This is a genomic window from Lysobacter korlensis (assembly GCF_042434515.1).
The window spans coordinates 509,594-566,798 of record NZ_JBHLTG010000004.1; the positions used below are offsets into that span (position 1 = coordinate 509,594).

Below are 57,205 nucleotides of genomic sequence, written 5' to 3' on the forward strand. Positions count from 1 at the left end.
GGCTGCTCAACGTGACCGACAAGCTTGCGCAGCAGCGCGGTGATGCGTTCATCGCATCCGAGCTGTTTGTGCTGGCGGCGCTCGACGACGAGGGCGATGCGGGCCGTGCGCTGAAGGCCGCAGTCGCCACGAAACCGAAGATCGAAGCCGCGATCGACAAGGTGCGCGGCGGCGAGAAGGTGCAGGACGAGAACGCGGAAGACCAGCGCCAGGCGCTGGAGAAGTTCACGATCGATCTCACCGCGCGCGCCGAGAGCGGCAAGCTCGATCCGGTGATCGGTCGCGACGAGGAAATTCGCCGCACGATCCAGGTGCTGCAGCGCCGCACGAAGAACAATCCGGTGCTCATCGGCGAGCCCGGCGTGGGCAAGACCGCGATTGCCGAAGGCCTCGCGCAGCGCATCGTCAACGGCGAGGTGCCTGAAGGCATCCGCGGCAAGCGCGTGCTTTCGCTGGACATGGGCGCGTTGATCGCCGGTGCGAAGTTCCGCGGTGAATTCGAAGAGCGCCTCAAGGGCGTGCTCAACGATCTGGCGAAGAACGAAGGGCAGGTGATCCTGTTCATCGACGAGCTGCACACGATGGTCGGTGCCGGCAAGGCGGAAGGCGCGATGGATGCGGGCAACATGCTCAAGCCCGCGCTCGCGCGCGGCGAGCTGCACTGCATCGGCGCGACCACGCTCGACGAGTACCGCAAGTACGTCGAGAAGGACGCCGCGCTCGAGCGCCGGTTCCAGAAGGTGTTCGTTGGAGAGCCGAGCGTGGAAGACACGATCGCGATCCTGCGTGGCCTCAAGGAACGCTACGCGGTGCACCACGGCGTCGAGATCACCGATCCGGCAATCGTCGCCGCGGCCACGCTCAGCAACCGCTACATCGCCGACCGCCAGCTGCCCGACAAGGCGATCGACCTGATGGATGAAGCGGCCAGCCGCATCCGTATGGAGATCGACTCGAAACCGGAGGAACTCGACCGCAAGGAGCGCCGGCTGATCCAGCTCAAAATCCAGCGCGAGGCGCTGAAAAAGGAGAAGGACGCGGAGTCCAAGCAGCGCCTTGCGGACCTGCAGAGCGAGATCGACACGCTCGAGCGCGAGTTCAACGATCTCGAGGAAGTGTGGAAGGCCGAGAAGGCGAGCGTGCAGGGCACAACGAAGATCAAGGAGCAGATCGAGGCCGCACGCATCGAGCTGGAGGCTGCGCAGCGCCACCAGGACTACGCGAAGATGAGCGAGATCCAGTACGGGCGCATCCCCGAACTGGAAAAGCAGCTTGCCGCGGCGCAGGAGGCGGAAACAAAGGGCTTCACGCTGCTGCAGGATAAGGTCACCGCCGAGGAGATCGCCGAGGTCGTCTCGCGCTGGACCGGCATTCCGGTCAGCAAGATGCTCGAGGGCGAGCGCGAGAAGCTGCTGAACATGGAGGCGGCGCTGCATTCGCGCGTGGTCGGTCAGGACGAGGCGATCAAGGTCGTGTCCGATGCGGTGCGTCGCTCGCGCGCGGGTCTGTCCGATCCCGACCGGCCGTCGGGTTCATTCCTGTTCCTCGGCCCGACCGGCGTCGGCAAGACCGAGCTGTGCAAGGCACTCGCCGAGTTCCTGTTCGACTCGCAGGACGCGATGATCCGCATCGACATGAGCGAGTTCATGGAAAAGCACGCGGTGAGCCGCCTCGTCGGCGCGCCTCCGGGTTATGTCGGCTACGAGGAGGGCGGTTATCTCACCGAAGCCGTTCGGCGGCGGCCGTACAGCGTGATCCTGCTCGACGAGGTCGAGAAAGCGCACCCGGACGTGTTCAACATCCTGCTGCAGGTGCTCGATGACGGGCGCCTCACCGATGGGCAGGGCCGCACGGTCGATTTCCGCAATACGGTCATCGTGATGACGAGCAACCTCGGCAGCCAGATGATCCAGGAGATGGGCGGCGAAGACTCACCGGAGGCCTACATGCAGATGAAGGCGGCGGTGATGGGCGTGGTGCAGGCGCACTTCCGGCCGGAGTTCATCAACCGGCTCGACGACATCGTCGTGTTCCATCCGCTGGACAAGTCGCAGATCCGTGAGATCGCGAAGATTCAGCTGCGCGGGCTCGACAAGCGCCTGGCCGAGCGCGGTCTGAAGCTGGAGCTGTCGGACCAGGCGCTGGCGTTGATCGGCAACGTCGGCTTCGACCCGGTCTACGGTGCGCGGCCGCTCAAGCGGGCGATCCAGCAGCAGCTCGAAAACCCGCTCGCGCAGCGCATCCTGTCGGGTGAGTTCGCCAGTGGCGAGACCGTCCGCGTGGAGGCCGAGGGCGGTCACCTGGTGTTTACGAAGGGCTGACCGAAGCTGATTCTGCTGGTGTGCACGGGCGCGGCGATTACGCGCCCGTGTTGTTTTGGGCGATGGCCGGCGTTGTTTACCTAGCGGGTAGGCTGAGTGTCGAGCGCGCGATGGGACGCTGGCCGCTACGTCTGCAGCGCCCCGACGTTGCTGCTCCGACGCAGCGCCGAAAGCGCGGAATCAGGCGTTGTCGAGTTCGTCGAGCAGACGCGTCAGCCCCGTGCTTGCCGGCAACGCCCAGAACGCGTCCACCTCCGGCGTGATTGCGCTCGGTTGCGGGTTGATCTCAAGCACTGGTTTGCCGAGTGCGCGCGCGAGTGACGGCAGCGATGCGGCCGGCTGCACGAGCCCGGACGTGCCCACGACGATGACCCGATCGCAGCGCGCGAGCGCGTCCTGCGCGTACTCCCATTCGGCCTGCGGCAGCGCTTCGCCGAACCAGACCACGTCCGGTCGGAACTGCCCGCCGCAGACCTCGCACCGGGGCGGCGCCTCGCGCTCGCCTTCGCGGCTGCTGGGCGGGTCGAGTGTGATCGGGTCGGGATCGCGCCGGGCGCCGCAGTCGATGCACCTTGAGCGCAGCAGCTTGCCGTGCAGATGCACGACGTTCCGGTTACCCGCGCGTTCGTGCAGGTCGTCGACGTTCTGGGTGATCACGTCGACCTTGAAACCGCGGCGCTCGATCGTGGCGATCGCATCGTGGCCGGCATGCGGCTGCACGTCGAGCAGCTGCGCGGCGCGCCAGCGGTACCAGCCCCAGACCAGCTCGGGATCGCGACGGAATGCGGCAGGCGTTGCGAGCGCCTCGGCATCGAAGCGCGACCACAGGCCCGTCAGCGCGTCACGGAACGTCGGCACGCCGCTTTCGGCGGACATGCCGGCGCCGGTCAAAAACACGAGATGCGGTTTGTCCATGTGGCCAGTGAAGCAGGCCGGCCGCGGCGGTGACGCGAAAGCGAGCGTGCGCGCGGGGCGCCGGTTGACCTTGCGGAGAGCCGGCCGTGGCCGCCACAGCATGAGCGCGCGATCCCCGGCCACGCATGGGCTCGATCGGCACCTCGGGACGGCCCGCCACTACAATCAGCGCGGCCGGAGCGACATTCCAATCGCGCGCGACCGGCACGCGAATTGATCCGCCCGCGAGGTCCGAGTGAGCCAACCGCTGCCGAATGAACCCTGTCGCTCGCCGGGCGCCAGGATCGACATGCCCGCGCCAGCGTCGCCGCGGTTCCGGTCGGGCTCGGCCGGACAGGCGCTCTACCGGACTAGCTGCGAGGCGGGTCGGTGGGGCGCGGGTGTCGCGGGCCTGTGCTTCCGATCCAGCCCGGACGCCAGCTTCGTGTCGCGTCGGCCGTGACGACCGCTCTCGTGGCCCTCGTGGCCGTTCTGCTGGATGCATGGCTCGGCGAGCCGCGTCGCGCGCATCCACTGGTCGCGTTCGGACGCGCCGTGCGCGCGCTCGAAGCGCGCCTGCATGGCGATCGCCGCATCAGTGGCGTGATCGCGTGGTCGCTGGCGGTGCTGCCGCTGACACTGCTCACTGCGCTGGTGATGAACGCCGCACATGATCGTTCGCCGAGCTTCGCAGCGGCGCTGTCGGCGGCTGTGCTGTATCTCGCGATCGGCCACCGCAGCCTGCACGACCATGCGCGTCCGGTCGCCGATGCGCTTGCCGCAGGCCGGCTCGACGACGCGCGTGCTGCGGTCGGGCGCATGGTCAGCCGTGATACCGGCGCGCTCGACGCGTCGCAGGTCGCGGCCGCGGCGACCGAATCCGTGCTCGAGAACGGCAACGATGCGGTATTCGCAGCGCTGTTCTGGTTCGCGTTGCTGGGTGCGCCGGGCGCGGTGCTGTACCGGCTTGCGAACACGCTCGACGCGATGTGGGGCTATCGCACGCCGCGCTACGAGCGCTTCGGCTGGGCCGCGGCGCGCCTCGACGACGTACTCAACTGGGTGCCGGCTCGATTGACTGCGATGACTTACGCGCTGCTCGGGCAGACCGCGCGTGCGCTGCGTTGCTGGCGCCTGCAGGCACCGCTGTGGGACAGCCCGAACGCGGGACCGGTGATGGCCGCCGGGGCCGGCGCGATCGGTACCCGGCTCGGCGGCGCGGCGCCGTATCACGGCGTCTGGGAAGAGCGGCCCACGCTCGGCGAAGGGGCGCCTGCGGATGAGGACAGCGTGCGACGCGCACTGGCGCTGGTGCGCGGCGGCGTCACGCTGTGGGTGGTGCTCGGCCTGCTGGTGGCCGGCGCGAGGGCGGTCGCATGATGCTCGAGCACGGCGGACGCCTGCTGCGCGCGGCGCGGCGCTACGGCATTCCCGCGCAGCACTGGTTGGATCTCTCCACCGGCGTAAGCCCGTTTCCATGGCCGGTGCCGCCGGTGCCGGCGAGCGCCTGGCACCGCCTGCCCGAAGACGATGACGGCCTGGTCGAAGCCGCGCAGGCGTACTACGGCGCACCACACCTGCTGCCGGTCGCCGGATCGCAGGCCGCAATCCAGGCACTGCCAGAACTCCGTGGCCGCTGCCGCGCAGGCGTGCTGTCGCCGGGGTATGCCGAGCACGCGCACGCTTGGCGCCGCGCCGGACACGAGGTCACGCTTGCGAGCGCGGCGGAACTGCTCACCGATCACGCGCGCTTCGATGTCATCGCGCTGATCCATCCGAACAACCCGGCCGGCGACACATTCGAGCCCGCACAGCTTCTGCAGCTCGCCGACGCGCTTGCAAAGCGCGGGGGCTGGCTTATCGTCGACGAGGCGTTCATTGACGCGACGCCGGAACGCAGCCTCGCGCATGTCAGCGACCGTGGCGGGTTGGTGGTGCTGCGGTCGGTCGGCAAGTTCTTCGGCATGGCCGGCGCACGCGCGGGCTTTGTCTGTGCATCGCCCGGCGTGCTGGAGCCGCTGCGCCAGCGACTGGGGCCTTGGACGTTGCCAGGCCCGACGCGCCATGCGCTACGCCAGGCGTTCGCCGACCGTGCATGGCAGGAAGAGGCGCGCGTTCGATTGCACGAATCGAGCGCGCGGCTGGCAGCGGTGCTCACGCGCCATGGGCTGGCACCGAGTGCAGGCTCGGCGTTCTTCCAGTGGCGGCTCGAGCCGCGCGCGCAGGTCGTGCATGAAGCGCTCGCGCAGCGCGGCATCCTGACGCGGCTGTTCGAACAACCGGCCAGCCTGCGCTTCGGCCTGCCGGCGAACGAGGCCGAGCTTGCGCGGCTGGATGCGGCGTTGGCGGAATTGGACGCCGAGGGCGTTCTTGCCATGACGCGGAGCGCATCGCCGGTTGCCGACAGTGCCGGTCCTATCGCGACTTCCGCAACAGAAGGTGCGGACGAGAGCCTGCCTGCATCACTGCGACGCGACGCAGTCGGTGATTCTTCGACAGCAGCACAAGCGCGGGTCCACGAGGACGCCAGCCGTGATCGCTCGCGCGCGGATGAACGCCCGGGCGAAACGGCCAACCCATCGCCGACCGCCTGCGATGTAGCGAAAACCACCGCTGCAGTGCTCATGGTCCAGGGCTGCACCTCCGATGCCGGCAAAAGCACGCTCGTCGCCGGGCTGTGCCGCTGGGCGCGCAGGCGCGGCATCAGCGTCGCGCCGTTCAAGCCGCAGAACATGGCATTGAACTCGGCCGTGACCGTCGACGGCGGCGAGATCGGCCGCGCGCAGGCCGTGCAGGCGCAGGCCGCCGGATTGCCGCCGCATACCGATTTCAACCCGGTGCTGCTCAAGCCGAACACCGACACCGGCGCGCAGGTGATCATCCACGGCCGCGCGATTGGCAACATGGATGCGCGCCGTTACCACGAGTACAAACGCATCGCGTTCGACGCGGTGCTCGCCTCGCATGCACGGCTCGTTGCGCGGCATGACGCGGTTATCGTCGAAGGCGCAGGCAGCCCGGCCGAGATCAACCTGCGTGACCGCGACATCGCGAACATGGGCTATGCCGAAGCGGTGGACTGCCCGGTCATCCTGGTGGCCGATATCGATCGCGGCGGCGTGTTCGCGCACCTCGTCGGCACGCTCGCGGTGTTGTCGACGAGCGAGCGCGCGCGCATCGCCGGCTTTGTCATCAACCGCTTCCGTGGCGATATCGCGCTGCTGCAGCCGGGTCTGGACTGGCTCCAGCGCGAGACCGGCAAGCCGGTGCTCGGCGTGCTGCCCTACCTGCACGGCCTGCACCTGGAAGCCGAGGACGCGCTGCCGCGCGAGTCCGCCGCGAAAGCCGGGCAGCGCCTGCGCATTACCGTGCCGGTGCTGCCGCGCATCAGCAACCACACCGACTTCGACGCATTGCGCGCGCATCCGCAGGTGGAGCTGATCTTCGTGCCGCGCGGCGAAACTCCGCCGCCGTGCGAGCTCATCATCCTGCCGGGCTCGAAATCCACGCGCGGAGATCTGGCTGCGCTTCGCGAGCACGGCTGGGACGATGCGATCGCCCGGCATCTGCGCTATGGCGGACGCGTGCTCGGCATCTGCGGTGGGCTGCAGATGCTGGGGCAGGCGGTGCACGATCCGCTTGGCATCGAAGGCGCGCCGGGTTCGAGTGACGGACTGGGCCTGCTGGAGCTGCACACAACGCTCGAGCCGCTGAAGCAGCTGCGCGATGTCGACGGGCGACTGTCATTCGAAGGCGTCGAGGCGCCGGTGCGCGGCTACGAGATCCACTGCGGCGTCAGCGAAGGGCCCGCACTTGCGCGTCCGTTCGCATATCTGGCCCATGGCCGCGCTGATGGCGCGTGCTCGGCCGACGGGCGCGTGCTCGGCACGTACCTGCATGGCCTGTTCGATGACGCAGATGCGCTCGATGCGCTGCTGCGCTGGGCCGGGCTGCGTGACGCGCAGCGCCTGGACATGCGCGCACTGCGCGAGGCCAGTCTCGAGCGGCTTGCCGACATCGTCGATGCCCATCTCGACACCGACGCATTGCTGCGCCTGCTCGCACGGACGCCCGCATGCGCAGCCTGATTCTCGGAGGCGCACGCTCGGGCAAGAGCGCGCTGGCCGAACGCTGGGCCGACGCGAGCGGTCTCGACGTCGTGTACATCGCCACCGCCGAACGCCGCGATGCGGAAATGGATGCGCGGGTCGATCTGCATCGCGCACGAAGGCCTGCGCACTGGGGCTGCGTCGAAGAACCGCTCGCGCTCGCCGATGCGCTACGCCGGCTTGCCTCGCCGCAGCGCTGCGTACTGGTCGATTGCCTCACGCTGTGGCTGTCGAATCTGTTGTGTCTGGACGACGCCGCGCGCTACGCGCATGAGCGCGAAGCCCTGCTCGATGCGGTCGCGAACGCGGCCGGCCAGGTGCTGCTGGTCAGCAACGAAGTCGGGCTCGGCGTGGTGCCGATGGGGGAGTTGAGCCGACGCTTCGTCGACGAGGCCGGGCGATTGCACCAGGACCTGGCCCACCACTGTGAGCGCGTGGTGTTCACCGCGGCCGGCCTCCCATTGTTCTTGAAGGGATCTGCATGAATCACGTTGTTGCCGAATCGATCCACTGCGACGCGGCTCAGGCCGGGTGGTGGGCTGCTGCATGTCCGTCGCCGGACCCGGCCTTCGCCTGCGCTGCGCGCGAACACCAGGGCCAGCTGACCAAACCGCCGGGTTCGCTGGGCGAGCTCGAGAACGTCGCGGTGCAACTCGCCGCGATGCAGGCAAGCGCGACGCCCGCCGCCGATCGCGTGTGGATCAGCGTGTTCGCCGCCGACCACGGAGTTGCAGCCGAAGGCGTCAGCGCATTTCCACAGGCGGTCACCGGCGAGATGGTGCGCAACTTCGCCACCGGCGGGGCGGCGATCAGCGTGCTCGCGCGCGCACTCGGCGCAACGCTGGAGGTGGTCAACCTCGGCACGGTCAACGATCCGGGCGAGGTCGCCGGCGTGCGCCGCGCGGTCATCGCGCCGTCGACCGCGAACTTCTGCGTGCAGCCCGCAATGAATGACGTGCAGCTGCATGCCGCGCTCGAGGCCGGTGCGCACAGCGTACGCATGGCCGTCGAGGCCGGCGCGCAGGTGTTCGTCGGCGGAGAGATGGGCATCGGCAACACCACGGCGGCCGCGGCGCTGGCCTGTGCACTGCTCGGTCTGCCGGCCGCGGCGCTGGCCGGTGCCGGCACCGGGTTGGACAACGCCGGCATCTCGCGCAAGGCCGAGGTGATCGATCGCGCACTCGCGCGGCATGCGCACGAGACTTCGCCGCTGCGCATGCTGGCGTGTCTGGGCGGCTTCGAGATCGCTGCGCTCGCCGGGGCGTTCATCGCCGCGGCCCAGGCGCGGCTGCCGGTGCTCGTCGATGGCTTCATCGCCACGGCTGCGGCGCTAGCCGCGACGCGCCTCAATCCCGGTTGCCGTGAGTGGATGCTGTTCGCGCATCGCTCGCACGAACAGGGCCACGCGGCGCTGCTCGAAGCGCTGTCAGCCACGCCGCTGCTGGACCTCGGGCTGCGTCTCGGCGAAGGCAGCGGCGCTGCGCTCGCAATTTCGCTGCTGCGCAACGCATGCGCACTGCACAACGGCATGGCGACGTTCGCGCAGGCCGGCGTTTCGAACGCATGAGCGCGGCGATTGGTTCGACCGTGACGATCGATCTGCTGCGCCATGGTGATACCGGCCAGCGCAGCTACCGCGGTCAGCTCGACGATGCGCTCAGCGACTTGGGCTGGACGCAGCTGCGTGAAGCGGTCGCGGGCCGGCGCTGGGACGTGATCGTCGCTTCGTCGATGCAGCGCTGCGCGGCGTTCTCACGCGAATTGGCGCAGGCGCAGGGCGTGCCGCTGACGCTCGATGCGCGTCTGATGGAGTACCACTTTGGCGACTGGCAGGGCGTGCTGATCGAGGACCTCGCCGAGCAGCAGGGCGATGCGCTTGCCCGGTTCTGGGCCGACCCCGTCGCGAATCCGCCGCCGGGCGCGGAAACCTTCGCGGCGTTCGCCTCGCGGCTCAGCGCGGCACTGGACGACATTGCGCGCACGCACGGCGCGCAGCGCGTGCTCGTGGTGACGCATGGCGGCGTGATCCGGTTGCTGCGCTGTATTGCCGAAGCGCGTGACTTCGGCAACATGGCCGGCATCGACGTACCGCACGCATCGATTCATCCGCTGCGGTGGCCGGCGGAAGCGGCATCAACGCATGGCGCGAGGACCGACGCCGTCTTTGGTTGATTCGCGGGCGCCCGTCTGCGGCCGCGTGGTGCCGCGCTGGAGATTGGGCGGGCGCCGCGAGTCATGCGGCACCGCGGGCACTCAGCGCCGCTGAAAGCTGGTTGCAGGTGACGTCCGCCTACGTTGAAGCGCGGCCTTCGTGACGCTCGCGAACACGTGCGCCATCGAGATCGCGCGGCACGTGCCCTTCGTGCGCCGGGCCGGTCGCCACACCGCGACCGGCCCCACCACCACGACCGTTACTTCGCAGCGCCCCAGACCTGCTCCAGGCGCTGATCACGGCCGCAGTTCCAGCGGTAGAACTTGTAGCGCTTCGGATTTTTCACGTAGTAATCCTGGTGATAGTCCTCGGCCGGATAGAACGCCGTCGCGGCGATGATCTCAGTGGCGACGGGTTGGTCGAACCGCTTCGATGACTCGAGCTTGCGCTTGCTCGCCTCGGCCAGCTGCTTCTCTTCGGCATTGCCGTAGAAGATCGCGCTGCGGTACTGCGGGCCGGCATCGCAGAACTGCCGGTTGACCGCGACCGGGTCGATGTTGCGCCAGAAGACGTTGAGCAGGGTCTGGTAATCGACCTTGCGCGGGTCGTAACGGATCTGCACCGCTTCGATGTGGCCGCTGGTGCCGGACGAGACCTGTTCGTAGGTTGGGTTGGGCCTCTTGCCGCCGATGTAGCCCGACGTGGTCGAAAGGACGCCGGGCAACTTGTCGTACGGCGGCTCCATGCACCAGAAGCAGCCGCCCGCAAACACCGCGACAGCGGAGGCCGGCTTAGCGGATTTTTCGCTCGCGTTCGCAGCGCCACGGTCGGCCTGGGCACATGCGCCGAGTGCGGTCAGCATCAGCACCGCGCCGGCCAACGCCGAAATCCGCGGCGTCGCACGCGAGCGGCGGGCGGGGTTCGGGTGGTCGGTATTTCGCATCTCAGTAGTCATCATCAACCTCGCAGTGCCGGAAGCGACTGGCCCTTCGGGACGAACCGAAGCGCCAGACCGTTATTGCACCAGCGCTCGCCGCGCGGCGCCGGACCGTCATCGAACACGTGGCCCTGGTGGCCGCCGCAGCGCGCGCAGTGGTACTCGGTACGCGGCAGGACGATCTTGTAGTCGGTCTTGGTCGCCATATGGCCCTTGATCGGCTGCGTGAAGCTCGGCCAGCCCGTGCCGCTTTCGAACTTGTTCCGACTGCTGAAGAGCGGCAAGTGGCACGCCGCGCAGACATACGTGCCGTCGCGCTTTTCAGCGTTCAGCGGGCTGCTGCCGGCGCGCTCGGTGTCTTCTTCGAACAGCACCGCATACGCCGCCGGGCTGACCTTGTCGCGCCAGTAGGCTTCGGGCCGTTTCAGCGGCACCACGGCCGTGCCAGCCGCTGCGGCGGTCGCGGTCGCGGCGGCGGGGGCGGCGCGAGAGCAGCCACTGAACAGGGACAGGGCGGCCACCGAGGCCAGGCCCTGCAGAACGTTGCGGCGGTTCATTCGCGAGCTCTCCGGAAGATTCATGGATCTGACCCAGATACGCGGGTAATCGTTCCATCGGATGCACCAATTCGCCCTCAAAGGGGCGATTCGACATGCGACTGTTCACTTTCGATCACCGCTGAGCCGCGCGGCCGTACGGCGCAGGCTCAGCCGTTGGACGGGTCATTGCCTTCGAGCCGCGCCAGACGCGCCTCGAGTTCGGCAATGCGCTCCTCAAGCGCCGCAATGCGATCGCGGGAGGCGGGCGCCGATTCAACGCCCGGCCCGTCGGCCATTGCCGCCACATCCGGCTCGCCGCCGAGCAGGTGCACGTAGCGCGCCTCGCGCTGCCCGCTCTGGCGCGGCAGCAGCCGGACCAGCGCCGGCTCGCGCCGCGCAAGCCGGTCGAGCGCGTGCTGCACGTCCTCGGCCGAAGCAAACTCCGCCAGCCGCTCGCTGCGCCCCAGCAGCTCATGCAGCGTCTGCGGCCCGCGCAGCATCAGCAGCGCGAGCAACGCCGCCTGCGCACGCGTCAGCCCGAGGATCTTTTCGACCCGGTGCCCGTACCGCTCGGCGCGGCCGCTGTGCTGCGACCTGACCCAGCCACGCACCTCGAGCTGGCGCAGCGCGTGCGCCACTTCGTCCGCTTCGAGTTGCATCACCGGCTCGCGCGCGGTCTTCTGGTTGCACGCCAGCACGACCGCATTGACGGTGAGCGGATAGGCATCCGGCGTGGTGGCTTCCTTCTCGATCAGGCTGCCGAGGATGCGCATCTCGACGCGACCGAGTATCGGCGCCTCGGGTGCGCGCTCCGCGCTCGTTGCGGCTGCGCCGTCATTGGTGTCTTCGCTGCTCACGCACTGTCTCCATCATCGAACCGCACGGCCGGCACGGCCGCGCATCCCGTCGACCCTGCCACAGGCGCGGCGCACGCGTCGACGACGCCGCAAACGCTGCGCCTCAGAACACCGCCGATGTCGGCGGCAGCTTGCGCGCGCCGCGGTAGACCGGCATCGCCATCACCATCTCGGCCAGGCTGTGCGCAAGCTCGCGCTCGGCCATCACCGCGGCGTCGGCGCCATGCTCGAGTAGATGGCGGACCTCGGCATCCGAATGCCCCCGCGCCACGATGCTGAGCCCGGCGTTGAGCCCGCGCAGCGTCGCGATGATCTCACCGGCCTCAAGGGCATTCGGGATCGCGAGCATCACCGTAGTCGCACGCCCCGGCAGCGCTTCTTCGAGCACGCGCGGGTTGACCGCGTTGCCGCGGATCGCCGGAAAACCCGCGGCGCGCGCGCGTTCGACCAGATGGGCTTCGCTGTCGATCACGACCACCGGCACGCTGCGCGTGGATAGCAGGCGCGCGAGTTCGCTGCCGACCCGGCCGTAGCCGATCATGATCGCGTGGTTCTCGATGTCGGCCGGGATCGGCGGGGCAACCTGTTCGGTCGGCGCCGGTGCCTGCGCGAGCTCCTGAGCGCGGCGGCGGTCGATCCAGGCAAACAGGAACGGATTGACCGTGATCGACAGCAACGCCCCGGCCAGGATCAGGTTCTGGCCCTCCGGCGGCAGGATGCGCAGCTGCAGGCCGAGGCCGGCGAGGATGAACGAGAACTCGCCGATCTGCGCCAGGCTCGCGCCGATCGTCAGCGCGGTCGAGGTTGGCCGGCCGAACATGCGCGTGATCGCGAACGCCGCGGTCGACTTCGCCAGCAGGATGACCGCGAACGTCGCCAGCACCTGCAGCGGCCGCTCGATCAGGATCATCGGGTCGAACAGCATGCCGACCGAGACGAAGAACAGCACCGCGAATGCATCGCGCAGCGGCAGCGTTTCGTTCGCGGCCTGATGGCTGAACTCCGACTCGTTGAGGATCATGCCGGCGAAGAACGCGCCGAGCGCGAACGACACCCCGAACAGCGTCGCCGAACCGAACGCGACGCCGAGCGCGATCGCGAGCACGCACAGCGTGAACAGCTCGCGCGAGCCGGTGCCGGCCACGCGCTCGAGCACCCACGGGATCACGCGGCGGCCGATCAGCAGCATGAACGCGACGAAGCCGCCGACCTTCAGCAACGTCATGAACAGCACCGGCCAGACCGGCGCATCGCCGGCATCGTTGCCGCGCAGGGCCCCGGCCAGCGCCGGCAACAGCACGAGCGCGAGCACCATCGCGAGGTCCTCGACGATCAGCCAGCCGATTGCGATGTGGCCGGTCGGTGACTCGAGCATGCGGCGCTCCTCCAGCGCGCGCATCAGCACCACCGTGCTCGCGACCGACAGCGACAGGCCGAACACGAAGCTGCCGCCGTCGGAAAAGCCCAGCAGGTATTTCGCGAGCAGCCAGCCGATCGTGGTCGTGGTGGTCATCTCGATCAGCGCGCCGGGCACCGCGATGCCTTTCACCGACAGCAGGTCGCGGATCGAGAAGTGCAGGCCGACCCCGAACATCAGCAGGATCACGCCGATCTCGGCCAGCTGTGGCGCAAGCGTCTGGTCGCCGACGAAGCCGGGCGTGAAGGGGCCGGCGATCACGCCCGCCAGCAGGTAGCCGACCAGCGGCGACAGCCGCAGCCGGTGCGCGAGCGCCCCGAAAATGAACGCAAGCACGAAGCCTGCGACGAGGATGGCGATCAGCGAAGTGTGGTGCATCGGCCCTGCGGGAATGGTGGAAAGGCGGGTCGGCCGCGTCGGAAAAACGGCTGCCGGCCACGAGCCTAACGTGACCGGCCTCTACGTGTAGCCGCGACGCCGCCACAAATCGCGCCCGATCGCGGGCGCAGTGCCGGAGTGCGCCGGCCGCGGCCTTACAATGCCGCCATGATTGCCTTCCGTGATTTCGCCCTGCGTCGTGGCGAGCGCCTCCTTTTGTCCAAAGTCGACCTGACGCTGCAGGCCGGCTGGCGCGTCGGCGTCATCGGCCGCAACGGCACCGGCAAGTCCTCGCTGTTCGCGGCGATCCAGGGCGAGCTCGAGTCCGACCTCGGCAACCTCGACATCCCCAATCGCGTGCGCATGGCGGCCGTCGCCCAGGAAACCCCGGCGCTGGACGATCCGGCACTGGACTTCGTGCTGTCCGGCGACGCGCAGGTGTACGCGGCGATCATGGCCGAGCGCGCTGCGGTCGAAGCCGAGGACTGGGAAGCCGTCGCCGAGTGTCACCACCGACTCGAGGAGCTCAACGGTTACGACGCCAGCGCGCGTGCCGGCAAGCTGCTGCACGGGTTGGGCTTCACCGCCGACACGCACGAGCGCGCGGTCAAGGAGTTCTCCGGCGGCTGGCGTGTGCGCCTGAACCTCGCGCGTGCGTTGATGACGCCGTCTGATCTGCTGCTGCTCGACGAGCCGACGAACCATCTCGACCTCGACGCGGTGCTCTGGCTCGAGCAATGGCTGCTCAAGTACCCGGGCACGCTGATGCTGATCTCGCACGACCGCGAGTTCCTCGACGAGGTCACCACGCACACGCTGCACCTGCACGACGGCAAGGCCAAGCTCTACGTCGGCGATTTCACCGCGTTCGAGCGCCAGCGCGCCGAGCACCTGCGCCTGCAGCAGATCACGCACGAGAAGGCGCAGGCCGAGCGCGCCCACCTGCAGAGCTTCATCGACCGCTTCAGCGCGAGCGCGGCGAAGGCGAAGCAGGCGCAGTCGCGCGTCAAGCGGCTTGCAAAGATGCAGGGCACCGAAGCGGTGCGCGCCGAGCGCGCGCTGCGCGTCGAATTCCCGGCCTCGGCGAAGATCCCGAACGCGCTGCTGCGGCTGATACACGCCGACCTCGGCTACGGTGACCACACCGTGCTCAACCAGGTCAGCTTCATCCTGGAGGCGGGAGACCGGGTCGCGCTGCTCGGGCCGAACGGCGCCGGCAAGTCGACGCTCGTCAAATCGCTGGTCGGCGAACTCGACCTGCTGACCGGCGAGCGCGGCGGCCACCCGGACCTGCGCATCGGCTACTTCGCGCAGCACACGGTTGAATCCTTACGCAAGGGCGCGACGCCGATCGATCACCTGATGGAAATCGCCCCGGGCGTGGCAACGCAGCAGCTGCGCGATTTCCTCGGCAAGTGGAATTTCCCCGGCGACCGCGCGTTCGAGTCGGTCGACAGCTTCTCCGGCGGCGAACGCGCGCGGCTGGCGCTGGCGATGATCGCCTGGCGCCGGCCGAACGTGCTGCTGCTCGACGAGCCGACGAACCATCTCGACCTCGACATGCGCGAGGCGCTGGCCGAAGCGCTGGGCGGCTTCGACGGCGCGATCGTGCTCGTCTCGCACGATCGCCACCTCATCGGCCTCGTCTGCGACACCTTCTGGCGCGTCGCCGACGGCGTGGCGCAGCCGTTCGACGGCGACCTCGACGCGTACGCGGTCTGGTTGCGCACGCGCGACAGCAGCAACGACGGCAAGGCGGGCAAGGCCGCGGCGGCGAAAGCGGTCGCGGCTGCGGCCGCCGCACCGGCGCCTGCACCTGCGCCGCCGGCCGCAAAAGGCCCGAAGACGAACCCGCACAAGCTTGCCAAGGCCGAGGCGCGCGTCGCCGAACTCGAATCGAAGCTGCATACGCTGGACATGGATCTGGCCGACCCGACGCGCTATGCGGGCGGCGGTACCAACGCCGCCGAACTTGCGCGCCAGCGTGAAGCGGTCGCGGTGCAACTCGCGGTCGCCGAGGCCGAGTTGCTGGCGCTCTACGAAGCGGCGTAAACGCGCCGGAATCAGCAGCTTTGGTCGGTATCGACGCCAGTCGGGACCCCGCCCGAAAGCCACATTCGGCGCGCGCTCCGCGCCGGCGTGCAATGCCCGCCATCACACGATGTAGCGTTCGGGCCGGGTACAGCCCACAGGTTTGCACGGCTCCGGCCGTGCGCCCCTATGGAGTGCCATGAACCGCGACCTGATCTATCTCGTGCTGATCTTCTGCCTGCTCGTCGTGCCGCGAGCGCTTCAGCGCTTCCGCATTCCGGCGCCGGTCACGAGCCTGGTCGCGGGTATCGTCGCGGTGTTCGTGTTCGGCGAAGAGACGCACGATCCGGTGCTGGCGCTGCTGTCGACGATCGGCATCTCGTCGCTGTTCCTGTTCGCGGGGCTCGAGGTCGACCCGGGTGCGCTCAAGCGGCGCTGGAAACCGCTGCTCACGCATCTCGCGGTGCGCGCGCTCAGTCTGTTTGCGCTGGGTTGGCTGGCCTGGCGCTTTCTCGACCTCGGCTGGCAGGCGTCCGGCCTGCTCGCGCTTGCGCTGCTCACTCCCTCGACGGGTTTCATCCTCGATACGCTCGAGCGGCTCGGCCTCGACGACGAAGAAGCGTTCTGGGTCACTAACAAGGCGATCGCCGGCGAGATCGTCGCGCTGGCCGCACTGTTCGTCATGCTGCAGGCCGGCGACATGCAGCAGCTCGCGCTGTCGTCAGCCGCGATGCTGGCGCTGGTGATCGGCGTGCCGTTGCTGTTCATCGCGCTCGGGCGCTGGGTCGTGCCGCACGCAAAGGGCTCGGAGTTCTCGCTGCTGGTCATGGTCGGGCTGGTCGCTGCGTACGTGACCTACAAGCTCGGCGTTTACTACCTCGTCGGCGCATTCATCGTCGGCGTGATCGCTCGCCTGCTGCACGAGCGCATGCCCAAGCTCGCGTCCGAGGAAAACCTGCACGCGCTGCGGCTGTTCGCGACATTCTTCGTGCCGATCTACTTCTTCAGCGCTGGCACGCATGTGCCGCCTTCCGCATTGGGCCCGAAGGCGCTGGCCATCGGGCTGGTGCTGACCGTAGTGCTGCTGCCGCTGCGCATCGGCATCGTCTGGCTGCAGCGGCGGGTGATGTTCGGCGAAAGCTCGGGCAGCAGCATGCGCGTCGCGCTCGCACTTACCCCGACGCTGGTGTTCACGCTCGTGCTGGCGGGCATCCTGTACTCGCGCTTCGGCCTGCCTGAAAGCTGGCTCGGCGCGCTGGTGATCTACACCGTACTCAACACGATGCTGCCGTCCCTGCTGCTGCGCACGCCGATCGACCTGAGCCCGAATGCGCCCGGGGCCGAGCATCCCGAAGACGAAGTGCCCGATTCGCCCGCGGTGGCGCCCGTCGAAGCAGGCCAACCGGCGACCGCGGACCGGCGGGGGGCTTGAATCGCGAGCGGACGGCCCCAGACTGGGCTCGGTTTTCCGCTGCCGTCCTGCCCATGCCGATCTATGCCTTCGAGTGCGCCGCCTGCGGCCACAGTTTCGACCGCCTGCAGAAGATGTCCGATGCCGACCCGACCGATTGCCCGCAATGCGCGCAGCCGCAGGTGCGCCGGCAGCTGACCGCGCCGCAGTTCCGCCTCGCTGGCGGGGGCTGGTACGAAACCGACTTCAAGAAGGACGGCGACAAGAAGCGCAACCTCGCTGACGGTGGTTCGGGCGGCGAGTCGAAGTCGTCGGAATCGAAATCGGCCGACAGCAAGCCTGCCGAGACAAAGGCAGAGGCCAAGCCGGCCGCACCGGCGAAGACCGAGCCCAAGCCTGCGGCCTGAGGCGACTCAACGCCGCGGATCAAACTTCGTCTGGCGTTCCGATTCCCAAGGCTTACGCCCGCGGTATAGCTTCGGGCTTGTCGACCCGAAGCTGGCGATCCCCGCGCTCGCGTGGTCGCCCCGTTGCCGGGGGTTGCGCAGAGCAGGCCAAGATGGCCTGCGCCGACGCGTAAAGGCAGGACGCCGCCCGCGGCGCGGAGCAACCCCCGGCAACGGGGCGACCTCCAGCCGGAGCCGCGCTTTTCGCTTCGATTCCGTCGCAATGCTCCGGTGCGCTCGCCCGTGCCTCAGGCCAGGCAACCAGCGCTTGCCGGACAAGCCCGGACGTGGATGCCGCCCATGCATAAGTGAACACGGCAGGCCCGCCGCCCTGCCGCTAAAATGACCGGCTTTCCGGCGCCACCTGCCGGCGCGATTCCGGAGCTTCCATGCGTACCCATTTCTGCGGCCTCGTCGACGAGAGCCTGATCGGCCAGACCGTCACCCTCTGCGGCTGGGCCGACGTCGCCCGCGACCTCGGCGGCGTGGTCTTCATCGACCTGCGCGATCACGAAGGCATCGTCCAGGTCGTCGCCGAGCCGACCGACGAAGGCAATGCGCAGGTCATGGCCGCCGCGGCCCAGGTCGGCTACGAGGATTGCCTGCGCATCACGGGCACCGTGCGTGCGCGCCATTCGGTCAACGACCGTATCCGCACCGGCCGCGTCGAAGTGGTCGCGACGAAGATCGAACTGCTCAACAAAGCCGAGCCGCTGCCGTTCCATGCGCACGAGAACGCGGGCGAGGACATCCGCCTCAAGTACCGCTACCTCGACCTGCGCCGCCCCGAGATGCAGAAGATGATGCGCACGCGCATCAAGCTCGTGCAGTCGCTGCGCCGTTACCTCGACGAGCGCGGTTTCCAGGACATCGAAACGCCGATCCTGACGAAGGCCACGCCCGAGGGCGCGCGCGATTTCCTCGTGCCGGCGCGCATGCACCCGGGCGAGTTCTACGCGCTGCCGCAGTCGCCGCAGCTGTTCAAGCAGATCCTGATGATGGCGGGCTTCGACCGCTACTACCAGATCGCACGCTGCTTCCGCGACGAGGCGCTGCGCGCCGATCGCCAGCTCGAATTCACCCAGCTCGACATGGAGTTCGCGTGGGTTACCGAGCGCGATGTGCAGGACATGGTCGAGGAGATGATCCGCGTCGTGTTCCGCGAAGTGATCGGCGTCGAACTCGATGCGCAGTTCCCGCGCATGACGTTCGAAGAGGCGATGCGCCGCTACGGTTCGGACAAGCCGGACCTGCGCATCCCGCTTGAATTCACCGATATCGCCGAACTCGTCAAGCACTGCGAGTTCAAGGTGTTCACCGACTGGGCGAATGCCGAGGATGGCCGCGTGATCGCGCTGCGCGTGCCGAATGCGGCCACGCTGTCGCGCAAGCAGATCGACGACTACGGCGCGTACGCCGCCAAGTTCGGCGCGAAGGGCCTGGCGTGGATGAAGGTCGAGGACGCCGCGAAGGGGCGCGAGGGCGTGAGTTCGCCGATCGCGAAGTTCCTCGACGATGCGACGCTCGCTGCGATCCTCGAGGCGACCGGTGCGCAGGGTGGCGACGCGATTTTCTTCGGCGCGGCGACGTACAAGTCCGCAAGCGATTTCATGGGCGCGTTGCGCATCAAGCTCGGGCGCGACCTGGGCCTGGTCGAGGGCGGCTGGAAGCCGCTCTGGGTCACCGATTTCCCGATGTTCGAATGGGATGAGGAAGAGGGCCGCTTCGTCGCGCTGCACCACCCGTTCACGGCGCCCGCCGTCGATACGATCGAAGGCCTGCGCACCAATGCAAAGTCCGCAGTCAGCCGCGCTTACGACATGGTGCTCAACGGCAACGAGATCGGCGGCGGTTCGATCCGCATCCACCGCCCGCAGATGCAGTCGGCCGTGTTCGAGCTGCTCGGCATCGGCGCGGAAGAAGCGGAAGGCAAGTTCGGCTTCCTGCTCGACGCGCTCAAGTACGGTGCGCCGCCGCACGGCGGCATCGCGTTCGGCATCGACCGCATTGCCGCGCTGATGGCCGGCACCGAGTCGATCCGCGACGTGATTCCGTTCCCGAAGACCACCACCGCGCAGTGCCTGATGACCGGCGCGCCCAGCCCGATTCCGGACGCGCAGCTGGCCGAGGTGCATGTGTCGGTACGCCCGAAGCCGGCGAAGGCCTGAGCGGCGATCGCCACGGGGCAGGGCGGTTGCCGCCGCGTGGCATGCCGCTCGCGCTGATCGCGACAGTTCGCGCAATGCCTGTTAGCCGCGGCGCAGTGATAATCCGCGCATGACCTGCACCCTGCGCCGCGCCACTGTCGAAGACGCCGAAACGCTGTCGAAGCTCGCTACCGCGACGTTCGTCGAAGCGTTCGGCCATCTGTATCTGGAAGAAGACCTGCAGGCGTTCCTCGCTGATGCCTATGCGGTCGACAAGCAGGCGGTGATCCTCGGCCACCCGGACTATGCGGTGTGGTTCCTCGAGCACGAGGGCCGGGCGGTCGGCCATTGCGCCGCGGGCCCGTGCGGTCTACCCCATGACGACGTGAAGCCCGGGGACGGGGAGGTCAAGCGCCTGTACATCCTGGGGGAGTTCCAGAACGGCGGCTGGGGCGCGCGGATGTTCGAAACCGCGGTCGCGTGGCTTGAACGCAACGGCCCGTGCACGCTGTGGGTCGGTGTCTGGAGCGAGAACCCGGGTGCGCAGCGGTTCTATGCGCGGTACGGGTTCGAAAAGGTCGGCACGTACGAATTTCCGGTCGGCCGCGTGCGCGACCTGGAGTTCATCCTGCGGCGCGAACCGGCTCCGGCGCGCTAGCAGCCGACGCCAGGCCGCCTCAGCGCTGCTCGCGCCCGCGGTAGTAGCGATGGCCTGCGAGCGCGAGCATCGCGCGGTCGCCGGGCGAGTCGCCATAGGCATGCACTTCATCGCAGGCCGCCAGGTCGAATGTCGCCCGGATGCGGCGTACCTTTTCCTCGCCATCGCACTGCCGACCCGCGTTTTGCCCCGCGCAATGCGTCGCGGCGGGACGGCACAATGCACGAAGTCCGTGAACGTGTCCCGGGTCGTGATCGTGCCGTCGAAATCGAACAGCGCCAGTTTCATCGCAGTACCGGGGCGGGCTGGGTGACCGGCGCGAAGCCTACTCCAGCCGCGGACGCCCGGCCGCGCGGCGCGTCCGGCAAGGCGTCCGGCGCCGGGTCCGATCGCGGCCGCGACGTCCGCCGAGTCGTGCTCGTGCATGGGCTGTGGATGCCGGCGGCGTCGATGGCCTGGCTCGGTCGCCAGTTGGCGCGGGCCGGGTACGCGCCCGAGCGCTTCGGGTATTCGAGCGTGATCAACGGGCCGGACGCGGCGCCGGCGCTCGCGCGACTGCTCGCACGCGGGCCCTGCCACGTGCTTGCGCACAGCCTCGGCGGGCTGCTTGCGGTGCGCACGCTACGCGAGCACCCGCAGTTGCCGGTCGCGCGGGTCGTCTGTCTCGGCTCGCCGCTGTGCGGCAGTGCCGCCGCTAGCGGCGTTTCCCAGCTGAAGGGTCTGGGCCGGCTGCTGGGCCGCAGCGCGCCGCTGCTGTGCAGCGGGTGCGATCCGTGGGATGGGGCCGCCGAGCTGGCGGTGGTCGCCGGGCGCCGGCCGATCGGCCTCGGGCAGCTGTTCGGGCGCTTCGACGGACCCAGCGACGGCACCGTCGCGGTCGCCGAAACCCGGCTGCCGGGCCTGGCCGACCACATCGTCATCCCGTCCAGCCACTGCGGGCTGCTGGCATCGGCCGAGGCGGCGACGCTCGCCGCGCAGTTCTTCGGCAGCGGGCGGTTCCGGCCGTCGGCGGGCGCGGAGCACGCGCCGGCCCGCGGCGATGCGATCAGGTAAAATCGCCGGCTCGCCACACGTTCGGAAACACCATGGGTCGCGGACCGTCGATCGAAGCCCGCAAGAACGCCGAGGACGCGCGCCGCGGCAAGATCTTCACGAAGATCATCCGCGAGATCAGCGTCGCCGCGCGCAGCGGTGGCGGGGACCCCACCGGCAATCCGCGCCTGCGCGCCGCGATCGACAAGGGCCTGTCGGCGAACATGTCCAAGGACGTGATCGAACGCGCGATCAAGAAAGCGACCGGTGAGCTCGAAGGCGTCGAGTACGAAGAGATCCGCTACGAGGGCTATGCGCCCGGCGGCGTCGCGGTGATCGTCGACTGCCTGACCGACAACCGCGTGCGCACCGTCGCCGACGTGCGGCATGCGTTTGGCAAGTTCGGCGGCAACCTCGGCACCGACGGCTCGGTCGCGTTCATGTTCCGCAAGCTTGGCGTGCTTTCGTTCGCCTCCGGAGCCGACGAGGAGCGCATCACCGAGCTCGCGATCGAGGGCGGCGCCGACGACATCGTCGTGTATCCCGAAGACGGCGCGATTGACGTGGTGACCGCGCCCGAGTCGTTCGCGCAGGTGAAATCCGCGATGGAAGCGGCGGGCTTCGCGCCGGACATCGCCGAAGTCACGATGCGCGCCGACAACGACATCGCCGTGTCCGGCGAAACCGCGCAGCAGGTTGCCAAGCTGCTGCGCTGGCTCGAGGACATGGACGACGTGCAGGCGGTCTATTCGAACGCCGATCTCGGCGAGGCCGCGTTCGCCTGACGGCGGACGGGATTCGGGACCGGAGACAGGGATCAGCCAGGGCCGCCATGCCTGCCGATCCCGCCAAGCCACGTGATGCATCCGAACCCCCACACGCGTACCCAGGCGACCGCCACCATCCGCATCCTCGGCATCGACCCCGGGTCACAGCGCACCGGCGTGGGCGTGATCGACGTTGCGCCGGACGGGCGCTGCACGTTCGTGCATGCCTCGGCGCTGAAGCTGCTCGACGCCCCAGACTTTCCTTCGCGCCTGGGCCTGCTCTGCGAGGGGCTCGAGGCCGTGCTCGACGAATGGCAGCCGATGCAGGTCGCGATCGAGACCGTGTTCATGGACAAATCCGCGACCAGCGCACTCAAGCTCGGCCATGCGCGCGGCGCGGCTCTGGCGACGGTCGTCCGCCGGCACCTGCCGATCGCCGAGTACGCGCCGCGCGTGATCAAGCAGTCGCTGGTCGGCAAGGGCGCGGCCGACAAGGTGCAGGTACAGCACATGGTGCGGCTGCTGCTGAACCTGCCCGACGCGAAGCTGCAGGCCGACGCCGCGGACGCGCTTGCGGTCGCACTGACGCACGCACACATGAGCGCGACCGCACAGCGCACCGGCGCGAGCGTCGCGCTGCTGAGGCGGCGCTGATGGTGCGGATCTGCAAATACCCGACCGCGAAGGGCCTGGGCGCCGCGGCCGAGCACGAGGCGCGCAGCTCTGGCGCAATCACATCTACTGGTCGAGGTGGCGCGTCCGCCATCCCGGCAACGACGTATCCATGACCACGACAGCCTGCAGCACGCGCGGAGCACTGCGATGATCGGTCGACTCAAGGGCATCCTGGTCCACAAGCAGCCACCGTGGCTGGTGGTGGACGTGGGCGGCGTCGGCTACGAGCTCGAAGCCCCGATGAGCACGTTCTACGACCTGCCCGAGCTCGGCCGAGAGGTCGCGCTGTTCACCCATTACGCGCAGAAGGAGGACAGCGTCTCGCTGTACGGCTTCCTGCGCGAGGGCGAGCGCCGGCTGTTCCGCGACGTGCAGCGGGTCAGCGGCGTGGGCGCGAAGATCGCGCTCGCGGTGCTGTCGGGCACCAGCGTCGACGAGTTCGCCCGGCTCGTGCAGGCGGGTGACATCACCGCGCTGTGCCGCATTCCGGGCATCGGCAAGAAGACCGCCGAGCGCATGGTGGTCGAGCTGCGCGACCGCGCCGCGGATTTCGCAGGCGCCGGCGCGACGCTCACGCCTGGCGGTGTGCCGGCCGATCCGCAGAGCGAGGCGGTGATCGCGTTGCAGCAGCTCGGCTACAAGCCGGCCGAGGCCGTGCGCATGGCGCGCGACGCGACCGCGGCCGGCGACGATGCCGCGATGATCATCCGCAAGGCCCTAAAGTCCGCGCTCCGTTGAGCGGCCTCTTTCCCGTGCAGTCCCAGGCGACGCCTTGATGGCCAGACGTTCCGGCAAGAGCGCGACCGAGCACCACCGTGACGGCCATGGCCAGATCGGCCTGTTCGGCCTGACCGTGGGCGCGATCGGCGTGGTGTTCGGCGACATCGGCACCAGCCCGCTCTACACGCTCAAGGAAGCGTTCTCGCCGCATTACGGGCTGATCCCGAACCACGACACAGTGCTCGGCATCCTGTCGCTCGTGTTCTGGGCGCTGATGATCGTCATCACGGTCAAGTACGTCACCGTGATCATGCGCGCCGACAACGAAGGCGAGGGTGGGATCATGGCGCTGATGGCGCTCGCCCAGCGCACGTTGCCGAAGAACTCGCGCTCGGGCTATCTGGTGGGCATCTTCGGCATCTTCGGCGCATCGCTGTTCTTTGGCGATGGCGTGATTACGCCGGCGATTTCAGTGCTGGCCGCGGTCGAGGGGCTCGAGGTCACTGCGCCCGAACTGCATGACTGGATCGTGCCGATCGCGCTGGTGATCCTGGTCTCACTGTTCGCAACGCAGCGCTACGGCACGGCCAAGATGGGCCGCGTGTTCGGTCCGGTCACGGCGGTGTGGTTCATCTCGCTGGCCGCGCTCGGCATCCTCAACATCACCCACAACCCGGAAGTGCTGCTGGCGCTGAACCCGTGGTGGGCGCTGCAGTTCTTCATGGACTACGGCTGGCACGCGATCTTCATCCTGGGTGCGGTGGTACTCGCGGTGACCGGCGGCGAGGCGATCTACGCCGACATGGGCCACTTCGGCGCCAAGCCGATCCGCTACGGCTGGTACTTCTTCGTGTTGCCGTCGCTGATGCTCAATTACCTCGGCCAGGGCGCACTCGTGCTCGAGGACCCGACTGCGGTCCGCAACCCGTTCTACATCGGCGTGCCGGAGTGGGCCCGCTATCCGATGATCGCGCTCGCGACTGCCGCGACGGTGATCGCCTCGCAGGCGGTGATTACCGGCGCGTTTTCGGTGGCCCGGCAGGCGATGCAGCTGGGCTACATCCCGCGCATGCAGATCAAGCACACGTCGAAGGAAACCATCGGACAGATCTACATCCCGGCGATCAACTGGACGCTGATGGTCGCGGTGATCGCGCTGGTGCTCGCCTTCCAGAGCTCGACCCGCCTCGCGACCGCGTACGGCGTGTCGGTATCCGGCACGATGCTGATCGACACCGTGCTGCTCGCGCTCGTCGCACAGGCGCGCTGGCCGAAGGCGCGCGTCTGGGTGCTGCCGCTGTGCGTGGTGTTCCTGATCATCGACGCCGCGTTCCTGATCGCGAACGGCGTGAAGTTCTTCGACGGGGCCTGGTTCCCGGTGCTGCTGGGCATCGTCGTTTTCACGATGCTGCGCACCTGGCGCCGCGGTCGGCAGCTGCTGCACGAGGAAGTGCAGAAGGAAGGCATCCAGCTCGATGCGTTCCTGCCTGCACTGATGCTCGCGCCGCCGGTGCGGGTGCCGGGCACGGCGGTGTTCATGACCACCGACCAGGGCGTCGCGCCGCACGCGATGCTGCACAACCTCAAGCACAACAAGGTGCTGCACGAGCGCAATGTGTTTCTGACCGTGCATACGCTCAGCGTGCCGTACGCGCACAAGCGGCTGAAGATCGATGAGATTTCCGAGGGCTTCTATCGCGTCATCGTGCGCTTCGGCTTCATGGAGACGCCCGACGTGCCGCTCGCGCTGATGCGCAGCGGCGACGAGGACTGCTCGATCTGCTTCGATCCGATGGACACGACGTATTTCGCGAGCCGCGAAACGATCGTCGCGGGCGGTCAACGCGGCATGCCGCAGTGGCGCGACCGCCTGTTCGCGGTCATGCATCGCAATGCGGCGCCGGCGACCGGGTTCTTCCGCATTCCCGGCAATCGGCTCGTCGAGTTGGGCACGCAGGTCGAGATCTGAGCCCGCGCCGGTTAGCGCCGTGCGCGGGCGGCGCGCGTGTAAGGAACTACCGTCGGATCCTCGCCGGCCGGGTCAGGTCAGCGCGGCGAACTTCTCGACCCGGTCGGTCGCGCCGGAAACGATCAGGATGTCGCCGGATTCGACGATCGTGTCCGGCTTCGCGTACGTGAAGTCGGAATGCTTACGCTTCACGCCGACCACGGTCACGCCGTAACGGCTGCGCAGCGCCGATTCGCTGAGCGTCTTGTCCCAGGCCTCGCGCGGGGCATTGGTCTTGACGATCGCAAAGCCGTCGTCGAACTCGATGAAATCGATCATCTTGCCGGTCACCAGGTGCGCGACGCGCTCGCCCATCGCCGCTTCCGGATAGACGACGTGATGCGCGCCGGTGCGCTCGAGGATGCGGCCGTGCTTGGTCGAGATCGCCTTGGCCCAGATGTCGGCGACACCGACCTCCTCGAGTGCCAGCACGGTCAGCACGCTGGCTTCGATGTCCGAGCCGATGCCGACCACGGCGCGGCCGAACTCCGAAACACCCAGGCGCCGCAGCACGTCCGCCTTGGTCGCGTCGGCCTGCACCACGTGGGTCAGCGTGTCGGCCCAGGCCTGCACGAGGTCCGGGTTTTCGTCGATGCCGAGCACGTCGTGCCCGAGCCGGGCGAGCGAGTCGGCCACCGCGCCGCCGAAGCGGCCGAGGCCGATCACCACGACGCTGTCGGCGCGTTGCGAACTGGACTTAGCCAACGATGGGGCGCTCCTCTGGGTACCGGAAAGGAATGTTACGGCCGCGCAGTGCGAGCGCCGTCACGACGGTCACGGTGCCGACGCGGCCGGTGTACATCAGCACGGTCAGGATCAGCTGCCCCGATGGCGGCAGCTCCGGGATGATCCCGGTCGACAGGCCGACCGTCGCCGACGCCGAAATCACCTCGAACACGACGAGCACGAGCGGGTGATCGGTCACGCTGAGCAGTGCCAGCGTCCCGATCGCCACGGTGCCGACGCCGAACAGCGCGATCGTCAATGCCTGGCGCTGCACTTCGACCGGGATGCGACGCCGGAACGCGATCGTGTCGCGCTGGGCGCGAACCTCGGCCCAGACCACGAAGCCCAGCAGGAAGAACGTCGTCAGCCGGATTCCGCCGGCCGTACTCGCGCTGCCGCCGCCGATGAACATCAGCCCGTAATTCAGCGCGAGCGTCTCGGGCTCGAGCATGCGCATGTCGAGCGTGTTGAAGCCCGACGAGCGCGTATTGACCGACAGGAACAGCGCATTGAGCACGCGCTCGCCCGTGTCCATCGGCCCCAGCGTTGCCGGGTTCGTCCACTCATAGGCCGCGATCGCAAGCGCGCCACCCACGAGCAGGAAGGCACTGCCGAGCAGCGTGATCTTGGTGTGCACCGACCAGCGCGACCACTGCCAGGGCTCGCGGCGCAGTTCGAGCAGCACCGGAAAGCCCAGGCCGCCGAGCAACACCGCCAGCATGACCGGACCGAGCACGAGCGCATCGCCGGCGAAGCGCGTCATGCTGTCGGAATACGTCGAAAAGCCCGCGTTGTTGAACGCCGACACGCCATGGAAGAAGCCGTTCCACAGCGCCAGCCCGAACGGCTGGTCGTAGGCGAAGTGGAACCGCAGCGTCAGCACGATGGTCAGCAGCACTTCGACCAGTAGCGTCGTGATGATGATCAGCCGAAGCACGGCCATGACGTCACCGAGGTCCAGGCTGCGGGTTTCGGCCTGGGCCAGGAGACGGGCGCCGAGGCGCATGCGGTTCGAGACCAGCAGGCCGAGCAGCGTGGCGCCGGCCATGATCCCGAAGCCGCCGAACTGGAACAGCGCCAGGATCACGACCTGGCCGAATGTCGACCAGTAGCTCGGCGTATCGACCACGGTCAGGCCGGTCACGCAGGTCGCGGACACGGCGGTGAAAAGCGCGGTGATCCATGGCGCCGAGCCCGGCCCCGCATGCGAGATGGGCAGCGCCAGCAACGCGGTTCCCAGCGAAATCACTGCCAGGAACGCGAGGGGCACCAGGCGTGCCGGGTGGCGAAGGCCTTGTTGCAAGATGCGCCCGTGCAGTCCGGAAGGTCGGCAATTGTGTCATGCGGGCCGCGCAGGCCTGTCTCGGCGTTTGCGGCGACCTCGTGCGACCATACCGGCATGACCACCGACCGCATCATCGCCGCCGGCGCCACGCGCGAGGACGAGGCGCTCGAGGCCTCGATCCGGCCCAAACGGCTCGACGAGTACCTCGGCCAGGTGCCGGTCCGCGAGCAGATGAAGATCTACATCGAAGCCGCGAAGGCGCGCGGTGAGGCGCTCGACCACGTGCTGATCTTCGGCCCGCCCGGCCTGGGCAAGACCACGTTGAGCCACGTGATCGCGAACGAGCTCGGCGTGGGCCTGCGCCAGACTTCCGGCCCTGTGATCGAGAAGGCCGGTGACCTCGCCGCGCTGCTCACGAACCTGCAGCCGCACGATGTGCTGTTCGTCGACGAGATCCACCGGCTTTCGCCGGTCGTCGAGGAGGTGCTCTATCCGGCGATGGAGGACTACCAGATCGACATCATGATCGGCGAGGGCCCGGCGGCCCGGTCGATCAAGCTCGACCTGCCTCCGTTCACCCTGATCGGCGCGACCACGCGCGCGGGCCTGTTGACCGCGCCGCTGCGCGACCGCTTCGGCATCGTGCAGCGGCTGGAGTTCTACAGCGCCGAGGAGCTGACCCGCATCGTGCGGCGCTCGTCGCAGATCCTCGGCATCGCATGCGACGCGGAAGGCGCGGCCGAGATCGCGCGGCGCTCGCGCGGCACGCCGCGTATCGCCAACCGGCTGTTGCGCCGCGTGCGCGATTACGCGCAGGTGCGTGCGGGCGGGCAGATCACGCGCGAGGTCGCCGACGCGGCGATGGCGATGCTCAAAGTCGACCCGCAGGGCTTCGACGAGCTCGACCGGCGGATGCTGTCGACGGTGATCGAATCGTTCGACGGCGGGCCGGTCGGCGTGGAGTCACTGGCCGCAGCGCTCAGCGAAGAGCGCGGCACGCTCGAGGACGTGGTCGAGCCGTTCCTGATCCAGCAGGGCTACCTGATTCGCACCGCGCGAGGCCGGATGGCGACGCCGAAGGCGTATCGGCACCTGGGGCTGCAGCCGCGGGGCCGCGATCCGGACCTGTTCTCAGGCGATACCGGGCCGGCCGTCGGCTGACCGGCACGACGCTGCATCCCTGCAGTTGCAAGGCGTGCGTCGTCGCGCCGCGCGCCGGCTGCGCCTTCCCTCACCAGACGAAACCCTTTCTTAACAGATGTTCAGCCTACCGGTCCGGGTTTACTGGGAAGATACCGACGCTGGTGGCGTCGTCTACCACGCGCAGTACGTGGCGTTCCTCGAACGCGCGCGCAGCGAGTGGATGCGCAGCTGCGGACATGCGCAGGACCGCATGCGGCAGGACCAGGACCTCGTCTTCGCAGTACGGGCGATGAGCGTCGATTTCCTTAAACCCGCGCGGCTCGATGATGCGTTGGATGTGGGAGTCGAACTGCAGGAGTGCCGGCGCGCAAGCCTGGTGTTCCGGCAGTCGGTCGGTCGCGGCGACGAAGTGCTGCTGACCGCGACGGTGCGTATTGCGGCGCTCGACGCCACAGGTTTCCGGCCGCGGGCAATCCCGCAGCCGTTGTTTGATCAACTCAAGGCCCTCGAACACGACCCGCGCGGCTGAGTCCGCCGGGCATGGAGAACGAAAGCATGATGTCACTGCTGACCGCGCTGCAGGCCACTCAGGTCGAGGCGCTGCCGGAAGATGCCGCAGCGGCCGAACCGGTCGCGACGGCCGCAAACGCCGCCGCACCTGCGAGCCTCGACCTGCTCGATCTCGTGCTCAAGGCGAGCATCCCGGTGCAGTTCATCATGCTGCTGCTCGTGGTGGCCTCGATCGCCTCGTGGGTGATCATCTTCCGCAAGCGCGCGGTGCTGCGCCGCGCGGCGCGCGAGGCCGAGCAGTTCGAAGAGCGCTTCTGGTCCGGCGCGGAGCTTTCGAAGCTGTATTCGGGCGCGACCGAGCGCGGGCGCACGCTCGGCGGCAGCGAGGCGATCTTCGAAGCGGGCTTCCGCGAGTTCAACCGCGTGCGCACGCGCCGTGGCGTCGACGGTCGCGCCCAGCTCGAGGCGGCGCAGCGCGCGATGCGCGTGACGACCTCGCGTGAGCTCGATGGTCTGGAGCACAACCTCGAGCTGCTCGCGAACATTGGCTCCACCGCGCCTTACATCGGCCTGGTCGGCACCGTGTTCGGCATCATGGTGACGATGAATTCGCTGCTGGCCAGCAACCAGCAGGTCGGCATCAAGGACGTCGCGCCGGGCATCTCCGAAGCACTGCTCGCGACCGCGATCGGCCTGTTCGTCGCGATCCCGGCGGTCTGGGCCTACAACCGTTTCGCAAGCGGCGTCGAACGCCTGGCCGTGCGCTATGACGCGTTCGCCGAGGAGTTCTCCTCGATCCTGCAGCGCCAGGCGCACGTCGACGACTGAGCGGCCGCAGCGGCTGGCTGCGCCAGCCCCCCGCGAGCCGTCCGCCTGCACTGCCGGCCCGTCCGGCGCCGCCCACGGGGCCGCGCCAACGTGACCGGAACCGGAGATCCGTCCATGACCACGCTGTCCCCCCGACGCCACCGCAAGCGCAAGCTCAAGTCCGAGATCAACGTCGTGCCGTACATCGACGTGATGCTCGTGCTGCTGGTGATCTTCATGATCACCGCGCCGCTGCTGAACCTCGGCGTCGACGTCGACCTGCCGGGTTCGAACGCGAAGTCGATCAGTGCCGACGCCGAGCCGGTCGTCGTGACCGTCTATGCCGACGGCAGCTATGCGCTGACCGTCAGTGGTGACGAGGCGCCGCAGCGCATGGCCGCCGAGGACGTGCTGGCTCGCGTGCGGGCGCTGCGCCGGCAGAATCCGAAGATTCCGGTGCTGGTCGCGGGGCAGGGTGAGGCGCCCTACCAGCGCGTGATCGACACGCTCGACCTGCTGCGTGGCGCGCAGGTCGACAAGGTCAGCCTGCTGACCGACGCGAAGGGCGCCAAGTAATGCGCGAGACGCGTGCCGACACCACGCGCGCGTTTGCGTTTGCGCTGGCGCTGCACGTGTTGCTGTTCGGCTTCCTGCTGTTCGGCATGTGGTGGACGAAGTCCTCGGCGCCCGCCGGCGCGGCCGGCGCGGTTGCGGCGGATGTGATGGATGCAAGTGCGCTGTCGGCGTCGATGCAGCGCGCACTGCGCAGCACGCCGGAAACCGCCGAACCGCTGCCCGCGCCGTTGCCGGAGCCCGAGCCGGAGGCCGAGGAGACACCGGTGCCCGAGCCCGAGCCGGTGCCTGAAGTCGCGCCACCGCAGCCGCAGCCGAAGCCGCAGGACTTGATCCCCGAGCCCGACACCGAGAATCGTGAAGCGGTCGTCGAGCAGCCCACGCCGAAGCCGGCGGTCGAGAAGAAGCCGCAGGAAGCCAAGCGCAAGCAGGAGCAGGTGGACCTGACCGAGGAGCGCGAGCGCCAACTCGAGGCGCAGCGCCAACAGCGTGAGAAGGACGACACCGAAAAACGCATCGCCGAGGTCCGCCGCAAGCGCGCCGCCGCCGCACGCGAGGCGCAGCTCGCCGAACAGCGCCTGCAGCAGCTCGCCGACGCCCGCACGCAGACCGGCCAGCCCGCCGAGGACGCCGCACGTGCCGATGCCGCTGCGAGTGCACCGCCCGGTGCGGGCGGCAGCGATGACGGCTTGAAGGCGCGCTACGCCGCGGCAATGCAGGCCGCGATCACCGAGAAATGGACGCGCCCGGACTCGATCCCGCCCGGCGCGCTGTGCCGGCTGGTGATCCGCCAGTTGCCCGGTGGCGAGGTCGTGAGTGCGGAGGTTTCCTCGCCGTGTTCATACGACGAACAGGGGCGGCGATCGATCGAGGCCGCCGTCCTCAAGGCGCAGCCGTTGCCGTATGCAGGCTTCGAGCGCGTATTCCAGAGGACGGTCACGCTGAACTTCCGCGCACCGGAGTGACGCGAATATTAATTTTTCGTTCCCTGCTCCGGTTCTGTTCAGCTTTGAGAATGTATTCACACAGGGGCTGTTAAGAATGTTCAGCTCAGCAATGGATAACCCGATGAAACGATCGTTCGCGTTCCTGCACGTCCTGCTCGCGCTGCTGCTGCTGCCATTCTCGGCGCTTGCGCAGCAGGGTCTGGAGATCGATATCGTCGGCGGCAATGCTGCGGCCCTACCGATTGCGGTCGTGCCGATGCCGTATCAGGGCAGCGGCGCCGCGCCGCAGACCGATATTGCCGAAGTGATTCGCAACGACCTCAACCGTTCGGGCCAGTTCCGCGGCCTGCCGGTAACCGATCTGCCTGAGCGCCCAACCCGTGGCAGCGAAGTCAGCTACCCGGCCTGGCGCGCGCTGAACCAGGATTACCTCGTCGTCGGCCGCGTCGCGGACGCTGGCGGCGGCCAGTACCGGGTGGAGTACGAGCTGTTCGACGTCGCCAAGCAGCAGCGCCTGCTCGGCTTCGCGATGACCGCACCAGCCGGTTCGCTGCGCGACGTCGCCCACCAGATCTCCGATGCGATCTACGAGAAGATCCTCGGCGTGCGCGGTGCGTTCTTCACCCGCATCGCATACATCACCGCGACCGGCACCGGCCGCAACTCGCGCTATGCGCTGATGGTTGCCGACAGCGACGGCTACAGCCCGCAGACCGTCGTGCGTTCGAGTGAGCCGCTGCTATCCCCGTCGTGGAGCCCGGATGGCAACCGCATCGCGTACGTGAGCTTCGAGGGCGGCAATTCGTCGATCTACATCCAGAACATCGCCTCCGGCGCACGCGAGCTGGTTGCGAAGTTCCGTGGCATCAACGGTGCGCCCGCGTTCTCGCCGGACGGCCGCCGCCTGGCGCTGACCCTCTCGCGCAGCGGCAACCCCGAGGTCTACGTGATGGACCTCGGCAGCCGTGCGCTGACCCAGCTGACGAACCATTTCGGCATCGACACCGAGCCGACCTGGAGCGCCGACGGCAGCCGCATCTACTTCACCTCCGACCGTGGCGGCCAGCCGCAGGTCTACCAGGTGCCCGCCAGCGGCGGCAGCGCCAGCCGCGTCACATTCCAGGGCAGCTATAACGCCAGCCCGAGCGTGTCGTTCGACGGCAAGAAGATCGCGACCGCGCAGGGCAGCGGCAACAACTACCGCATCGCCGTGATGGACTCGAGCCTCGGCGCGCCGCGCTGGAACACGCTCTCGCCCGGATCGCTCGATGAGTCGCCGAGCTTCGCGCCGAACGGTGCGATGCTGCTGTACGCCGCCCGCGAGGGCCGCCGCGGCGTGCTGTATGCCGTGTCCACCGATGGACGCGTGCGCCAGCGCCTGGTGCTTGCCGATGGCGACGTTCGCGAGCCGGCCTGGGGCCCGTTCCGCACGCCGCGCTGACCTTCCTGTTGCATCCCATTTCCGTCGCAGTAGAGGAACGACCATGAACACCGCCCGCGCCACCCACGTCAGCAAGCTCGTCATCGCCGCCGCCATGTGCACCCTCGCCATGGCCTGCTCGAAGAAGGTCAAGGAGGCTCCGCCGGCCGAGACCACCCCGAGCACGCCGCCGGCCGCGACCACCCAGGGTCCGACCACGCCGGGCGCATACACGCCGGAAGATCTTGACCGCGACGCCTGCCTGCGTCAGCGCGTGGTGTACTTCGACCTCGACCAGGACGCGCTGCGTCCGGAGTTCCAGGCCATCGTCGCCTGCCATGCGAAGTACCTGCGCGACCGTCAGTCCGCGCGCATGACGCTGGAAGGCAACGCCGACGAGCGCGGAAGCCGCGAGTACAACCTCGGCCTCGGCGAGCGCCGCGGCAATGCCGTTTCGTCGGCCGTGCAGGCCAGCGGCGGCTCGGCCGGTCAGCTGAACGTGACGAGCTACGGCGAGGAGCGTCCGGTCTGCACCGACTCGAACGAGGAGTGCTGGGCCCGTAACCGTCGCGTCGAGATCGTCTACAGCGCGCGCTGAGACGCGAGCCTGAGATGCGAAAGACGTTTGTTGTCAGCCTGATCGCGGCGGCCCTCGTGGCCGCCGCGCCCGCGTCGGCGCAGCGCGTCAGCCTTGCCGATCGCGTGGCCGTGCTTGAGGCGCGTGCCGCCACGCCTGCCGTCAGCGTCGACCTGCTCAACCAGATCGCGCAGATGCGCAACGAATTGCAGGCGCTGCGCTCGCAGGTCGAGGAGCTGCAGCAGCAGAACGAGCAGCTGCGCAACACCGCGCGCGTGCAGTACCTCGACCTCGACGGTCGCGTTTCGCGGCTCGAGGGTGGCGGGGCTGCGCCGGTGCCGGCCTCGTCCGGCTCGCCCGCGGCGCCCGACCTCTCCGGTCTGCCGCCTGTACCGCCCAGAGCCGCGTCGCCAGCCCCGTCGTCGTCCAGTGTGGCGCCAGCATCGGGCTCTGGTTCCGCCGCGGTCGCGCCGGCACCCGCGGCCGGTGAGCGCGCCGCCTACGAGGCCGCGTTCGACCGCCTCAAGGCCGGCGACTATGCCGAGGCCGCACGGGCATTTGGATCATTCCTGCAGAGCTATCCGGATGGGCAGTACGCGCCGAACGCGCTGTACTGGCTCGGCGAGAGCTACTACGTGACGCAGAACTACGCGCTTGCGCTGGCGCAGTTCCAGTCATTGCTCGAGCGTTACCCGAATCACGACAAGGCCGCCGGCGCACTGCTGAAAGTGGGCCTGTCGCAGTCCGGACTCAAGCAATTCGACGTCGCCGAGCGCACGCTGCGCCAGGTGACGCAGCGCTATCCCGGCAGTGATGCCGCGCGCACCGCTGCCGACCGCCTGCGGGTGATCGAACTGAACCGCCTGCGCTGAGCGGTCGCCACCGCAGGCCGCGGTGGCGGCCGTCGGCTAAAATCGCGTGATGAACCTCGCTGCGACGGCCGAGGCGTCCGCCCTTTCGGCCGACCGCCTCAAGCTCACCGAAATCTTCCTCTCGCTTCAAGGCGAGGCGCGCAGCATCGGCTGGCCGACCGTATTCGTGCGCCTGACCGGCTGCCCGCTGCGCTGTCAGTACTGCGATACCGCGTATGCGTTCCACGGCGGGCAGTGGTGGGACGTTGATTCGATCCTGGCCGAGGTCGCCTCGCACGGCGCGCGCCACGTCTGCGTGACCGGTGGCGAGCCGCTTGCGCAGAAGCGCTGCGTCGGCCTGCTAACGCGGCTGTGCGATGCCGGCTACGAGGTGTCGCTCGAAACCTCGGGTGCGCTCGACATCTCTGATGTCGACACGCGCGTCTCGCGCATCGTCGACATCAAGACCCCGGGCTCGAACGAGGTGCACCGCAACCTGTGGTCGAACCTCGAGCTGCTGACGCCGCATGATCAGGTGAAGTTCGTGATCTGCTCGCATGACGACTACGAGTGGGCGAAGGGCGTTGTCGCCGAGCATCGTCTGCACGAGCGCTGCGATGTGCTGTTCTCGCCGAGCTTCACCCAGATCGCGCCGCGCGAACTGGCCGACCTGATCGTTGCCGACCGCCTGCCGGTGCGTTTCCAGCTGCAGCTGCACAAGGTGCTCTGGAACGACGAGCCCGGGCGCTGAGACCGTCGCGGCGCTGAAGGTTTCCGGCGGCCTCGCGCATCCATCGAGTCAGCGATACATCGCTTCGTTCGATCGGCCGCATCGCCGGCTTCACGATCACTCCTCGCGTGTGATTAGCAACCTTGGTCATACACAAGGCTGCACCGGACAGTCCGGCCGGTTGTGCGGGAAAATGCGCGGCTGTGCGTGGCGGATGCTCTTCTGGGATGCTGCCCCGAGCAGGCTCGTCGGCTGTCCGCCCCATGCATCGAACCCGTGCGTCGCCAGCGCATGCGCCCGACCAACCCCCTCCGCTTGCGAGCCTCTGCAATGAACCAGCCCGTGTCGCCCAAACCCGCCGTGGTCCTCGTGTCAGGCGGCATGGATTCCGCAGTCGTCGTCGCGATGGCGCGCGAGCAGGGCTTCGACGTGCACGCGCTGAGCGTCCGCTACGGCCAGCGCCACACCTCCGAGCTCGACGCGGCCGATCGTGTCGCGCATGCGCTCGGTGCGGTCGCGCACAAGACCGTCAACGTCGACCTGCGCAGCATCGGCGGCTCGGCGTTGACCGACGCCGCGATCGAGGTGCCGGTCGATGACGACGGCCACGCGATCGGCCGCGACGCGGTGAAGGACGACATTCCGGTCACCTACGTGCCGGCGCGCAATACGATCATGCTGTCGGTCGCGCTGGGCTGGGCCGAAGTGCTCGGCGCCGCCGATATCTTCTGCGGCGTCAATGCGGTCGACTACTCCGGTTATCCCGACTGCCGTCCCGAGTTCGTCGAAGCATTCGAACGGCTTGCGAATCTCGCCACCAAGGCCGGCGTTGAAGGCGCTGGCCTGCGCATCCATGCGCCGCTGCAGCACATGAGCAAGGCCGACATCGTGCGCGAAGGGCTTCGTCTCGGCGTGGATTTCGCGCAGACGGTCTCGTGCTACCAGGCTGACGCTCAAGGCCTGGCGTGCGGGCACTGCGATGCTTGCCGCCTGCGCGCCGAGGGTTTCAACGCGGCCGGTATCGCCGATCCAACGCGCTATGCCTGAGCGTCGGTCCGATGGCGTCAGGCCTGCGCTGGCGCGTGAAGTCAGGGAAGTCACGGTCGGCCCGGATGTGCAGCCACGTGCCTCCTGTTGAGGTTTGAGGTAGACCGGAGCATTCCAGCTCCACTGCGCCGCCGCGGACATCGCCCCGGCCTGCAAGGCGTCGCAATGAAGCAATCGCCTGTACCCGAGGTCGTCTGCATCCGCACTGCAGCCCATGCCGAATACATCAGGGCAGGCGCGGCGGACCAATACGGATGAGCGCAGGCCGGCCGTCGCCGCCGTCACGCGGCATGCTGTCATCGTAGCCGTTGCCATCCCGGCCCAGGAGAGAGCGTTGGACGCATCATGAGCAAAGCCGCTGCCCGATGGGCCATCGTCGCCGTCATCGTGCTGGCCGTGCTCGCCGCGTGGCACGGCGGTCTGCTGGCCGAGCTCGACCTCGGCGCGTTGAAGGCGCGCCAGCAGGCGCTGCAGGAAGCCGTCGCCGCCCGGCCGCTTGCGAGCGCGGCCGCATTCTTCGCGTTGTACGTCGCGGTCACCGCCATCTCGCTGCCGGGCGCGGCGATCATGACGCTCGCTGCCGGCGCGCTGTTCGGTCTGCTGGAAGGCACCCTGCTGGTGTCGTTCGCCAGCTCGATCGGCGCAACGCTCGCGTTTCTCGCGTCGCGATTCGTGCTGCGCGATTCGATCCGAGCTCGCTACCGCGAGCGGCTGCAGGGCTTCGATCGCGGCATCGAACGCGACGGCGCGTACTACCTGTTCACGCTGCGGCTGGTGCCGGTAGTGCCGTTCTTCCTCGTCAACCTGCTGGCCGGGCTGACCGCGCTGCGTGCGGGTACGTTCTACCTCGTCAGCCAGGTCGGCATGCTGCCGGGCACGATCGCGTACGTGTACGCCGGCACGCAGCTGGCGCGCATCGAATCACCGGCCGACGTGCTTTCGCCCGGGCTGCTCGCGGCATTCGCGGTGCTCGGCCTGCTGCCGCTGGTGATGCGCTGGCTGGTGCGGCTGTGGAACGCGCGACGCATCTATCGCGGCCACCGACGGCCGCAGGGATTTGACTACAACCTGATCGTGATCGGCGCGGGTTCGGCCGGGCTGGTCTCCGCGTACATCGCGGCGAGCGCGCGAGCGAAAGTCGCGCTGATCGAGCGCGATCGCATGGGCGGCGACTGCCTCAACACCGGCTGCGTTCCGTCGAAGACGCTGTTGCATGCGGCGCGGCAGGTTGCCAATGCGCGCCGGGCCGAGCGCGACGGCTTGGCGCGGGTCGAGGTCGATGTGGACTTCGCGCGCACGATGGAGCGCGTGCAGGCGGCGATCGCGCGCATCGAGCCGCACGATTCACCCGAGCGCTATCGCGGCCTCGGCGTCGACGTGATCGCCGGCGATGCGCGCGTGGTGTCGCCTTGGGAAGTCGAGGTCGGCGGACGCCGGCTCAGCGCGCGCAGCCTCGTGATCGCGACCGGCGCAAGGCCGCGCGTGCCGGACCTGCCCGGCATCGACGGCATCGAGGTGCTGACGTCCGAAAACCTCTGGAGCCTGCGCACGCGGCCGGGGCGGTTGGTCGTGCTCGGCGGCGGGCCGATCGGCTGCGAACTCGGGCAGGCATTCGTGCGGCTCGGCAGCGCCGTCACGCTCGTCGAGCGCGGCGAGCGGCTACTCGCGCGCGAGGACGCCGATGCCGCCGCGGTGGTGGAGGCAAGCCTGCGCGATGACGGCATCGAGCTGCTCACCGGGTGGAACGCGGTGCGCATCGAACGCGGTGGTGATGGGCAGGGCGGGACGCTGGTGTGCGAACGCGGCGCCGAGCAGCGCGCCGTGCCGTTCGATCGGTTGCTCGTTGCGCTCGGCCGGCAGGCGAACGTGAGCGGCTTCGGGCTTGAGGAGCTCGGGGTCGAAGTCAACGAGAACGGCACGCTCGCTGCCGACGCGATGCTGCGCACGAACTATCCGAACATCCTCGTCGCTGGTGACGTCACCGGGCCGTACCAGTTCACCCACGTCGCCTCGCACCAGGCCTGGTACGCGGCGCTCAACGGGCTCATCGCGCCGTTCTGGCGGTTCAAGGTCGATTACCGGGTGATCCCGTGGGCAACGTTCACCGATCCCGAGCTTGCGCGCGTGGGGTTGTCCGAAGACGAGGCGCGCGAACGCGGCATCGATGTGGAGGTCACGCGCTACGCGCTGGCCGGGCTGGACCGCGCGATCGCCGAAGACGCGACCGCGGGCTTCGTCAAAGTGCTCACCGAGCCGGGCCGCGACCGCATCCTCGGCGCGACGATCGTCGGGGCGCAGGCCGGCGAGCTGATCGCCAGCTTCGTGATCGCGATGAAGCACAAGCTCGGTCTGCGCAAGCTGCTCGGCACGATCCACATCTACCCGACGATGAGCGAGGCGAACAAGAACGCGGCGGGCGCGTGGCAGCGCGCGCATGCGCCGGACAGGCTGCTGCGACTGGCGGCGCGCTTCTTCGACTGGCGCCGCTGATACGGGTTGTGGCCGTGCTTGCGCGGCGGTCAGGCGCGGCGCAGCGCATCAGCGGACAATCGTCTGCATCCGCGGCCCGGCTCCGGCAGTATTTGCGGCGCGCCCGCTTCTTTTTCTGGAACCCGACCGATGAACCTCGACACCGCCCACGACGACGTCCGCCATTACTACGGTGAAGTGCTCGCCTCGAGCGCCGACCTCAAGACCGGTGCGTGCTGCCCGCTGGAGGCGATGCCGGCCGAGCTGCGCGCGATGCTCGGCGACCTGCACCCGGAGGTGCTCGAGCGCTTCTACGGCTGCGGCTCGCCGCTGCCGCCGGCGCTCGACGGCATGACCGTGCTCGACCTGGGCTGCGGCAGCGGGCGCGACGTCTACCTGCTTTCGCGGCTGGTCGGTGAGCACGGCCGCGTGGTCGGCATCGACATGACGCCGGCGCAGCTCGAGGTGGCGCGCCGTCACCAGGCCTGGCATGCCGAGCGCTACGGGCATGCGCGGTCGAATGTTGAATTCGTCGACGGGCAGATCGAGGACCTCGCCGCGTGCGGTATCGAAGACGCGAGCGTCGACGTCGTCGTCTCGAACTGCGTGCTCAACCTCGCGCCCGACAAGCAGCGCGTGTTCGCGGAGATCTTCCGCGTGCTGAAGCCCGGCGGCGAGCTGTACTTCTCCGACGTGTTCGCCGACCGCCGCATCCCGGCCGCACTGCAGGCCGATCCGGTGCTGCGTGGCGAGTGCCTGTCGGGCGCGCTGTATACCGAGGATTTCCGCCGGCTGATGGCGCAGGTGGGCTGCCTAGACGTGCGCAGCGTGAGCCAGGCACCGGTGCCGCTGCTGGACCCGGCGATCGAGACGGTGATCGGCATGGTGAACTTCCGATCGATCACGATGCGCGCGTTCAAGCTGCCGCTCGAGGACCGCTGCGAGGACTACGGCCAGGTCGCGACGTACCGCGGCACGGTGCCGGGTGCGCCGCATGCCTTCGTGCTGGACGACCACCACCGCTTCGAGACCGGCCGGCCGCTGCGCGTGTGCGGCAATACCTTCGACATGCTGGGCCGTTCGCGTTACGCGGCGCATTTCAGCTTGCACGGCGATACGTCGGTGCATTACGGCCTGTTCGATTGCGCGCCGGGACCGGCGGCGGTGGCGGCCACACCGGCAGCGGCCTGCTGCTGACGACGATGACGGCGCGGCTGTCGATCGTGGTGCCGGCGGGTCCGGGCGACGAGGCCTGGCGACCGTTGTTGCCGGCGCTGGTGCGCGGCTGCATCGAGATCGGGCTGCCGGCGCAGATCGTGCTCGTGCTGCCTGATGCGGCGACTACGCCGTTCGATCTGCCGGCGGGCGTGACCCTGATCCACGCGCCAACCGGGCGCGCTTCGCAGCTCAACGCCGGCGCGCGCGCCACCGACGGCGAGTGGCTGTGGTTCGTGCATGCCGACAGCGTGCTCGGCCGCGACACGCTTCGCGCGCTGCAGGCATTCGTTGCCAGCGGCCGCGATGCGATCGGCTACTTCGACCTGCGTTTTCTAGATGACGGGCCGGCGTTGATCGCGCTCAACACCGCCGGCGCATGGGTGCGCAGCCGCGTGCTGGGGCTGCCGTTCGGCGACCAGGCATTAGTGATGCCGCGTCGCGTGTTCGACCGGCTGGGCGGGTTTCCCGCAGTCAGTGGCGAAGACCATGCGCTGGTCTGGGCCGCACGCCGTGCCCGCGTTCCGGTGCGGCCCGTGCGCGCGCGGGTCTACACCAGCGCGCGTCGCTACGCGGCGCGTGGCTGGGTCGCGACGACCGCCCGCCACCTGTGGCTGACCGCGCTGCAGGCCTGGCGTTTCGCGCGCATGCGGAGCGCGGCATGAGCGGCTGCGGGCTGGCGATCTTCGTCAAGACGCCTGTGCTGTCGCCGGCGAAGACTCGGTTATGGCCGGCGCTCGGACGGGCTCGGGCCGAAGCCCTTTACCTGGAGTGCGCCGCTGCGGTCGCTTCAGTTGCAGAGCAGGCGCAACGCGCAAGCATGGTGCAGCCGTACTGGGCGGTGGCCGAAGCCGAGGGGCTGGATGCGCCGATCTGGCAACGTCTGCCGCGCCTGTCGCAGGGCGAGGGCGGGCTCGGCGCGCGGATGGCAGGCGTTTATTCGCAACTGCTGCATCGCCACCGCGCCGCGGTGCTGATCGGCGCCGATGCCCCGCAGTTGCAAGCATCGATGATTGCGCAGGCGGCTGCGTGGTTGGATGCGCCGGTGCCGCGCCTCGTGCTCGGTCGCGCCGAGGACGGCGGCTTCTGGCTGTTCGGCGGCAACGTCGCGCTCGATGAGGCTGCATGGGAAGGCGTGGCATACAGCCGCGCGGATACGGCCGAATGCTTCGAGGCGGTGTTCAGCGGCAGCGGCGAATGGCTGCAACTGCCGGTAGTGCGCGATCTGGACACCATCGACGACCTTGCGCCCGTGCATGCCGCGCTGGCCGCGCTGCACGCGGCGACACCCGAGCAGCGTCGGGTATCGAACTGGCTTGACGACGCGCTGGCACCAGCTGGAGTACCGCAGTGGACGGCCTGATGCAGCACGAAGCGCTGATCCGGCTGCTCTGCGTCGGCTCGGTGCTGGTGGGCCTGCTGGCATGGCAGCGCCTGCGGCCGCGCCGGGCCGATGCGGCATTGCCGGGCCGCCGCTGGCGAAACGTGGCGCTGGTGCTGGTGTCCGCGGGCATCGTGCGCGTGCTGCTGCCGCTGACCCCGGTCGCATTCGCCGCATTGGCTGCCGAGCGCGGCTGGGGCCTGCTCCATCAGGTCGGTGCGCCCGCATGGGTCGAGCTTTTCTTCGCACTGCTGGTGCTCGATCTGGCGATCTACTGGCAGCATCGCGCGTCGCACCACATTCCGCTGCTGTGGCGCATGCACCGCGTGCACCACAGCGACACCGCGTTCGATGCGACGCTCGGGCTGCGCTTTCATCCGGCCGAGATCGTGCTGTCGACGCTGTACAAGCTCGCGCTCGTCGCGGTGTTCGGGTTTTCGGCAGCGAGCGTGCTCGTCTACGAGATCCTGCTGGCGTCGTTCGCGCTGTTCACCCATGCCGATATCGCGGTGCCCACACGCTGGGATGCGCGGCTGCGGCAGGTGTTCGTCACGCCGGACTGGCATCGGGTGCATCATTCGGTGCACCGCCGCGAGACCGACAGCAACTACGGCAATATCCTCAGCGCGTGGGACCGCCTGTTTGCCACGCACGTGGCGCAGCCACGCGATGGCCACCTCGGCATGGCGATCGGCCTGCACGAATTCCGCGACCCCCGCTCGCAGTCGCTCGGTGCACTGCTGCGCCAGCCGGTGCTGCCCGCCCACCGAATCACGTAGGACCGCCTTCATGCACGACACCTGGCCCATGCTGCGCGACATCGCGTTCCCGCCGATCGAGCGCGCGCGCACGACCACGCTGCAGCTCAACCTCGGCTATCGCTGCAACCTCAGCTGCATCCACTGCCACGTCGCTGCCGGTCCGCGCCGCACCGAAATGATGCACGAAGCGACGCTGACACTCGCACTCGATGTCGCCCGGCACCTGCGCGTGCAGACGCTGGACCTCACCGGCGGTTCGCCCGAGATGAACCCCGGTTTCCGCGGCCTCGTCGAACGTGCACGCGAGCAGGGGCTGCATGTGATGGACCGGCTCAACCCGACGATCATGGAAGAGCCCGGCTACGAATGGGTCGGCGAGTTCCTCGCCACGCATGGCGTTGAAGCCGTCGCCTCGCTGCCGTGCTACAGCCAGTCGAACGTCGACGAACAGCGCGGCAGCGGCGTGTTCGAAAGTTCGATCCGCGCCCTGCAGCGGCTCAACGCGCTCGGCTACGCGCAGCCCGGCAGCGGGCTGGTGCTGAACCTGGTCTACAACCCGAACGGCGCATTCCTGCCGCCAGGGCAGCAGGCGCTGGAGGACGACTACCGGCGCCTGCTGCGCGAGAACTTCGGCATCGAGTTCAACCACCTCTACACGCTGGCGAACATGCCGATCCAGCGCTACGGGTCCTGGCTGCTGTCCAAGGGCAAGTTCGCCGGTTATCTGGACACGTTGCGCGCCGCCCATCGGGACGAGAACCTCGAAGCCGTGATGTGCCGCACCACGATCAGCGTCGGCCACGACGGCCGCCTGTACGACTGCGACTTCAACCAGATGCTCGGCCTGCCGCTGGGCGGACGCACGCGGCACCTGCGCGACCTGCTTGACGACGCCCCGCCCAGACGCGTCGCGGTCGCCGGCCACTGCTACGGCTGCACGGCGGGGCAGGGATCGAGCTGCGGCGGCGCGCTCACCTGAGCATGCCCGCAGCGCGGCGACTGGCAGGCGCTGGCAGATGGGTTAGAATCGCACCCCCGCGCAAACACGCGGCCGCGTTCCGCGCAGTTTCGGGTCGTTAGCTCAGTCGGTAGAGCATCGGACTTTTAATCCGCTGGTCGATGGTTCGAATCCATCACGACCCACCAATCAGGTTGACCGGCCCGAGCAGCGGGTCGACCCAATTTTCCTCCTCTCCGCTTGCAGGGTGATGCTTTCGATGCCGGATGGCGTCGCCAGCTACGGCCCGCGACGGCGCACGTCAGACCTCGTGCAGCGGCCGCATCGGCTGGGCTGCGCCTGCCGTCGGGCAATGCGTGCCGGACAGGCGGATCACGCCCGCGCGGGCGAGCGCCACGGGGTCTGCCTTCAGGCGCTGGATGAACTTTGCGGGGTCTTCGATCGGACGGTCGGCCGGGCCGTGGATCGCGACCCAGCCGTCGCGGCCGCCGGCCTTGGCCAGGTAGACCGCGGCGTCGCAGATGTCGATGATCTGCGGCCATTCCAGCGCTGAAGGCGCGCCTTCGACGAACGGAAAGTGCGATACGCCGACCGAGCAGGTCGAGCGGATCGTGGTGCCGGCATCGTCGATCGGAAACTCGGTGGAACGCACGCGCTCAACAAGACGCTCGGCCAACGCAGCGCACTGCGTGGCCTCGGCCTGGCGGGCGACCAGCACGAACTCTTCGCCACCCCAGCGCACGGCGTAGTCGGAGTCGCGGATCACGGTGTTGATCACGTGTGCGTATTCGCGCAGCACGCGGTCGCCGACCGTGTGCCCGTAGGTGTCGTTGATCTGCTTGAAGTGATCGATGTCGATCATCATGAAGATCATGTCGCAGTTCGGCGGCCGGACCGGCTCGGCGTACGAGCGGCAGACCTGGGCGACATCGAGAGCAACCTGGCTTGCCAGATAGCGGCGGTTGCGCAGTTCGGTCAGCGGGTCGGTGAACGAGGCGTGCTTGAGCTGATCGTTCGCATGCTCGAGTGCTTCCGTGCGCTCGCGTACCAGTCGCTCGAGTGCGCGGCGCCCGAGTTCGACCTGGCGCAGACGCAGGCGCGCCGCCAGCCAGACCGCAGCGAGGATGCTGAGCAGCGCGAGGATGCGGAACCATGCCTGCTGCCACAGCGGCGGTTCGATTTCGAACGCGAACGCGGCGACGTCGTCCGGCCAGGGCTGCCCGGTCCGCCGGGCCTGGGCTTCGAACACGTACTTGCCCGCACCCAGGTTCGCGTAACTGATCGGATGGTAGGCGCGCAGGTCGGTCCACTCGTCGCCCGCGCCGCGCAGTCGATAGCGATAGAGCAGGTCGGAGTTGCGACGGAACAGCGGCGCCGCGAACCCGAACTCGAAACTGCGTTTGCCCGGCGCCAACCGGCCGCCGGGAACCATCGGTGCGCCCGCGGCGAGCGCGGCATGAATGATCACTTTCGGTGCGACGACCGCGACCTTGCGGTCGGTCTCGATGTAACGCATCAGGCCGTCGCCGGACGCGAACCAGCGCTCGCCATCGGCCGTTTCCACCGAGGCCGTCGCCGCGCCTTCCTGGTTCAGCAGGCCATCGTCGATGCCGAAGTTCGAGAAGTCGCGGCCATTGAAACGCGACAGCCCGCGGTTCGTGTAACTCCAGACATCGCCGTTGCGGTCGACCAGCACCTGCCAGATGAAGTTGTCGACCAGTCCTTCGCGCGTGGTGTAACGACGGATAGCGCCTTTGGCATCGACGTGAAAAAGCCCGTCGCCGTTGCTGCCGATCCATACCCCGCCTTGCGCGTCGACGGCCGTGTCCCAGACCACCTGGTCGGTGAGGCCCGCGGCAGCGGTAAGGTGCTCGACGCTGCCGTCGGGTGCGAGCACCAGAACGCCCTTCTGCAGCGAGCCGAACCACAGGCGGCCGCCGCGGTCCTCGCTGATGCTGAGCGCCTGCGCCTGTGCGAGTTCGGGGTCGCGGCTCGGGGCAATCACGCCGTCGCGCATCACCGCCACGCCGCCGGAGGTGGCGATGATCAGGCTGCCGTCGGGGCGTAGGCGCACGGCGCGCACGCCGTTGTCAGGCAGGCCGTCCGCCGTGGTGTACAGGCGCACGACGCCTTCGCCCTCGCGCCAGTGCGCCAGGCCGTGGCCCGTCGAAATCAGTGCTTCGCCGGGAGCCGGAAATTCGATGTTGTAGATGCGGTCGTCGACTAGGCCGTCGCGCTGGGACAGGCGGAACTGCTCCTGCATGCGGCCGGCGGCATCGAGCCGTATCACCTGTACGCCCTGGCGCGTGCCGAGCCACAGGCGGCCGCTTGCGTCCTCGTTAATGGCACGCACGAAGTTCTGCATCAGGCCGTCGCGTTCGCCGTACCCGATGAACGCGGTCGCGGCATAGCTGCTCAGCCCGCCATCGCCCGCGATCCAGAGGTTGCCCTCGCGGTCGCGGATCACGCCGTCGAGGTTTTCCTCCGACAGCCCGTCCGCACGCGTCAGCAGCGTGAAGCCGTCCCCTTGCTGGCGCAGCAGGCCACGCCGGGTGGTGGCCCAGAGCCGGCCATGTGGACCCAGCGCCAAGCCGGTGATACCCAGCTGCAGCAGGTCGGGCGCGAGCCCGGGCGCTGTAGACACCTGCTGCCCGTCACGCACCAGCAGCCCGGATTTCGTGCCGATCCACAGCCGTGCCCCGTCGACCAGCAGCGCCTGCACTTCGGTGTCGCCACGCGGGAGCGGGATGGCCTCCGCCGGCCCGGTGCCCGCGGTGTCGATGCGCTGCAGGCCTTGGGGCCCGCCGACCCACAGTTTGCTGCCTCCGGCGCGGGCGATCGCGGTAACGCCCCCTGCCATGCGCATGGAGGCTTCGTAGCGGCCGTCCTTCCCGCGCCACAACCGGTACAGGCCCTCGCGCGTGCCCACCCACAGCCCATCCGGCCCCCACAGCAGCGCCTGGATGTTGCGATCGGCAATGCCCGCAATCGCTGGGCATTCGAACCGCGCCTGCTGCGGGCGCAGCGCGCACAACCCGCGGGACTGACCGGCCCACAACGTGCCGTCGGCCTCGCTCGCGAGCGTCTGCACGGCATTGCTGCTCAGACCGTCGGCCGTGCTGAACTGCGCGAACGTCCGCCCGTCGAACCGGCCGAGTCCACCGAACGTTCCTGCCCACAGAAAGCCCAGCGAGTCCTGATGGACCGCGAGTACCTGTGCCTGCGGCAGGCCGTCGAGGCCGGTGTAGTGGCGGAAATGCTGTGCCTGCGCCCGGACGGGCGCCGATGGCCAGGCCGCGACGATCAGCGCGCATACGCACGCAAGGGCCGCTTTGCGCAACGGCCTTACGGCCCGGCGCTGCTCGCGGGTCAACGCTGGTGTATGCCGGCCGTTCATGCGGCGAGAATATCGGAAGCCCGTCAGCGCGGGCCGGCCGCTTTGCGCGCGGAATGTGCGCTCCGGCCCATATCGACGCAGATGGGCGTCGTTGTGCCCTGGTCGGGTCGATCCGGCCGTCGAGAACCCAAGGTCTCTGACCCCGCTTGGATGAGCTTTGGTGCTTGTGCTGACCATCGGCGGCATTCCACGAGTAAAAAACCCCGGTGATCGCCGCCTTTCGACGCGTGATGTTGGCACTGGCTCACGCGAACGGGGCCTGGTTCCCTTTTCGCTCTCGAGGTACAGGATGTTCGAGCAGTTCCGTGGCGCAGCGAACTTCAGGGGGCCTTATCAGTAGCGCCCGACCGGTACTCCGCCAGCGTCTTCTGGAGGATGCTCATCATCTCCGCCGAAACGTCGCTTCTGCCGCGGGCGATGTGAATTGCCTCCTCGTGTACCTTGACCGCCCGCTGCGAGTCGCCCAGCCGGTGGTGCAACCGTGCCAGCGTCATTAGGCTGAGCATCGTGTTGAAGTCGCTGCCTTTGGGGGCAAGAGTCGGCTCCAGATAGGACAAGGCGACTTTGTAGGCGTGGCGCGACAGGTCCGGTCGGTTAGCGATGACACTGGCGATGGTATCGGCCATTACGGAAGCGACCTCGGCGTTTTCGGCAGAGGAGTGGGATTTGCGTGCGAACGCCAGCGCGGCGGCCTCGTCGAGGTGCAGCATGGCGATCAATCGATCTGCAAAGACGCGGCCCTGCCGGTCTGGATCCCGCGCGACAATCCTGTCCGCCTCAAGAAGGACGGCGCGATAGTCTTTGCGCTCCATGGCTCCATCCAGCGGCGTCATGAGCTCGCGGTCCAACAGGTAGTGCGTCATCTGCTCGGCAAGCTCGGCCTGTAGTTGGCGTGCAGCAGTCAGATCGCTGGTGCCCGCTACCGCCTGTTCGATCGCTGTGTCGAAGCCAAACGATGCATCGGGATCGATCGGAATGCCGATATAGGCAAGCCGGCCGTCAAGGCCGACGATGAAGGCCGTAGGGATGGCGTACATGCCGGCCGCGCGCATCCACGTGGTGAAGATTATTTTCTTTACGGGGTCGTCCATCGCGACGGTGTATTCCATGTCGCGCCCGCGCTCCTGGACGAACCGGGTCACCGCATCCACGGTCGCTTCGCCGTGCTCGGATTGCCGCACGTTGACCCCGATGACGGTCAACTTGCCTTTGTGGCGTCTGGCGACCTCGCTCAACACCGGCATCGACTGGCGTGACGCGCCGCACCACGTCGCGAAGAACGCGACGACGTAGACATGGTCCCGCTCGAACGTCTCGACCGGCGATCCCTTGATCCAGGTCAGCGGTGCGAGTGGCGGCGGAGCGTCCCCGATTACGAGCGACGGCGCAGCGGCGGCGGGCCCCGCCTCGACAATGTTTGCGTTAGCTTCGTATGCGAGCCCGGCCAGAGAGACGGTCAGGCAAAGCAACGCGACGCGAATCACGGTGCCCATCGGACTCACCACCGTTTGGCAATCTGGATTGCCACTGTGCGGCCCAGCGGGCTCGCGTTAGCCGCATCGTAGTGCGAGCCTCGACCGCCAAAGCCGACGTACGGAGGCGGCTCGTCGAACAGATTGGTTGCAATCAGGGACAGCGACAGCCCGTCAGCGAAGCCACTGCCGCTCGCGAACTCATAGCCGACGATGCCGTCGACCGTGGTGAACGAATCGACCGGCCGATCGATGGCGCCGGAGGTATCGGTATAGGAATGCGTGTAATTGACGTTGAGGTTGGCCGACCATTCGCGGCGCGCCCACGCCAGTGTTCCACGCGCCCGCAATCGCGGCGGGTTGGCGAAGGTGCCCACGAGGTCGTACGCCGGGGCACCCGGAGACACGCGATTGATCATTTCGTGGATGTAGTTCGCGTTGAGCCCGAGTTCGAAGTGATCTTCCCCCCGGTCAAACCTGTAGTCGGCGCTCAGGTCAAAACCGCTGACGTCGACGCGTTCGGCGTTAGTGAACAGGTATTTGTAGACGGCGAAGACCTGACCGAGCGGATCGGGCCCGAACATCCCGTCCGTGAAATCATCAAAGAATGCGCCATCGGCAAGGTAGGCATCGACCAGCGCGCGTACTTCGTCGGGCGAGTCGTAGTAGTCGATGAATTGCTGCAGCTCCGGGTTGCCCAGCGCGCCCATGTCCAGTGGCGGCAGCACGATACGGTCGGCGTAGGCGATGTCGTAGTAGGTCGCTCCGATGTTCAGCCCGGGTGCGAACTCGGGCTTCCAGTCCAGACCGACCGTCCAGTTCCGCGACGTCTCCGGTGTCAGTTCGTCCGAACCGAACAGCGTGACAACCGGTACGAAGTCGTTGCCGTCGGCCCTGAAGTACGGCGCGACGTCGAGGGCGAAAACGCCCAGTTCGCTGAAACGCACCTCCTCGCCGATGGATGGTGCACGGAACGAGGTGCTATAGCTTGATCGCAGGGTCAGTGAGGGCAGTGGCGACCAGGACAGGCCGATACGTGGGTTGGTTGAGCTGCCGAAGTCCGAGTAGTCGTCATGGCGCAGGGCGAAGCTCATTGCCAACCGGTGGATACCGGCAACGGCATTGGACTCCCCAACGACCGGCACATAGAGCTCGGCGAAAAGCGAATTGCTGTTCCGGTCCATTTCCTGACGCAGGTTGAAGAGGTCGATCGTGCGCAGGTAGTCCTCCTCTTTGTATGACGCGCCGACCGCCAGCTTCGCCTGCCCAGCAGGGAGTTCAAAAAGGGGCCCACTGGCGCGGATCTCGCCGCCGCGCTGCTCCTGCGTCCGGTGCTGGTTGAAGATGCTCACCGGCTCGCCCTCAAGCGAGTAGGTTTCTTGTCGGTTCTTCGAGTCCTCATCGCTGATGAACCCATCCACTGTGAACAGCCAGTCTCTGGGCGCGCGATATTCCAGGCTGACCAGGGCATTGCGCCGGATGGGCTTCGCGAAATTGTCGGTGCGGTTGAAGCCGGTATCGACCAGTTCGCGATCCGCATGCGAGTACTGCAGATCCGTGCTGAGCGTCAGTGCGCTGCCCAGATCCTGGCTGGCAGACAGCACGACGCTCTTGAGCGTGTTCTGCGGAAAGACCGTAGTCGGGCCGGTCACTTCCTCCGTGGCCTTTCGCTGGTCCGCCATCAGCTCACCCTGGTGGAGGTAATCCGCGCTGAGCGCCACGCGGCCAGTGTCCCAGCGTTGGCCGAAGCTGTGCGACAGACGGAACTCCTCGCGTCCGCCCGCGGTGGTTCCTCCCAAGGTCAGGCGGGTCTGGGCGGTGTCGTAGTCCTGTTTGAGAATGATGTTGACAACGCCTGCGACCGCGTCGGCGCCATAGATCGCTGACGCGCCGTCCGCCAGGATCTCGATACGTTCGATCGCGTCGATCGGGATCAGCGAGATGTCGGTGAACGTGCCTGCCGACGTCGCTGCGATGCGACGACCGTTGACCAGCACCAGCGTCGCTGTCGTGCCCAGCCCTCGCAGGTTCACGCCGGAGCCCGCCGTCGCGTTGAATCCGCGCTGGCCGCCGATACTCATGTTGACGTCGGCGATTGCGCCTGCCTGGCCACCGCGGAAGTTCTGTGGCAGTGCCTGGATCACCTGTTCCGTGCCGGAGTAGCCGCTGCGGCGGATTTCCTCCGAGCCGATGATGATCAGTGGCGTCCCCGGCGGGACCACGTCGCGGATGTTTGTGCCGGTCACGACCATCGTTTCCAGATCCGTCGCGTCAGCCTGTGCCGCCGAGGCACCTGTAGGTGCGTTGGCCCGGGCGGGCGCCGGTGGCCGCTTACGTTCCTCCCTGACCAGCGTGATCGTGCTGGGGCTGAGATACCGATAGGTAAGACCGGTCCCTTCCAGCAGCCGGCGCAACCGGTCTTCATTTGCAAGGCTGGCGGGCGCGCCTGGGCTCCGCACGCCCTGCACCAGCTGCGACGCGTAGACGAACCTGAGGCCCGTCTGCGCCGTAAATCGTGCAAGCGCGTCTTTCAACGGCATCGGCGCGATGGCAGCGGCGGGGGGCGACGTCCTGTCAGCGTTGGGCGACTGGGCGTTCGCTGGAGCTGCCATGGGCCCGCTCAGCGCGGCAATGGCGAGGGCGCGGTGGAAACTGAGTATTCGAATACGCATGCAGTGGGTCCGTCCGATACTGATCTTGCGGGCGTCGCGGCTGTCGCTCTCCGGCCAGCCGTGCCCGTCTCGAAGTAATAGAGTCCTGCGTGTGCCCGTCGGGTACCGCGCCGCCGGAAATCCCACGCAACGCTCAGCCGGGGCGCCCGCGCCGCGTCAACAAGCGCCCAGCGCGATCGACGACGTTGGTTGCCGGGTGCCGCGGTGCGCGCAGGCGATGCCGCCCGGGCGATTTCCGCGCTACGGCGGATCTGGGACTGGTACTGAGCAGGGCCGACGAAGTTTGCGTTTTCCACAGGAGCACGACGTGCTCGGTCTGCTCATGCCGGAACGTTTGGCTGTTCTTCGAGTGCCTGCACAGGTGGGTGACTGAGCGCCCTGATCTAACGCTCGGCCGTTAGGCCTGGCTCGGCATCGCCCAGCACGGTCACGCCATCGGCGGTGGTTGCAGTGCGCGCGCCGGGCAAGCTGTCGAGAAATGCATGGAACGTGTCTTCGTCGCGAATGCCGAACGTGCCGGAAACCCTGAGTTCGCCTAGACTCTCATCGCCGACGCGGACCTGCACCCGGCTGTAGCGGTTGAACTCCGTAACGACCTCGGCCAGTGGTTCGTCCTCGAAGGCGATCTCCTCGCGCGTCCAGGCCAGCGCCCTGTCCGGGTCGATCGTGCTTTGTGCTCGCACTACGCCCGATGCCGACATGTGGGCGCGCTGGCCCGAGCGCAGGTCGGCCAGCGGCTGCTGCAGTGTGCCGCTTCGCAGCTCGGCGTCCGGAAGGTTCCAGATGTGCACTTGCCCTTCGACGACGGTCACCGTCGTTTCGCCCGCTTGGCGGTAGACATCGAAGATGGTTCCGATGTCTTCGATCAGATAGGCCCCGGCGCGCACTTCGAACGGGCGTGATGGCTGCTGCGCGATATCGAACAGCGCTTGACCGTGCACGACGTTGACCTGCCGCTTCTTCCGATCGAAGCGGATCGTCACCGCCGATTCGGAGTTCAGCCGAAGCTCCGTACCGTCAGGCAGCGTCCACGTCGCCTGTTCGCCGTGGGCAGTGGCATAGCTGCGAACGTCCGCTTGTCCCGTCGACCACGTCAGCATGCCGACTGCGAGCACCAGCATGGCGGCCAGCCCCGCGCACCACACGGCAATACTGCGGCGGCGGCCTCCACGGGAGCCCCGCTGGGCGTCTCCGGATCTGGTCGGCTCGAACACCGGCGCAGCGCTGGCCGATGGGAGCGGAACCACATTGTCCTCGGCCTGCATCGCTGCGAGCACGTCTTTCAGTGTCGCCGGATCCTGCGCAGCCGCGGCAGGAGCGTACTTCGCAATCGCGGCGACCGCCATGTACTCGGCAACGTGTTCTGGAGAGGCCTGCAGCCACTGCATGAAGGCCTGTGCCTGTGCAGCAGGCAAGGAGCCATCGCGATTGGCCACGAACCACTGTGCGGCTTCTTCGGCAACCTGGGCATTCAGGCGCCGAGCCGGTGCGTCGGACTCGTTCATCGGTGTCCTTCCAGCTCAAGTCGGCACAACGCCAGCGCCTTTACTACGTACTTCTTCACCATGTGCGTGGACACGCCCAAGCGCTGTGCGATGTCGGCATAGCTCATGCGTTCGCGGTACTGCATCAGCATGACCGCCCGATGGCGCGGCGGCAGGCGCTGTAGCGCCTCTGCCAGAAGGCGTTCGCGCTGTTCCCGCTCGAGGCGCTCGTCAATCCCGTCTTCGGAGGTTTCCAGCTCGGGAAAGACCTCGGTGACGTCCACAAGCAGCGTGCGCTTACGGTTGAGGACCGCCTCTTCCTTGACCAGATTGGCGGCGACGGTAAAAAGGTAAGCCTCGGGGTCGGCAATCGCACCAGCCTGCCTGCGGTCCGTGCTCAGCAGCCGGAGATAGACCTCCTGCGCCAGGTCCCGGGCGTCTGCCGGCTGGGCCACGCGCTTGCGGAAATAACCCAGCAGCCAGTTTTCACGGCGGGCGAAAACCTGGGCCCACAGTTGCTGACGGGGCAGGCATTCGAGCGCTCGCGGGTCCGTGTCCGGCGAGGCTGGCTGAGACGATGTCGAAGGGCTAGGAGGGGCCATAACAAACTATAGAGCCGCCTCGGCGGCGGTCGGGTACCGCAGCAGGGACTGGCGCGTTCCGGGACCTTCGAGATGAGCGCTGAAAGGGAGAAAGCAGGCACTCGCGTCTCACCATCAGCAGCCACTCCGATAGCGCACCGACGACGTGCGCTGCGGTCAACCCGAGAACCGATGCGTACGCCGTCTCATCTGTCCGCCGGTTAATGCATGCAGGTGCAGGCGCGGTCTGACGAGGAGGAGGGATGGCGAGCGCCTGCGCTGCCCGCTCAAAGAAAAGGCCGGCAATTGCCGGCCTTTTCGACCTGTTGTGGCAGGTGATTCACACCAGCGAAATCGACTTTTCCTTCCGCTCCTTGAGCCGCTTCTCGAGGTAGTGGATGTTCTGGCCGCCCTGCTGGAAACCGATGTCTGACAGGATGCGTTGTTGCAGCGGGATGTTCGTCTTGATGCCGTCGACGACCATTTCGCTCAGCGCCACGCGCATGCGTGCGATCGCGGTGGCACGGTCCGGGCCGTGCACGATCAGCTTGCCGATCATCGAGTCATAGTTCGGCGGCACGCGGTAGCCTTCGTAGATGTGGCTATCGACGCGCACGCCGGGGCCGCCCGGTGCGTGGAAGTGCTGGATCAGGCCGGGTGAGGGCATGAACGTGTCCGGGTCCTCGGCGTTGATGCGGCATTCGATCGCATGGCCTTCCAGCACCACATCTTCCTGCCGGATCGAAAGCTTGTTGCCGGCGGCGATCATCAGCTGCTCGCGCACCAGGTCGATGCCGGTGACCATCTCGGTAACCGGGTGCTCGACCTGGATACGGGTGTTCATTTCGATGAAGTAGAAGCGGCCGTTCTCGTAGAGGAACTCGAACGTGCCCGCGCCGCGGTAGCCGATGCGGATGCAGGCGTCGGTGCAGACGCGGCCGATCTCGGCGCGCTGCTCGGGCGTAATACCGGGCGCCGGCGCTTCCTCGACGACCTTCTGGTGGCGGCGCTGCATCGAGCAGTCGCGCTCACCGAGGTGGATCGCGTTGCCCTGGCCGTCGGCGAGCACCTGGATTTCCACGTGGCGCGGGTTCTCGAGGAACTTCTCCATGTAGACCATGTCGTTGCCGAACGCCGCCTTCGCTTCGGTCTTCGTAGTCTGGATCGCGCTGCTCAGGTGCGCCTCGGTGTGCACCACGCGCATGCCGCGGCCACCGCCGCCGCCGGCGGCCTTGACGATGACCGGGTAGCCGATCTCGCGCGCGATCTTGATGTTCGCCGTGGTGTCGTCGCCGAGCGGGCCACCGCTGCCGGGCACGCACGGCACTCCGGCCTCCTTCATTGCGCGGATCGCCTCGACCTTGTCGCCCATCAGGCGGATCGTGTCGGCTTTCGGCCCGATGAAGATGAAGCCCGATTGCTCCACGCGCTCGGCGAAGTCCGCGTTCTCGGACAGGAAGCCGTAGCCCGGATGGATTGCCTGGGCGTCGGTGACTTCCGCCGCCGCGATCAGGGAAGCCATGTTGAGGTAGCTGTCGGTGGACGGCGCCGGCCCGATGCAGACCGACTCGTCGGCCATCGCGACGTGCTTGAGGTTTCGGTCGACGGTGGAATGCACCGCGACCGTGCGGATGCCGAGCGCGTGGCACGCGCGCAGGATGCGCAGCGCGATCTCGCCGCGGTTGGCGATGACGACTTTATCGAGCATGGATTAGTTCCATAGAGGGTGTGGTCAGCCGAACGTCCGGCCCACGGGCCGCGCGGCCCGCGGGCGTTCGCAGGCCGGCGGCAGTGCCGCCGGAAAGCCCCTGCTCACCCAATCACAAACAGCGGCTGGTCGAACTCGATCGGCTGGCCGCTCTCGGCGAGCACCTTGAGCACCGTGCCCGAGACGTCGGCCTCGATCGGATTGAACATTTTCATTGCTTCGATGATCGCGAGCGTGTCGCCGGCCTTGACCGCCTGGCCGACCGTTACGAACGCCGGCTTGTCCGGGGCGGGAGCGGCGTAGAAGGTGCCGACCATCGGGGCGCGCATGACGTGGCCGTCCGGCAGGTCCGACTGCGGCTTGGCCTGGCCGCCGGTGGCGGACTCGGTTGGCGACTGCATCGGCATCGGTTGCGCGGCCGCCGCCGGCGCGGCCTGCATCGCTGGAGCGGCGTAGCTGACGCTGCCCTTCGGCGTGCGTGCGAGGCGTACCGATTCCTCGCCTTCCTTGATCTCGATCTCGGCGAGGTTGGATTCCTCGAGCAGGTCGATCAGCTTCTTGATTTTGCGCAGGTCCATTCACGGGCCTCCAGGTCGGTGCCGCCGTCGCCGGCGGGCAGGATTACAGGTCGGAAATACGGTTCGGGTCAGGAGCGGTGTGACGTCGCCGCCGCGTGCTTGTCGAGCCAGCCCAGCGCGGCGTCCATTGCGAAGCGGTAGCTGTCCGCGCCGAAGCCGGCGATCACGCCCAGCGCGAGGTCGCTGAAATAGCTGTGCTTGCGGAACGGCTCGCGCGTGTGCGGATTGGACAGGTGGATTTCGATGAACGGCAGCGCGACCGCGGCCAGCGCATCGCGCAGGGCGACGCTGGTGTGGGTGAATGCGGCCGGATTGATCAGAATGATCGCGGTGCCGTCCTGGCGCGCGGCCTGGACGCGGTCGACGAGCACGTGCTCGGCGTTCGACTGCAGCGACTCGATCGTGTGGCCGGCGCGGTGCGCATCGGCTTCCATGGCGCGTTCGATCGCCGCAAGCGTGGTGTGTCCGTAGATGCCGGGCTCGCGTTCGCCGAGCAGGTTCAGATTGGGACCGTGCAGCACCAGCAGCTTGGCCATCGCAATCCCCCCGGACGAAAGGCCGGCAGTGTGCGCGAGTCGCGCGATACTGTCCAGACGTTCGCTGCCATATCGGCGAAGTTGGCGCGATTTAATCGTCCGTTTGAATCAGTGCCGCGCCCAGTCGTCGATTTCGCCGGGCTGGAACGGGCCGATCTTCTGCTTGACTAACCGCCCTTGGGCATCGATGAGCGCGGTGTAGGGCAGCACGCCCCGCACGTTGCCGAGCTGCACCCCGGCGTCGCGCGGGCCCGGAGCATCAATCGCGATCGGATACCCGACCGGGACGCGCTTCAAGAATGCCTGCACGGCGTCCGCTTCGTCGAGCGCGATGCCGACCACTTGCACGCCTTTGGCGCCCTGCGAGCGGGCGAATCGGTCGAGTTCCGGCATTTCCTCGATGCAGGGGCCGCACCAGCTGGCCCACACGTTGACCAGCAGCGGGCGGCCTGCGAAATCGTCGGGCAGGGTGAGTGTCGAGCCGTCCAGCTGCTGCAGGGCGACCCGAGGCGCTGGCTTGCCGCGTGCGGCCACCCGCACACCTGCCGGTGGCGCCGGGGCGGTCGCGGTCGCCGCATCCTGCAGCAGGCGCTGGCCGAGCTCCGTTTTCAGCAACGGGCCCGGACCTCCGAACCAGAGCCCAGCCGCGGCCCCGACCACCGCGGCCCCGAACGCGACGGCGACGATGCGCAGGTTCGAGCCCATCAGCGCTGCCCGGCGCGCACCGCGCGTTCGGCGAACGCGGCCGGCGCTTCGAACCCGAACAGCCGCAGTTCGCGGCGCTCCGCGCCGTCGACATAGAACAGCGTCGCTGGCGGGCCGACGATGCCGAGCCGGCGCATCAGCGCCTGGTCGAGTGCGTCGTTCGCGGTCACGTCGGCCTTGAGCAGCACGAAATCGGCGAGCGCGGCATGCACGCGCGGATCGGGGAACGTGTCGCGTTCCATTTCCTTGCACGACACGCACCAGTCGGCATAGAAATCGAACATCAGCGGTCGGCCCGCAGCCTGCGCCGCGGCGACTTCGCGATCGAGGTCGGCTTCGGACTTGATGATCCGGAACGGCAGCTTGGTTTCGGCCTTCGAGCCCTGCAGGCCGGCGAGCGGTTGCAGCGGGTCATGGCTGCCGGCAAGGGCGCCGACGAGCTGGGCACTGCCGGTCAGGCCGAGCACGAGGGCGGCGGTCCATGCGATCGCAGCGCGGCCGGTCGGCGGGGCGGGGCGGGCGTGCCGCAGGCCGACCGCCACCATCGCCGCGGCGCCGATCAGCAGGACGCCCCAGGCGGCGAGCGTGACCGGGCCGGGCAGGATGCGCGAGAGCATCCACACCGCCAGTCCCAGGAAAACAAAGCCGAACGCGCGTTGGACGGCGAGCATCCAGGGGCCGGTGGTCGGCAGGCCACGCCCGGCCGCGACACCGAATGCGAGCAGCGGCAGGCCCATGCCGAGTGCGAGCAGGAACAGCGCTGCGCCGCCGAAGACCGGATCCTGGGTCTGGCCGATGTAGAGCACCGCCGCGGCGAGCGGCGGCGCGACGCAGGGGCCGACGATCAATGCCGACAGCGCGCCCATCACCATGACGCCGGCCCACGAACCGCCGTGCTGGCGGTTGGCCACCGCGCCGAGGCGGTTGCGAACGGCTGCCGGAATTTGCAGCTCGTACAGTCCGAAGCTCGACAGCGCCAGCGCGACGAACAGGGCGGAGAACAGCGCGATCGCCAAGGGCGCCTGGAACAGGATCTGCAGGTTCGCGCCGGCAAGCCCGGCAACCACGCCGGCCACCGTGAACACCGCCGCGTTCGCCAGCACGTACACCAGCGACAGTGCGAATGCGCGCCGCGCGCCGATGCCCGGGCCATGACCGGCGATCAGGCCCGAC

Annotated in this window: 50 protein-coding genes, 1 tRNA gene and 1 pseudogene (2 of these 52 cut by a window edge); 34 read left to right on the forward strand and 18 right to left on the reverse strand. The window is 68.1% G+C overall.

Annotation, left to right across the window (positions count from 1 at the left end; translation table 11 throughout):
* A protein-coding gene (gene clpB, locus ACFFGH_RS18745; RefSeq protein ID WP_386671055.1) for an ATP-dependent chaperone ClpB crosses the window boundary here: on the forward strand, positions 1-2,321 show its 3' portion. Its footprint begins 265 nt before the window's first position; only the last 2,321 of its 2,586 coding nucleotides appear in the window; its start codon lies off the left edge, out of view; the stop codon is at positions 2,319-2,321.
* A 180-nt stretch (positions 2,322-2,501) separates the two neighbouring features.
* On the opposite strand, the gene ACFFGH_RS18750 is transcribed toward clpB, so the two are convergent.
* Entirely contained in the window at positions 2,502-3,236 is a 735-nt protein-coding gene (locus ACFFGH_RS18750; RefSeq protein WP_386671057.1) for an NAD-dependent deacylase, read from the reverse strand.
* Positions 3,237-3,674: 438 nt separating this feature from the next.
* Between ACFFGH_RS18750 and cbiB the strand changes: the two genes are divergently transcribed.
* The 6 genes and pseudogenes from cbiB to ACFFGH_RS18780 all read left to right on the forward strand — a co-directional run bounded on the left by cbiB (position 3,675) and on the right by ACFFGH_RS18780 (position 9,496).
* Complete coding sequence (gene cbiB, locus ACFFGH_RS18755; protein ID WP_386671060.1) at positions 3,675-4,595, forward strand: adenosylcobinamide-phosphate synthase CbiB; 921 nt, start codon at positions 3,675-3,677, stop codon at positions 4,593-4,595.
* Positions 4,595-5,569, forward strand: a pseudogene (cobD, locus tag ACFFGH_RS18760) (threonine-phosphate decarboxylase CobD); the annotation flags it as partial. The gene cbiB and the pseudogene cobD, both read left to right, overlap by 1 nt.
* Positions 5,570-5,839: 270 nt before the next feature.
* Complete coding sequence (locus ACFFGH_RS18765) at positions 5,840-7,303, forward strand: cobyric acid synthase (protein WP_386671295.1); 1,464 nt, start codon at positions 5,840-5,842, stop codon at positions 7,301-7,303.
* On the forward strand, positions 7,291-7,809 hold the full coding sequence (gene cobU, locus ACFFGH_RS18770; protein WP_386671062.1) for a bifunctional adenosylcobinamide kinase/adenosylcobinamide-phosphate guanylyltransferase: 519 nt from the start codon (positions 7,291-7,293) through the stop codon (positions 7,807-7,809). The genes ACFFGH_RS18765 and cobU overlap by 13 nt, the downstream gene beginning before the upstream one ends.
* Entirely contained in the window at positions 7,806-8,891 is a 1,086-nt protein-coding gene (cobT, locus tag ACFFGH_RS18775; protein ID WP_386671064.1) for a nicotinate-nucleotide--dimethylbenzimidazole phosphoribosyltransferase, read from the forward strand. Before cobU ends, cobT begins: the two co-directional genes overlap by 4 nt.
* The gene (locus tag ACFFGH_RS18780) at positions 8,888-9,496 is read left to right on the forward strand and encodes a histidine phosphatase family protein (protein WP_386671066.1); all 609 of its coding nucleotides are present in this window, start codon (positions 8,888-8,890) and stop codon (positions 9,494-9,496) included. The genes cobT and ACFFGH_RS18780 overlap by 4 nt, the downstream gene beginning before the upstream one ends.
* Before the next feature lie 239 nt (positions 9,497-9,735).
* Here the strand turns inward: ACFFGH_RS18780 and msrA are convergent, their stop codons facing one another.
* The 4 genes from msrA to ACFFGH_RS18800 all read right to left on the reverse strand — a co-directional run bounded on the left by msrA (position 9,736) and on the right by ACFFGH_RS18800 (position 13,604).
* Entirely contained in the window at positions 9,736-10,419 is a 684-nt protein-coding gene (msrA, locus tag ACFFGH_RS18785) for a peptide-methionine (S)-S-oxide reductase MsrA (protein ID WP_386671068.1), read from the reverse strand.
* A gap of 14 nt (positions 10,420-10,433) precedes the next feature.
* Positions 10,434-10,970 (reverse strand): peptide-methionine (R)-S-oxide reductase MsrB, encoded by a 537-nt coding sequence (gene msrB / locus ACFFGH_RS18790; RefSeq protein WP_386671070.1) that lies wholly within the window; start codon positions 10,968-10,970, stop codon positions 10,434-10,436.
* Positions 10,971-11,119: 149 nt separating this feature from the next.
* The gene (locus tag ACFFGH_RS18795; RefSeq protein WP_386671297.1) at positions 11,120-11,725 is read right to left on the reverse strand and encodes a YceH family protein; all 606 of its coding nucleotides are present in this window, start codon (positions 11,723-11,725) and stop codon (positions 11,120-11,122) included.
* Between the two features lie 187 nt (positions 11,726-11,912).
* Positions 11,913-13,604 (reverse strand): cation:proton antiporter domain-containing protein, encoded by a 1,692-nt coding sequence (locus ACFFGH_RS18800; protein ID WP_386671073.1) that lies wholly within the window; start codon positions 13,602-13,604, stop codon positions 11,913-11,915.
* 168 nt (positions 13,605-13,772) lie between these two features.
* Here ACFFGH_RS18800 and ACFFGH_RS18805 point away from each other — a divergent pair, with 168 nt between their 5' ends.
* The 5 genes from ACFFGH_RS18805 to ACFFGH_RS18825 all read left to right on the forward strand — a co-directional run bounded on the left by ACFFGH_RS18805 (position 13,773) and on the right by ACFFGH_RS18825 (position 20,297).
* Positions 13,773-15,656 carry an ABC-F family ATP-binding cassette domain-containing protein gene (locus tag ACFFGH_RS18805; RefSeq protein ID WP_386671075.1) on the forward strand — a complete coding sequence of 628 codons (1,884 nt, stop codon included), beginning with the start codon at positions 13,773-13,775 and terminating at the stop codon, positions 15,654-15,656.
* A 178-nt stretch (positions 15,657-15,834) separates the two neighbouring features.
* Positions 15,835-17,067 carry a cation:proton antiporter gene (locus ACFFGH_RS18810; protein ID WP_386671077.1) on the forward strand — a complete coding sequence of 411 codons (1,233 nt, stop codon included), beginning with the start codon at positions 15,835-15,837 and terminating at the stop codon, positions 17,065-17,067.
* Between the two features lie 53 nt (positions 17,068-17,120).
* Positions 17,121-17,453, forward strand: a complete 333-nt coding sequence (locus ACFFGH_RS18815) for an FmdB family zinc ribbon protein (RefSeq protein WP_386671299.1) — start codon at positions 17,121-17,123, stop codon at positions 17,451-17,453.
* A gap of 428 nt (positions 17,454-17,881) precedes the next feature.
* Positions 17,882-19,660 carry an aspartate--tRNA ligase gene (gene aspS, locus ACFFGH_RS18820; protein ID WP_386671079.1) on the forward strand — a complete coding sequence of 593 codons (1,779 nt, stop codon included), beginning with the start codon at positions 17,882-17,884 and terminating at the stop codon, positions 19,658-19,660.
* 109 nt (positions 19,661-19,769) lie between these two features.
* Positions 19,770-20,297 carry a GNAT family N-acetyltransferase gene (locus tag ACFFGH_RS18825; RefSeq protein WP_386671081.1) on the forward strand — a complete coding sequence of 176 codons (528 nt, stop codon included), beginning with the start codon at positions 19,770-19,772 and terminating at the stop codon, positions 20,295-20,297.
* 19 nt (positions 20,298-20,316) lie between these two features.
* Here the strand turns inward: ACFFGH_RS18825 and ACFFGH_RS18830 are convergent, their stop codons facing one another.
* Positions 20,317-20,517 (reverse strand): HAD family hydrolase, encoded by a 201-nt coding sequence (locus ACFFGH_RS18830; RefSeq protein ID WP_386671083.1) that lies wholly within the window; start codon positions 20,515-20,517, stop codon positions 20,317-20,319.
* Positions 20,518-20,606: 89 nt separating this feature from the next.
* Between ACFFGH_RS18830 and ACFFGH_RS18835 the strand changes: the two genes are divergently transcribed.
* From ACFFGH_RS18835 to ACFFGH_RS18855, 5 genes are all read left to right on the forward strand, one after another.
* Positions 20,607-21,350, forward strand: coding sequence for an esterase/lipase family protein (locus ACFFGH_RS18835; RefSeq protein WP_386671085.1), 744 nt, complete (start codon positions 20,607-20,609; stop codon positions 21,348-21,350).
* Between the two features lie 32 nt (positions 21,351-21,382).
* Positions 21,383-22,114 carry a YebC/PmpR family DNA-binding transcriptional regulator gene (locus tag ACFFGH_RS18840; RefSeq protein ID WP_386671087.1) on the forward strand — a complete coding sequence of 244 codons (732 nt, stop codon included), beginning with the start codon at positions 21,383-21,385 and terminating at the stop codon, positions 22,112-22,114.
* Positions 22,115-22,189: 75 nt separating this feature from the next.
* Complete coding sequence (gene ruvC / locus ACFFGH_RS18845) at positions 22,190-22,750, forward strand: crossover junction endodeoxyribonuclease RuvC (RefSeq protein WP_386671089.1); 561 nt, start codon at positions 22,190-22,192, stop codon at positions 22,748-22,750.
* 168 nt (positions 22,751-22,918) lie between these two features.
* Entirely contained in the window at positions 22,919-23,509 is a 591-nt protein-coding gene (gene ruvA, locus ACFFGH_RS18850) for a Holliday junction branch migration protein RuvA (protein WP_386671091.1), read from the forward strand.
* A 37-nt stretch (positions 23,510-23,546) separates the two neighbouring features.
* Positions 23,547-25,460: a potassium transporter Kup gene (locus tag ACFFGH_RS18855; protein ID WP_386671093.1), complete on the forward strand. Its 1,914-nt coding sequence runs from the start codon at positions 23,547-23,549 to the stop codon at positions 25,458-25,460.
* Between the two features lie 72 nt (positions 25,461-25,532).
* On the opposite strand, the gene ACFFGH_RS18860 is transcribed toward ACFFGH_RS18855, so the two are convergent.
* Together ACFFGH_RS18860 and ACFFGH_RS18865 are read right to left on the reverse strand one after the other, a co-directional pair.
* Positions 25,533-26,204 carry a potassium channel family protein gene (locus ACFFGH_RS18860; protein WP_386671095.1) on the reverse strand — a complete coding sequence of 224 codons (672 nt, stop codon included), beginning with the start codon at positions 26,202-26,204 and terminating at the stop codon, positions 25,533-25,535.
* The gene (locus ACFFGH_RS18865) at positions 26,197-27,495 is read right to left on the reverse strand and encodes a TrkH family potassium uptake protein (protein WP_386671097.1); all 1,299 of its coding nucleotides are present in this window, start codon (positions 27,493-27,495) and stop codon (positions 26,197-26,199) included. The genes ACFFGH_RS18860 and ACFFGH_RS18865 overlap by 8 nt, the downstream gene beginning before the upstream one ends.
* A 129-nt stretch (positions 27,496-27,624) precedes the next feature.
* On the opposite strand from ACFFGH_RS18865, the gene ruvB reads away from it, so the two are divergent.
* From ruvB to ACFFGH_RS18950, 17 genes are all read left to right on the forward strand, one after another.
* Positions 27,625-28,671, forward strand: a complete 1,047-nt coding sequence (gene ruvB / locus ACFFGH_RS18870) for a Holliday junction branch migration DNA helicase RuvB (protein WP_386671099.1) — start codon at positions 27,625-27,627, stop codon at positions 28,669-28,671.
* A 97-nt stretch (positions 28,672-28,768) separates the two neighbouring features.
* Positions 28,769-29,182, forward strand: coding sequence for a tol-pal system-associated acyl-CoA thioesterase (ybgC, locus tag ACFFGH_RS18875; protein ID WP_386671101.1), 414 nt, complete (start codon positions 28,769-28,771; stop codon positions 29,180-29,182).
* A gap of 26 nt (positions 29,183-29,208) precedes the next feature.
* Complete coding sequence (gene tolQ / locus ACFFGH_RS18880; protein ID WP_386671103.1) at positions 29,209-29,991, forward strand: protein TolQ; 783 nt, start codon at positions 29,209-29,211, stop codon at positions 29,989-29,991.
* A gap of 114 nt (positions 29,992-30,105) precedes the next feature.
* Positions 30,106-30,546 carry a protein TolR gene (tolR, locus tag ACFFGH_RS18885; protein WP_386671105.1) on the forward strand — a complete coding sequence of 147 codons (441 nt, stop codon included), beginning with the start codon at positions 30,106-30,108 and terminating at the stop codon, positions 30,544-30,546.
* Complete coding sequence (gene tolA / locus ACFFGH_RS18890) at positions 30,546-31,508, forward strand: cell envelope integrity protein TolA (RefSeq protein WP_386671107.1); 963 nt, start codon at positions 30,546-30,548, stop codon at positions 31,506-31,508. Before tolR ends, tolA begins: the two co-directional genes overlap by 1 nt.
* Positions 31,509-31,611: 103 nt before the next feature.
* A complete protein-coding gene (gene tolB, locus ACFFGH_RS18895; protein WP_386671109.1) occupies positions 31,612-32,931 on the forward strand; it encodes a Tol-Pal system beta propeller repeat protein TolB in 1,320 nt (439 codons plus the stop codon).
* A 43-nt stretch (positions 32,932-32,974) separates the two neighbouring features.
* Positions 32,975-33,508 (forward strand): peptidoglycan-associated lipoprotein Pal, encoded by a 534-nt coding sequence (gene pal / locus ACFFGH_RS18900; protein ID WP_386671111.1) that lies wholly within the window; start codon positions 32,975-32,977, stop codon positions 33,506-33,508.
* Between the two features lie 14 nt (positions 33,509-33,522).
* Positions 33,523-34,359 (forward strand): tol-pal system protein YbgF, encoded by an 837-nt coding sequence (gene ybgF, locus ACFFGH_RS18905; RefSeq protein ID WP_386671113.1) that lies wholly within the window; start codon positions 33,523-33,525, stop codon positions 34,357-34,359.
* Between the two features lie 49 nt (positions 34,360-34,408).
* Positions 34,409-35,089, forward strand: a complete 681-nt coding sequence (queE, locus tag ACFFGH_RS18910; RefSeq protein ID WP_386671115.1) for a 7-carboxy-7-deazaguanine synthase QueE — start codon at positions 34,409-34,411, stop codon at positions 35,087-35,089.
* 270 nt (positions 35,090-35,359) lie between these two features.
* Positions 35,360-36,115, forward strand: coding sequence for a 7-cyano-7-deazaguanine synthase QueC (queC, locus tag ACFFGH_RS18915; RefSeq protein WP_386671301.1), 756 nt, complete (start codon positions 35,360-35,362; stop codon positions 36,113-36,115).
* A 345-nt stretch (positions 36,116-36,460) separates the two neighbouring features.
* Positions 36,461-38,605, forward strand: coding sequence for a dihydrolipoyl dehydrogenase family protein (locus ACFFGH_RS18920; RefSeq protein ID WP_386671117.1), 2,145 nt, complete (start codon positions 36,461-36,463; stop codon positions 38,603-38,605).
* Between the two features lie 129 nt (positions 38,606-38,734).
* The gene (locus ACFFGH_RS18925; protein ID WP_386671119.1) at positions 38,735-39,781 is read left to right on the forward strand and encodes a methyltransferase domain-containing protein; all 1,047 of its coding nucleotides are present in this window, start codon (positions 38,735-38,737) and stop codon (positions 39,779-39,781) included.
* Positions 39,727-40,464: a glycosyltransferase gene (locus tag ACFFGH_RS18930; protein ID WP_386671121.1), complete on the forward strand. Its 738-nt coding sequence runs from the start codon at positions 39,727-39,729 to the stop codon at positions 40,462-40,464. Before ACFFGH_RS18925 ends, ACFFGH_RS18930 begins: the two co-directional genes overlap by 55 nt.
* Positions 40,461-41,162: a TIGR04282 family arsenosugar biosynthesis glycosyltransferase gene (locus tag ACFFGH_RS18935; RefSeq protein ID WP_386671123.1), complete on the forward strand. Its 702-nt coding sequence runs from the start codon at positions 40,461-40,463 to the stop codon at positions 41,160-41,162. Before ACFFGH_RS18930 ends, ACFFGH_RS18935 begins: the two co-directional genes overlap by 4 nt.
* The gene (locus ACFFGH_RS18940; protein WP_386671125.1) at positions 41,150-41,959 is read left to right on the forward strand and encodes a sterol desaturase family protein; all 810 of its coding nucleotides are present in this window, start codon (positions 41,150-41,152) and stop codon (positions 41,957-41,959) included. The genes ACFFGH_RS18935 and ACFFGH_RS18940 overlap by 13 nt, the downstream gene beginning before the upstream one ends.
* A gap of 10 nt (positions 41,960-41,969) precedes the next feature.
* A complete protein-coding gene (gene arsS, locus ACFFGH_RS18945; RefSeq protein ID WP_386671128.1) occupies positions 41,970-42,920 on the forward strand; it encodes an arsenosugar biosynthesis radical SAM (seleno)protein ArsS in 951 nt (316 codons plus the stop codon).
* Positions 42,921-43,011: 91 nt separating this feature from the next.
* Positions 43,012-43,087, forward strand: a tRNA-Lys gene (locus tag ACFFGH_RS18950).
* Positions 43,088-43,200: 113 nt separating this feature from the next.
* Here ACFFGH_RS18950 and ACFFGH_RS18955 read toward each other — a convergent pair.
* The 10 genes from ACFFGH_RS18955 to dsbD all read right to left on the reverse strand — a co-directional run.
* Positions 43,201-46,296, reverse strand: coding sequence for a ligand-binding sensor domain-containing diguanylate cyclase (locus ACFFGH_RS18955; RefSeq protein ID WP_386671130.1), 3,096 nt, complete (start codon positions 46,294-46,296; stop codon positions 43,201-43,203).
* A 320-nt stretch (positions 46,297-46,616) separates the two neighbouring features.
* Positions 46,617-47,789, reverse strand: coding sequence for a redoxin family protein (locus ACFFGH_RS18960; protein ID WP_386671132.1), 1,173 nt, complete (start codon positions 47,787-47,789; stop codon positions 46,617-46,619).
* A 5-nt stretch (positions 47,790-47,794) separates the two neighbouring features.
* Positions 47,795-50,440, reverse strand: coding sequence for a TonB-dependent receptor domain-containing protein (locus ACFFGH_RS18965; RefSeq protein ID WP_386671134.1), 2,646 nt, complete (start codon positions 50,438-50,440; stop codon positions 47,795-47,797).
* A gap of 383 nt (positions 50,441-50,823) precedes the next feature.
* On the reverse strand, positions 50,824-51,945 hold the full coding sequence (locus ACFFGH_RS18970; RefSeq protein ID WP_386671136.1) for a FecR family protein: 1,122 nt from the start codon (positions 51,943-51,945) through the stop codon (positions 50,824-50,826).
* The gene (locus tag ACFFGH_RS18975) at positions 51,942-52,526 is read right to left on the reverse strand and encodes an RNA polymerase sigma factor (RefSeq protein ID WP_386671138.1); all 585 of its coding nucleotides are present in this window, start codon (positions 52,524-52,526) and stop codon (positions 51,942-51,944) included. Before ACFFGH_RS18975 ends, ACFFGH_RS18970 begins: the two co-directional genes overlap by 4 nt.
* 319 nt (positions 52,527-52,845) lie before the next feature.
* Positions 52,846-54,213 (reverse strand): acetyl-CoA carboxylase biotin carboxylase subunit, encoded by a 1,368-nt coding sequence (accC, locus tag ACFFGH_RS18980; RefSeq protein WP_386671140.1) that lies wholly within the window; start codon positions 54,211-54,213, stop codon positions 52,846-52,848.
* Positions 54,214-54,317: 104 nt separating this feature from the next.
* Positions 54,318-54,791, reverse strand: coding sequence for an acetyl-CoA carboxylase biotin carboxyl carrier protein (gene accB, locus ACFFGH_RS18985; protein WP_386671142.1), 474 nt, complete (start codon positions 54,789-54,791; stop codon positions 54,318-54,320).
* 68 nt (positions 54,792-54,859) lie between these two features.
* Complete coding sequence (gene aroQ / locus ACFFGH_RS18990) at positions 54,860-55,327, reverse strand: type II 3-dehydroquinate dehydratase (protein WP_386671144.1); 468 nt, start codon at positions 55,325-55,327, stop codon at positions 54,860-54,862.
* Between the two features lie 108 nt (positions 55,328-55,435).
* Positions 55,436-56,032 carry a TlpA family protein disulfide reductase gene (locus tag ACFFGH_RS18995; RefSeq protein WP_386671146.1) on the reverse strand — a complete coding sequence of 199 codons (597 nt, stop codon included), beginning with the start codon at positions 56,030-56,032 and terminating at the stop codon, positions 55,436-55,438.
* Positions 56,032-57,205 carry the final stretch of a protein-disulfide reductase DsbD gene (dsbD, locus tag ACFFGH_RS19000; protein ID WP_386671148.1) on the reverse strand. The gene runs 1,277 nt beyond the window's last position, so only the last 1,174 of its 2,451 coding nucleotides appear in the window; its start codon lies beyond the right edge, outside the window; the stop codon is at positions 56,032-56,034. Before dsbD ends, ACFFGH_RS18995 begins: the two co-directional genes overlap by 1 nt.

Coding starts and splice junctions, on each gene's coding strand:
- ACFFGH_RS18750 (WP_386671057.1), bottom strand. CDS start 3,236: ATGGACAAACCGCATCTCGTGTTTTTGACCGGCGCCGGCATGTCCGCC.
- ACFFGH_RS18765 (WP_386671295.1), top strand. CDS start 5,840: ATGGTCCAGGGCTGCACCTCCGATGCCGGCAAAAGCACGCTCGTCGCC.
- cobU (WP_386671062.1), top strand. CDS start 7,291: ATGCGCAGCCTGATTCTCGGAGGCGCACGCTCGGGCAAGAGCGCGCTG.
- cobT (WP_386671064.1), top strand. CDS start 7,806: ATGAATCACGTTGTTGCCGAATCGATCCACTGCGACGCGGCTCAGGCC.
- ACFFGH_RS18780 (WP_386671066.1), top strand. CDS start 8,888: ATGAGCGCGGCGATTGGTTCGACCGTGACGATCGATCTGCTGCGCCAT.
- msrA (WP_386671068.1), bottom strand. CDS start 10,419: ATGCGAAATACCGACCACCCGAACCCCGCCCGCCGCTCGCGTGCGACG.
- msrB (WP_386671070.1), bottom strand. CDS start 10,970: ATGAACCGCCGCAACGTTCTGCAGGGCCTGGCCTCGGTGGCCGCCCTG.
- ACFFGH_RS18795 (WP_386671297.1), bottom strand. CDS start 11,725: ATGCGCATCCTCGGCAGCCTGATCGAGAAGGAAGCCACCACGCCGGAT.
- ACFFGH_RS18800 (WP_386671073.1), bottom strand. CDS start 13,604: ATGCACCACACTTCGCTGATCGCCATCCTCGTCGCAGGCTTCGTGCTT.
- ACFFGH_RS18805 (WP_386671075.1), top strand. CDS start 13,773: ATGATTGCCTTCCGTGATTTCGCCCTGCGTCGTGGCGAGCGCCTCCTT.
- ACFFGH_RS18810 (WP_386671077.1), top strand. CDS start 15,835: ATGAACCGCGACCTGATCTATCTCGTGCTGATCTTCTGCCTGCTCGTC.
- ACFFGH_RS18815 (WP_386671299.1), top strand. CDS start 17,121: ATGCCGATCTATGCCTTCGAGTGCGCCGCCTGCGGCCACAGTTTCGAC.
- aspS (WP_386671079.1), top strand. CDS start 17,882: ATGCGTACCCATTTCTGCGGCCTCGTCGACGAGAGCCTGATCGGCCAG.
- ACFFGH_RS18825 (WP_386671081.1), top strand. CDS start 19,770: ATGACCTGCACCCTGCGCCGCGCCACTGTCGAAGACGCCGAAACGCTG.
- ACFFGH_RS18840 (WP_386671087.1), top strand. CDS start 21,383: ATGGGTCGCGGACCGTCGATCGAAGCCCGCAAGAACGCCGAGGACGCG.
- ruvC (WP_386671089.1), top strand. CDS start 22,190: ATGCATCCGAACCCCCACACGCGTACCCAGGCGACCGCCACCATCCGC.
- ruvA (WP_386671091.1), top strand. CDS start 22,919: ATGATCGGTCGACTCAAGGGCATCCTGGTCCACAAGCAGCCACCGTGG.
- ACFFGH_RS18855 (WP_386671093.1), top strand. CDS start 23,547: ATGGCCAGACGTTCCGGCAAGAGCGCGACCGAGCACCACCGTGACGGC.
- ruvB (WP_386671099.1), top strand. CDS start 27,625: ATGACCACCGACCGCATCATCGCCGCCGGCGCCACGCGCGAGGACGAG.
- ybgC (WP_386671101.1), top strand. CDS start 28,769: ATGTTCAGCCTACCGGTCCGGGTTTACTGGGAAGATACCGACGCTGGT.
- tolQ (WP_386671103.1), top strand. CDS start 29,209: ATGATGTCACTGCTGACCGCGCTGCAGGCCACTCAGGTCGAGGCGCTG.
- tolR (WP_386671105.1), top strand. CDS start 30,106: ATGACCACGCTGTCCCCCCGACGCCACCGCAAGCGCAAGCTCAAGTCC.
- tolA (WP_386671107.1), top strand. CDS start 30,546: ATGCGCGAGACGCGTGCCGACACCACGCGCGCGTTTGCGTTTGCGCTG.
- tolB (WP_386671109.1), top strand. CDS start 31,612: ATGAAACGATCGTTCGCGTTCCTGCACGTCCTGCTCGCGCTGCTGCTG.
- pal (WP_386671111.1), top strand. CDS start 32,975: ATGAACACCGCCCGCGCCACCCACGTCAGCAAGCTCGTCATCGCCGCC.
- ybgF (WP_386671113.1), top strand. CDS start 33,523: ATGCGAAAGACGTTTGTTGTCAGCCTGATCGCGGCGGCCCTCGTGGCC.
- queE (WP_386671115.1), top strand. CDS start 34,409: ATGAACCTCGCTGCGACGGCCGAGGCGTCCGCCCTTTCGGCCGACCGC.
- queC (WP_386671301.1), top strand. CDS start 35,360: ATGCGCCCGACCAACCCCCTCCGCTTGCGAGCCTCTGCAATGAACCAG.
- ACFFGH_RS18920 (WP_386671117.1), top strand. CDS start 36,461: ATGAGCAAAGCCGCTGCCCGATGGGCCATCGTCGCCGTCATCGTGCTG.
- ACFFGH_RS18925 (WP_386671119.1), top strand. CDS start 38,735: ATGAACCTCGACACCGCCCACGACGACGTCCGCCATTACTACGGTGAA.
- ACFFGH_RS18935 (WP_386671123.1), top strand. CDS start 40,461: ATGAGCGGCTGCGGGCTGGCGATCTTCGTCAAGACGCCTGTGCTGTCG.
- arsS (WP_386671128.1), top strand. CDS start 41,970: ATGCACGACACCTGGCCCATGCTGCGCGACATCGCGTTCCCGCCGATC.
- ACFFGH_RS18955 (WP_386671130.1), bottom strand. CDS start 46,296: ATGAACGGCCGGCATACACCAGCGTTGACCCGCGAGCAGCGCCGGGCC.
- ACFFGH_RS18960 (WP_386671132.1), bottom strand. CDS start 47,789: ATGGGCACCGTGATTCGCGTCGCGTTGCTTTGCCTGACCGTCTCTCTG.
- ACFFGH_RS18965 (WP_386671134.1), bottom strand. CDS start 50,440: ATGCGTATTCGAATACTCAGTTTCCACCGCGCCCTCGCCATTGCCGCG.
- ACFFGH_RS18970 (WP_386671136.1), bottom strand. CDS start 51,945: ATGAACGAGTCCGACGCACCGGCTCGGCGCCTGAATGCCCAGGTTGCC.
- ACFFGH_RS18975 (WP_386671138.1), bottom strand. CDS start 52,526: ATGGCCCCTCCTAGCCCTTCGACATCGTCTCAGCCAGCCTCGCCGGAC.
- accC (WP_386671140.1), bottom strand. CDS start 54,213: ATGCTCGATAAAGTCGTCATCGCCAACCGCGGCGAGATCGCGCTGCGC.
- accB (WP_386671142.1), bottom strand. CDS start 54,791: ATGGACCTGCGCAAAATCAAGAAGCTGATCGACCTGCTCGAGGAATCC.
- aroQ (WP_386671144.1), bottom strand. CDS start 55,327: ATGGCCAAGCTGCTGGTGCTGCACGGTCCCAATCTGAACCTGCTCGGC.
- ACFFGH_RS18995 (WP_386671146.1), bottom strand. CDS start 56,032: ATGGGCTCGAACCTGCGCATCGTCGCCGTCGCGTTCGGGGCCGCGGTG.